The sequence below is a fragment of the Legionella steigerwaltii genome, assembly GCF_001468065.1.
Taxonomy (GTDB): domain Bacteria; phylum Pseudomonadota; class Gammaproteobacteria; order Legionellales; family Legionellaceae; genus Legionella; species Legionella steigerwaltii.
Map to the genome: position 1 here is coordinate 1 of NZ_LNYZ01000023.1, position 46,428 is coordinate 46,428.

Sequence of the window (46,428 nt, forward strand, 5' to 3'; positions counted from 1 at the left end):
TAAAATTATGAATTTTTTTAAGAAAAATGAGACTAAATATGCTGCATGGGAATAATCAACTTTTAGACGCCAGGGTAATAAAGATTTTTCTATAGTACTTGGTATCAATTGTACTTGAGTCTTGTATTGGAACCTGTTTTATTCAGCTACTTAAACAATTAATTTATGATCAACAAAAATGAACAGTTTGTTTTTACTTCAGAAAGGCTAGGTTATCGATTGCTGAGAGAAAGTGACTTCAATGATTATTTTCTGCTTGATAGCAACCCCAAAGTGCGGGCCTTTTTCCCAAATGGAACATTGGATGCTGAAAAAGTTAAAGCAAATATAGATAAAAACATACACTTTTTTAAAGAAAATGGATTCGGAGTATTTATTGCAATTGAGTTAATTACAAATAAATTTGTTGGTCGATGTGGTTTTGGACCAATCCCCAATGGGGAAATTGAAGTAGGATATGTTTTCTTGCCTCAGTTCTGGGGAAAAGGTTTGGCTACCGAGGCATTAATTACCTTATTAGAATGGGCAAAACAAAACATATATTCAGTGAATACAATTATTGCATTTACACCTGTAAATCATATTGCTTCACAACGCGTTATTCAGAAAGCAGGAATGGAATTTTATAAAAAGGATTTAAAAGATAAAGAAGAATGCGTATTTTATAAAGTACATCTTAGATAAAATTGTGATCATGATATGAACATAGGGGGAATTTAATGTTTGAACATCTTTCCAATTACCAACGTGCCAATCCTTCACTCTGGCAAGGTAGAAAAGATACTGTCAATGCAGAACGGTTCTTTCAAAAAATTATTTTTCCTGTCCAGCAAACTGAACTCATCACTAAAGAGAAAAAAACAGTTTTTCTTGGTTTTGCCAGTGATGCGGGCGTTCGTCGAAATATGGGGAGACCAGGAGCAAAATTAGGCCCCGATCAAATAAAAACACAATTAGCAAAACTACCTTGCTCTATCGATAAGCAACTTTATGATTTGGGGACTATTTTTTGTGAGGAAGATGAACTGGAAACTGCACAAACTCAATTTGCCAATTTAATCAGTTTTTGCCATCAACAAGGTCATCAAACAGTCGCCTTGGGAGGAGGGCATGAGATTGCTTGGGCACATTATCAAGGTTTGGCACCTCATTACAGCAAACTGGGTATTATTAATTTTGATGCGCATTTTGATTTAAGACCACACCAAAAAAATCAACCGGGAACATCAGGAACTCCTTTTTCACAAATCGCAACATATTGTAAAGATAACAACCAACCCTTTAATTATTGCTGCCTGGGAATTCAAAAAATGGGAAATACTCCTTCTCTTTTTGAGCGGGCTGACGCGCTTAATGTACATTATCTGACAGCTGAAGAATTGCATGCAAACAGCCTGGCATGGCATTTAGCGTTTCTCGATGATTTTATGCTGAATCTGGATCACATCTATTTGACCCTGTGTCTGGATGTTTTAGCAGAGTCTTTTGCTCCTGGCGTCAGTGCACCACAACCACTTGGACTAACTCCTTGGCAAATTTTACCGCTCTTGAAATACATTATTCAAAGTGGCAAAGTAGTTAGTTTTGACGTTGCTGAACTGTCACCACCTTTGGATCAAGAACAAAAAACTGCTAGACTAGCGGCTCTTATTATCGCAGAATTGCTACATACTATTTAAGGAGTCAATTTCATGAAGAACACATTACTATGGGGTACCCTTTTCGCTTTGCTTGGTACTCAAGTTCATGCTGAAAACACTCAGCCAGTAACACCACCACCTCAAACTCCAAGTGCTCTAAAACCAGTTCCAGCTACTCCGACAAAACCTGGCCAAAATTTGCCATCAGTAAATCCAGCAGCGACACCAGCAGCCCCCATCAACTGTGAGTACAAAATCCCACCAGAAACCAAAACGATCGATCAATCATTGGTTATGAAATGGGCCATGAAAGCTGTGACTCAAGCTTTTGACTTTAATCCAAACAACTTAGATGCTCAATTGCAAAAATTACAAGCCTGTTTTACTGAGCAAGGATGGACTGGTTTTAATACCGCTTTGCAAAAATCAGGTAATCTGGACGCGATTAAATCTCAAAAACTAACTGTGAGCAGTCAAGTAGATGGACAAGTTGTAGTAACAGAAGCAAAAGATAATCAATGGAAAATTAATTTACCATTGCAAGTTGTTTATCAGAATGAAAAAGAAAAAGTAACACAACTACTCAGTGTTGATGTAACGATAGGTCGCAAGATGACTGGTGACTTGGGAATTACCCAAATGATTGCCGCTCCAAGAGGAACAGTTACTCAAGAAAAACCACAAAGTTCTACTCCTAACGCAGCGAATTCCATGAATCCAAGTACTGGAACCACTCCGAATCCAACAACAGCACCTACAACAACTGCACCAAGTACAACTACATCCCCAACTACAACAACACAACCAACTTTTCCAGCTAATCCTGCGGCAACTCCAACTCAAGCAACGCCTGGACAGCCCACTTTACCTGAAAACCGTTCCACACAACCTTCACTACCAACCAACACTCCTTAGCAATTATGTTCATTAGGAAATTTCCTCTCCCGTTTTCGGGAGAGGCACGAGTATTTTATATTAGCACCCATTGCAACCGTGGATAATAACGCTTATGCGATACTAACTGGTTTATGTATATTCTTTCTCTTTTAAAAGTGAAAACTGAACTATAGAGACGGCTGTCTTTATGTTGGAACTGCAAAACATAGGTTTTACGCCATCTCAAATATCATCTAATTAAGTCTGTTTGAATATTTTAATTACATGTTGCATATATTATACAAACATAACTCAATCTATAGGTTGTAAAAAATGCCCTCTCCATCTGAGCTTTGGGGGACTTTCTATACTAAATTCCCAATATTTGCTTACGAACCAGCAAAAGAAATTAAATTACCCACTAAAGAGGAAAAAGGGTTAATTAATGCGGAAAAGAAAGAACTATCGGAAAAAGAAGAAGGGGCGAAAAAGACGATTAAAGGTGCTTTCCTTAAATTAATAGAAGGAAATACTTTACTGAAACAACACACAGAGAAATCAGCTCACTTGTCTGGATTTAAATTCTTTACAAATCCAACTAAGTTTGGAAGAAATCAAGGAAATTTTAACCAATGCTGCTAAAAATAATAGATTAAACAATGACATAGTTCGCTTTACTTTTTCAAGCAACTTGATAAACCAGGCTATTCAAGAGCTAGTTAAAGGTAATGTCCTTCAAGAAAAGCACGTCAATCGCTTGAATGAATTGATAAAACAATATAAAGCTGAGCAACATGATTTATATAAAAGTTTAAATTTTCAAAAAATACGCAAATTAGTTGATATTTTAAAGGAAGGAAAGTTAACTAGCCCAGAATTTAAAGAACTCTTTCAAGATCCACAATTCCCACATATGGTTTTAAAATTGATGGATTCTTCATTGGGAAAAGAGATTAACTATTCTCAATTATTTACTTTACTTGAATTGCATCAAGCAGTGAATCCTAGAAAATTTGAGGCTAAAGAATATAAGCAAACATTTAGTACTGATGACACTCGCCCATTGCCAATTTATCAAATTTTAGATGAATCAGGTGATTTTACTCCTGAAGCAAAACAATATTTTCTCCCTGCGATCAACAATAAAAAAGGTCCACCACTAAATGAAAAAGATTTGAGAGAAATGATCGCAAAATTACCTCGATCAGAACAAATTTTTTATCGGTTAAAGGAGCATACAGGTGGTTCTTTGGGCCGTGCTATTGATTCAGAAGGAGCTTTTTATTATTCCGATAAAAATAACTTTATGGAGCCCTCTTGCGGGGTAAGGAATGCTTTAGGTCTACTTCGTTACGGTGCCGATTATGCTCCTGTTATACCACAACTAGGCCCGAAAACAATGGCTATGGTTCACAATGCACTTAAAGCCGGGTATCGAGTTGGTCAAATGTGTGTATTGGTTCCAGTTTAACTAGTGGTTTTTCACCTTCCGAAGCTCATCTTTTAGGAAATGAAACTTTTTTCACGATATTTAAGCATGATGTCTATCATAGCGAAGTAGTATCACCTATACCGGAATATTGTAGAAAGGGTTTACTTAATATGATCGATATTGTTTTTGATAGCGCCCAGCTGCCTGAATCAAGCTGGACGAAACAATTATGGTACTGGGCAGATGCAGATTATCGATTTTTTAAGATGACCAAAGAGAACAGAAATTGGCCGAGCCAGGTAACACCAGATCAATTAAGTCCAATGGAACAATTCTGTACGATGTTAGACACCAAACAAACTAGTGGGATGGAAACATATGGTGGTCTCATAGTAAATAACAGATTAGAATCTACAGAAGGAATTATTGTTTTATTAGACATGGTCGAACATCCGCAAAAATGGAAAGATGAGATTGGATTAGACCCTAATGATTTTCCTGATGGCAGCGGAAAACCTTTCAACGGGTTGCATAAGCCGCAAAACTATAAAAAAATATATCAACAGTTAAAAGATACCGTTGCAGCAATTCCAGGTTTTTTTGCCAAAAGCAAAGAGGAACAAGTTTTTTTCATTCAAATGTTAGAAGCCTATCCAGAGCTAAAAGATAATTTGGATAAACTTATAGAGTTTTCATCAATATTAAAAAAACAAGAAGCGTTTAATTTCATAAAATTATTGCCTACGACTCCAACTATCGCAATAAAGAATGACCCTGATTCAAAAGCAGAACCTGAAAAAAATGATTTATTTTCCTCCTCAATAAATAGAAAGTAAGTTGGTAGATGTTGAGATAGAAAAATATATAAAAGAGTATCAGTTTATAGTCTAGCGAAACCGGGGTATTTGAAAAAGTAAACCCGGGTTTCGCTTTCGCTTCACCCAGGCTACGGTGAGATTAGATAACTTAACCCATTTTAGGAGGGTACACCAGCAGGTTTATTAGGATCTGCTTCAGTTGGGTATTCCAACACAATCACCTTCGTACCTATTTTAAAAAAGTTTTCACTTAACCACTTGGCAGCACTTGGGAAAATGCGTACACAACCATGGCTTGAAGGATGCTCAGGTACTTCATAGGCTGCATGGATGGTATATCCCTGATAGAAGTAGGTACAATAAGGCATTTTCGCGCCGCCTTTAGTATCTACAGGATATTCTCCAGATTGGCAATTGAACCCTCTTCGATTATAAACTTTAAAAGTTCCGGTAACGGTTCTGCACGATTGATTTGGATTTTCTTCGCATACATCAACACCTGCTGACCCACCGCCAGTCAATAAACGATTACCTTCCTCATCATAAGCGGCCCATGCGGAAACCTTAGGATCAAAAATAAAGCGTCTTTCACCTGTTGCCTGAATCTTTTTTGGATAATAATCACGACCTCGTTTATCCTTTGTATAATGAACTGTTCTATGCACATAACCTGCATCATCAGTAAGTAATGTAGATGGATCATAGTCAACACAGGATGTTAAACCCCCAACACACAGCAACAAACCTGCCCAAAACAACTTATTCATTTAAATTTTATCTCCGCTTAATTAAAACTTGAAACATAACTACTTACCCACACTGCGCCCCGCAGCTTGTCCTCGGAATGTAGGCAAAGAAGTGCAGTTTACCTTGAAACTTATGACTCCAGTTTTCGGTATTTAATACGAGATGGTCTATCAGCCGCATCTCCCAAACGACGTCTTCTATCCGCTTCATAATCACTGTAGTTTCCTTCAATGAAGGTGATTTGTGAGTCGCCTTCAAAAGCCATCAGATGAGTACAAATTCTATCTAAAAACCATCGATCATGCGAAATCACAATCACACAACCAGGGAAATTGAGAATAGCGTCTTCCAAAGCACGCAAGGTTTCTACGTCCAAATCATTACTGGGTTCATCAAGTAATAATACATTCCCACCACTTTTCAGTAATTTTGCCAAATGGACGCGGTTACGTTCACCCCCAGAAAGTTGGCCCATTTTCTTTTGTTGATCAGTACCTTTAAAATTAAAGCGCCCTACATAAGCGCGTGAAGGCATTTGAAAACTGCCTACTTGCATGATGTCATGACCATCAGAAATCTCTTGCCATACTGTTTTATTAGAATCTAATTCATCACGCATCTGGTCTACGTATGCCAATTGCACTGTTTCACCAACGCGAATTACACCATCATCTGGCTCTTCCTGACCAGTAATCATTTTCAAGAATGTAGATTTACCTGCTCCGTTGGGACCAATAATTCCTAAAACTCCGCCTTTGGGTAGTTTAAAATTTAAATTATCAATGAGAATTCGATCACCAAATGATTTTTTGATTTTTTCTCCTTCAAGAACCAAATCACCTAAACGCTCACCGGGTGGAATATATAATTCATTCGTTTCATTACGTTTTTGAAACTCCTTGGAATTCATTTCTTCAAAGCGAGCTAGGCGTGCCTTATTTTTAGCATGACGCCCTTTAGGTGAAGTGCGCACCCACTCTAGCTCTGCTTTCATTGCACGCATATGAGCATCTTCTTGCTTCTGTTCCATCTCTAGGCGTGCTTCTTTCTGCTCAAGCCATGCAGAGTAATTGCCTTTATAAGGAATTCCTTCGCCACGATCCAGCTCTAATATCCATTCTGCAGCATTGTCCAAGAAATATCGGTCGTGAGTAATCGCAACTACTGTACCAGGAAAACCTTCAAGATAATGTTCTAACCAAGCAACCGATTCGGCATCCAAATGGTTTGTTGGTTCATCAAGCAGCAACATATCAGGATTGGAGAGTAATAAACGGCATAAAGCAACCCGGCGACGCTCACCTCCTGATAATTGGCCCACAATTGCATCCCAATCTGGCAAGCGTAATGCATCCGCAGCCACATCCAGTTTGCGGTCTAAATCCCAGCCACCACCCGCTTCAATTTCGTTTTGTAATTCACCTTGCTCAGCAAGTAACGTATTCATTTCATCATCGCTCATGGGCTCTGCAAAACGCATGCTGATTTCGTCGAAACGTGCGAGTTTTTCTTTCATTTCCTTCACGCCTTCTTCGACAACTTCGCGTACGGTTTTATTCAGATCCAGTTGAGGCTCTTGCTCCAGATAACCGATTTTAATTCCTGGTTGTGGTCTTGCCTCTCCTTCATATTGAGTATCAACACCTGCCATTATGCGTAATAAAGTGGACTTACCAGAACCATTCAATCCTAAAACACCGATTTTAGCGCCAGGAAAAAAACTCAATGAAATATCTTTTAAAATAAACCGCTGATTTTCAACAATTTTGCTAACACGATTCATGGTAAAAATATATTGTGACATAACTACTCCATCTTTTTAAAACTGCTTTTGTGGCTTGGGTATAGACATGGTCGCACTAAATTAAATATAAACTCCCCTCTCCCACACGCGGGAGAGAGGATTTTTTTCTTAACTTAATGACAGTGAAACACGGCCATAACCCGAGAATGATACTCAATACAACCTTAATGTACATTACTGCAATTCAACATCCTCTACCACTCAAGAATTACTTTGCCTGATTGACCTGATGCCATAATTTGAAATGCATGTTGGTAGTCATCAACTGGGAAGCGATGTGTTATTACTGGCGAAATATCCAATCCACTTTGTAACATGGCAATCATTTTATACCATGTTTCAAACATTTCACGACCATAAATGCCTTTAATTACTAGTCCCTTGAAAATAACCTGATTCCAATCAATTGCAGTTTCGTGAGGTGGAATCCCCAACAAAGCTACGTGGCCACCATGGTTCATCGCTTTCATCATATCATTTAGAGCCATAGGATTTCCTGACATTTCCAGACCTACGTCAAAACCCTCTAGCATCCCTAACTCTGCAGTTACAGCGGACAGTTTTTCATACTTAATATTTACCGCACGAATCCCCCCCATTTTGCGGGCCAAATCCAAACGGTAATCATTCACATCCGTAATGACAACATGACGGGCGCCTATATGTTTTACTATAGCAGCTGCCATAATTCCAATAGGTCCGGCACCAGTAATCAATACATCTTCGCCGACTACATCAAAAGCCAAGGCACAGTGGGTTGCATTACCAAAAGGGTCAAGAATTGATGCTTGTTCTCCAGTAATATTATCAGGAAGGACAATAACATTGGTGGCGGGTATGGATAAATATTCTGCAAAACATCCGGGTCTATTGACGCCTACACCCAAAGTATTGCGACAAAGATGACGTTTGCCTGCACGGCAGTTTCGGCAAAAACCACACGTTATATGCCCTTCACCAGAAACTCGTTGGCCTACTTGAAGCCCTTGTACTTCTTGACCTATTGCAACAATTTCACCATAAAACTCGTGGCCTACAGTCATAGGTACAGGAATAGTCGCTTGCGCCCATTCATCCCAAGAATAAATATGAATGTCAGTACCACAAATCGCTGTTTTGTTAACTTTAATTAATACATCATTGACGCCATATTCAGGTATAGCGACTTCTTCCATCCAGATTCCAGGCTCCTTTTTCGCTTTGACTAGTGATTTCATAAAAGTACCTCAAAATAAGATCATCTCTGTAAAATTCAGAGAAGATGGCTTTGCTTTAAATAACAGAAAATTCCTTACCTACAGTTTCAAACGCCTCAATGGCTTTATCCAAATGATGTATCTCATGTGCTGCGGACATTTGGGTACGAATTCGAGCTAACCCCTTAGGCACTACAGGGTAAGAAAAACCAACCACATAGATACCTAGCTCGAGTAAACGGTTCGCCATGCGTCCTGCCAGGCTCGCATCCCCTAACATAACAGGGATAATTGGGTGTTCTCCGGGGATTAATTTAAATCCTAATTGGGTCATACCTTCACGAAAATAACGGCTGTTTCGCTTTAATTTTTCTGCCCAATGATTATTTTTCATCAAATTATCAAGAACAACATAAGAAGTATGCGCGATCACCGGAGCCAAAGTATTTGAGAATAAGTATGGTCTAGAACGTTGACGTAACCATTCAACAATAGTCTGATTTGATGCAGTATAACCTCCTGAAGCACCACCTAATGCCTTACCTAAAGTACCTGTAATGATATCAATACGGTCGCTTACACCAAAATGTTCTGGAGTTCCACGGCCGGTTTCACCCATAAAACCAACTGCATGGGAGTCATCTACCATGACCATGGCATCATATTTATCTGCCAATTCGCAAATTGCTGGAAGATTTGCCAAAATTCCATCCATCGAAAAAACACCGTCTGTAGCAATTAAACGAAATCGAGCATTTTTGGCAGCAATCAATTGTTCTTCCAAAGCCTTCATATCGTTATTCGCATATCGATAACGTGAAGCCTTGCACAGTCGCACCCCATCAATAATACTGGCATGATTTAATGCATCACTAATAATCGCATCTTCTTCACCTAATAAAGTTTCAAAAAGACCTGTATTCGCATCAAAACATGAAGAATATAATATAGTATCTTCTTTGCTTAAAAATTGGCTTATTTTCTGCTCAAGTTGCTTATGGGGGGTTTGAGTACCACAAATAAAACGTACTGAGGCCATACCATAACCGTATTGAGCTAATGCCTTTTGCCCTTCAGTAATCAATTGAGGATCATTAGCTAAACCTAGATAATTATTGGCACAAAGATTAATGACTTCTTTATGATTTACTGTGACAGCAGCTTGTTGCTGGCTGGAAATAACACGTTCGCCTTTATATAAACCTTCGCTCTTAAGCGTTGCGATTTCAGTTTGCAAATATTCAGTAAATTGCTCAAGCACAGTATTCTCCCATCGTTAAAAGTACCACAATACCTCGGCACTCTCTTCTTAGTGTCATATCGAAATAAGGGGCAATCTATTTTAGAAAACCATTAAACCTAGAAAAATCTGTTGATACCTTTAGCTTGCTCGCTACAGTCTCAGCTGCTTTCTCTAGGTTAAAAATTGCTGATCATAACAAACTTTAAACAGAGTCACCACGAAATTCGGGATTGAAACATTATTTCTTAGCACATGCGCTATTTTTTTGCTAAGATTGTGCCAAAGTTTTAAAAGTGTGTTGACAATTCGCTTCTGCCACCCCGTTTCGCAGCATGTCTGTGGAATTCCAAAATCTCAAATGTGGATCACCGCGAATAAGTTGCGAAGCAATGGCTTGGGCAAATGAATAGTCAATCTTAACCTAAAACAACCAATGGTAGAGCAAATGAGTTATCAAAGCGCACGCATTAATATGGTCAAGCAACAACTTCGAACTGGTGATGTTTTAAACGAATCCATACTTAATTTGTATGATGTAGTATTCAGACATGATTTTGTTCCCGAACAATATATAAATTTTGCTTATTCAGATATGCAAATACCGCTTAATCATGATCAACGCATGCTGACTCCTTTGGAAGAGGGACAAATTCTGCAATCACTTGATTTACAAGGTCATGAAACGGTTTTGGAAATAGGCACAGGCAGTGGATTTTTTACCGCTTTGTTAAGTAAATTATGTAAAAAAGTAATTAGTGTAGATTATTATGCCGATTTTACTGCCAATGCAGCACATCAATTAAAAAAACATCACTGCAACAATGTGCAGTTAATCACAGGAGATGCCAGTCAAGGTTGGTTAGAAAATGCTCCTTATGATGTTGTTATATTCACTGGCGCAATAGAAAAAATAAGTGAAACCCAAAGATTACAGATTCTTCCAGGAGGCAAGTTATTTGTTATTGAAGGACAATCACCTGTAATGCAGGGTCGACTCTATGAACTGGATCATGAGGAACATTGGCATGACGAAATCATTTTTGAAACAAATATTCCTCTACTGATCGATAAATCAAAATCAAAAGAATTTGTATTTTAGGAATTAGTTTAATGAAAAAATTGCTGTTCTGCTGCTATCTCATGACTTTAGGTCTGTCATCGCACGTCTTTGCTGCAACAGACCTAATGGATATCTATCATCAAGCCCTTGAAAATGACCCGATCTTCAAGAATGCATATGATACGTACATGGCTAACGCAGAAGCTCTTCCTCAAGCACGTGCAGCATTACTTCCTCAAGCAGGCCTTACTGCTCAAGCAACGCGAAACGTTCTGCACGTAAACGATGGTCTTTTTACTATTCGAGATGATTATTATAACTCCAGAACGTGGACAGTTTCTGCATCCCAAGCTCTTTTCAATTATCAAGCTTGGGCGAGAGTGCAACAAGCAAAAGCATCCGTTAAAGCAGCACAAGCTACGTTTAACGACGCAGCCCAGGATTTAATTCTTAGAACAGCCAAAGCCTATTTTGATATTCTCTTTGCGCAAGATACTTTAAATTTTGCTGAAGCAAAAAAACGCGCAAACATGCGCCAATATGAGCAAGCAAAACAACGCTTTGAAGTAGGCCTTGATCCTATTACTTCTGTTTATGAAGCAAAAGCCGCATACGACCAATCCGTTGCTACAGTTATTGCATCGCGTAACAACCAAATCAATCAAAGCGAAAATTTAAGAAAACTTACCAATCATGTTTATGAAGTAATAGCTCCTCTACGTGATGGTAAAATTCCGTTAATTAAGCCAGAACCTAATATTGTGGATCAATGGATAGACACCGGTCTTAAACAAAATTTCAAGTTACTGTCTGCAAAATTCAATCTTGAAGTAGCGCGTCAAAACATGAAAGCGCTTTCCGCAGGGAATTGGCCTACCATTGCGCTTCAAGGCAATACAACAGAAACAACAAACGAAGTAAATAGTTCGAACCCCTTACTTCCGGCAAATCAAAAGCTATCGACGGTTGGTGTGGCATTGAATTTTCCTGCATTCCAAGGAGGGTTAGTACGTTCACAAACACGACAAGCTCAACATAATTTTCAGGCAACCAGCGAACGAGTGGAACAATCATACAGAGATGTTGTGGTCAATAGCCGAATTGCTTTTAATACAATCACCGATGGAATTAGCAAAGTAAAAGCCGATAGGCAAACCGTTATTTCGCAACAAAATTCATTAGAAAGTACAGAGGCTCAATTTGAGGTAGGTACTCGTACCATGGTGGATGTGGTCAATGCCCAACAGCGTTTGTTTGAGGCTCAGAATCAACTTGCTAATGACCAATACAGTTTGATTAATGCTGTTTTAACTCTAAAATACTTAGCCGGAACATTGAATGTAAACGATCTCGAATTAATAAACTCATGGTTAGAAACAACTAGGGTCAACGGATTGCTCCCGGCTGAAAACAAAACCACCAAATAACAATTTTTCATTAGGTTTTTAATAATGTCCAATCCTTCTCAAGTTGAAAAAAAATTATTGCATTATACAGGTAAAGCCATTGCCGATTTTAATATGATCCAGCGTGGAGATCGTGTTATGGTCTGTTTATCAGGAGGTAAAGATTCTTTTACACTCTTAACCATCCTGGAGCAATTACGTCGACGTTCTGGCAATAAATTTGAACTCTTTTCGTTTACCCTGGATCAAGCTCAACCCGGATGGAATGATTCCGCAGTACGCCAATGGCTAGCTGATCGATCCATTCCTCATGAAATATTAACTCGTGATACCTACAGTATTGTTAAAGAGAAAATCCCTGAGGGGAAAACATACTGCTCTTTATGCTCACGTTTACGACGGGGCATTATTTATCGGTATGCAGAGGAACATGGCTTTAACAAAATCGCTCTTGGCCATCATCGTGACGATTTGGTTCGTACTCTGATGATGTCTATCTTATACAATGGTGATATTCGCTCGATGCCACCGAAGTTACTTAGCGATAATAAAAAACATATAGTCATCCGACCATTATGTTATGTTCAAGAGAAAGACATTATTACATTTTCTCAGGAGCAATCTTACCCTATCATTCCATGCACTCTTTGTGGATCACAGGAAAATTTAATGCGGAAAAAAGTAGCGAATTTAATTAATCAACTTGCTGAGGAAAATCCCAAAGTTCCAAGTAATATTCTCCACGCGCTCCAAAGTATCAAACCCAGCCAGCTTATGGATCAAAATATGTGGGATTTTAGAAATCTTGAGCATGGCTTAATTACTAATCAAACAACAAATACGGATGAACTCTTTAACACAGAAGAATTTGATCCTATTGAAGCATAAAAATCTTTCTATAACCTGAGTAAGATGTGCTCAGGTTTAATTTCTCCACCCTACTCTACTTTGAAATCAGAATACAAAAAAGATTTCACTTTTTTATATCGGAACTCTATCCTAGTTACATACAATCCAATAAAAAAACATAATGAATTAGATGCAAGCAATAAGAGAGTGATAATAACAATATCTTAACTAAACCGTAACATTTTGATAACATTTTTGTTACAATCATGTTTTAATAAGTAACACTTTAGTCTAAAATTAGAAATAATTTCTCTTACTATATTAATAACTTTGTTAATAGAGGAACTTACCCCATGTTTGCAAATACACCGGTTGACTCGCGTAAACTTCGAATTTATACCAGGCGTTATTTAAAATTTGACTTTGTTGCAGCCATAGTCGTATTTCTTGTTGCCATCCCATTATGTCTTGGTATTGCTTTAGCCTCTGGCGCACCTCTTTTTTCTGGGATTTTAAGCGGAGTTATTGGAGGAATTGTTGTTGGGTGCCTAAGCGGCTCACACGTTAGTGTCAGCGGCCCTGCTGCAGGTATGGCAGCTGTCGTTGTTGCTGCTATTGCTCATATTGGAGACTTCAACTCATTTTTAGTTGCTCTTTTACTTGCAGGCGTACTTCAAGTCATTATAGGAAGCTTAAGAGCCGGATTTGTCGCAGACTATGTCCCCTCAAATGTGGTACAAGGTCTGCTTTGTGCAATTGGTATTTTATTAATAATCAAACAATTACCACTTGCATTCACACTTTCTGCAGATTTCAATGAGCTTAAAACTCATTTGTTAGAAACTACTGAGGAAATCACCCTAAGCCCTATTCTTGCTTTGTACCATCACCTAAATAGTGGGGCCATGTTGATTACGGTACTTTCACTCTCGACTTTAATTTATTTTGATTTGACAAAAAATAAAATATTAAAAGAAATACCTGCACCGATTATTGTTGTGATTTTGGGTGTACTGCTTAATGAGCTTTTTTTATGGACCAATTCAAGCTTGGTTCAAAACTCACCACAATTGGTCAATATCCCGCAGACCAATGATATCCATGAGTTATTTAGTAAACTGGAATTCCCAAATTGGTCGGCTTTGTCTAATCCCCAAGTTTATCTTTATGCATTTATCATTGGAATTGTTGCCTCCCTTGAAACCTTATTGAATTTCAAAGCAGGAGAAAGGCTGGATAAAAAACGCCGGCATCCTTCATCAAACCGAGAATTGGTGGCACAAGGGGTTGGGAACATGGCAGCCGGTTTAATTGGTGGAATTCCCGTTACCTCGGTGATTGTAAGAACATCCATTAATATTCAAGCGGGATCCGCCAGCAAATTATCAACTATTTTGCATGGTTTTTTTATTTTCTTTGCAGTAATGCTAATTCCCGGCACCTTAAATAAGATCCCCCTATCTTCACTTGCTGCCATTTTGATTTATACAGGTTATAAACTAAATAAACCTTCCATTTATCGTACCATTTATGCTCAAGGTAGTGATCGTTTTATTCCGTTCATCGCCACAGTCATCAGTATTATTGTCTTTAACTTATTGACGGGTATTCTAATTGGATTGGCAGTCAGCTTATTCTATATTTTAAAATCCAACAGTCAGGCACGAATTAATATTCTAAAGGAAATTCATCCTACTGGAGAAATCAATCGTTTGGTACTCCCCCAACAAATGACTTTTCTTAATAAAGCCGCTCTGGTTGCTGAACTTGATTCCATTCCTAGAGAATCACAATTAATTATTGATGCACGTTACACTCAGTACATTGATAAAGAAATTACAGAGCTTTTAAAAGAATTTAAGGAAGAACAAGCCCCCAATAAAAAAATCGCTTTGAATCTGATTGGCTTCCAAGAACATTATAAGATTCATAATTATATTGAATTTATCAATGTTACGACATACGACGTGCAAGCGAACCTGACGCCAGCACAAGTATTAAATATTCTATATGAAGGAAATCAACGTTTCCTCAATGACAACTTAATTCACCGTTCAAACCAACTGGACATTAAACATACAGCCAAAGAACAACATCCTATGGCCATTGTTCTTGGTTGCATTGATTCAAGGGTGCCCGTTGAAACCATTTTCGACGTGAGCTTTGGTGACATTTTTTGCGTTCGTGTTGCCGGGAATGTTGTGAACAATGATGTTCTGGCTAGTATTGAATATGCATGCAATGTCGTTGGTGTGAAACTGATTATCGTTCTTGGCCACACTCGTTGTGGTGCCATTCTCTCTGCATGTGACGGGGTAGAAAAAGGACATATTACAGAATTGCTGGATAAAATAAAACCGGCGATCAATGCAGAGAACGAAACTGAAACGAATCGTCACAGTAAGAATACTACCTTCGTGAACAATGTTACTGATTTGAACGTTGCCAATACCATGCAAAAAATTTATGAGCGTAGTTCTATTCTGCATGAAATGATAGAGAAAAATGATATTGCCATGGTTGGCGCTGTTTATAATGTTCAAACAGGTAAAGTGCATTATAACAACTACGCGCATGAATTAAGCCAGCTTGATGGAAAAAATAATAAGCATTTAGCCTCTAAATTGAATGCAGTATTAGAGGAATCCAAAATTAAAATGTAGTCATTTCTGAAGCCAGATGTAGGGTTGGGTCTTGGCCCAACCTACGTTAAATTGAGCAGTTTTTACATAAGTTGCTTTACCTGTGTAGCCTTGCTGCAAGCAACCAGGCTACCTTTCACCGGCTAATCCATCTGTTTTTGAACAAAAACTTCTGTATAATGCTTTGCAATTCAAGAACAATACTATTTCAGGAGTAGAAATGCGTGCCTCCCAATGGTTTTTAGTAACTCTTAAAGAAACTCCAAGTGATGCGGAGATCGTTTCTCATAAATTAATGCTGAGAACAGGAATGATTCGGAAACTGGGCTCAGGTCTTTATACCTGGATGCCACTGGGTTTAAAGGTATTACGAAAAGTAGAACAAATAGTCCGCGAAGAAATGAATCGCATTCACTCCATGGAGTTGCTCATGCCTGCAGTGCAACCTGCTGAACTATGGCAAGAAACCGGACGTTGGGAAACTTTTGGTGGACAACTTCTCACGATGAAAGACTCCAATGACAGAGAATATTGTTTTGGGCCTACTCATGAGGAAGTCATCACCGACATTATGCGTAATGAATTACAATCTTATAAGCAGCTGCCGGCTAGTTTTTATCAAATCCAGACTAAGTTCCGCGACGAAATTAGACCTCGTTTCGGTGTGATGCGTGCACGCGAATTCATTATGAAAGATGCCTATTCATTCCATGTAAGTTTAGAAAGCTTACAGGCTACCTACAAAGATATGTATCAGGCTTATTGCCGTATTTTTGATCGCTTGGGGCTTAAGTATCGTGCAGTTGAAGCAGATACAGGCGCTATTGGTGGTTCTGCATCTCATGAATTCCAGGTATTAGCTGACTCGGGTGAAGATTTGATTTTCTACTCTGACCAAGGAGATTATGCTGCGAATATAGAACAAGCCACCAGTTTAAGACCTGAAAAAGCAACTCCTGCTACACAAAAAATGACTCTAGTGGACACCCCAAATCAAAAAACCATTGCTGAAGTAGCACAATTCATGGGTGTAGCAAGCAATCAAACCGTCAAGACTTTGATTGTAAAAGGAAGAGAGCATCCTATGGTTGCTTTAGTTTTAAAAGGCGATGATGAGCTGAATGAAGTCAAGGCAACAAAACATCCTTTAGTCCACTCCCCCTTACAATTTATAGATGAAGAAACGGTCTTAAAAACTTTGAAAGCACCTATTGGCTCATTAGGACCTGTCAATTTATCGATTCCTGTAATCGCAGATCATCACGCACTGGCAATGGACTCTTTTATCTGTGGTGCTAACCAAGCAGACAAGCATTATCAACATGCAGCTTGGGGTAAAGACATTAGTGAATATCTTGCTTATGACTTACGTAACGTCAAAGAAGGTGATGTTAGCCCAGATGGCAAAGGAACACTTCGCTCGTGTCGTGGTATCGAAGTTGGCCACGTTTTTCAGTTAGGTGATAAGTATGCTAAAGCCATGAATGCCACAGTGATTAATGAGCAAGGTCAATTAGAAACCATGATGATGGGATGTTATGGTTTAGGTATTACACGTGTTGTTGCAGCAGCCATTGAACAACACCATGATGAGCAAGGGATTATCTGGCCTCAAAACATCGCCCCTTTCCAAGTCGTCATAATTCCTTTAAACGGACACCGTGCTCAAACAGTCAAAATGCAAGCAGATGCTTTATATGAGCGTTTAAAAGAATTAGGAATCGATGTATTAATTGATGATCGTAATGAGCGAGCGGGTGTATTGTTTGCGGATCATGATTTAATTGGGATCCCCCATCGTATCATCGTCAGTGAACGAAACATAGAGCAAAATTGTGTGGAATATAAAAATCGTGCTACCGGCGAAACTCACCAATTGAGCTTAGGTAAGGCAATTGATGCAATAGTTCAATTAGTTGCAAAATAAATATTTTGCTCACTATCCCGAGCGCAACAAGGATCTCCGCTGTAGCACTGTGTTGCGATGGAAGATCCCCAGTTGTACTCGGGATGACGACAAAAAATCTCGGATTACGCTTCGCTAATCCTGGCTACACAATGATTACACCCCCATCCCATGCATTTCAATCCCCTGAAACCTACGTCTAAAGAAAAACAAAACAGGAAGTGTAATTAAAGAATTAAATCAAACAAATATGATCGAAGGGTGTAATATTAACGAGATAAATATCCGTTTCCTTTATAAATCAGGATGATGCACATCAATACTTGTCTAAATTCATTTTTCATGTAGGATCGGCCAACTTTAGATCCTCCTCATTATTAATCAGTTATAAAAATAACTTGGAGAACAAATATGCTACATACGGAAAAAGCTGCTTCTGGATTTAAAAACGACCAAAATGGGAAAATATTGGGTATTTTTAAACCTATAAAACCTGATTTTCTTCCTCTGAATCTTTTGAATGAGCCTCCTCATTTTAAAATAGAGACGCCTAAATGGATTGTCAGGAACACCAGCGAACTGGTTGATTTGCTTAATGATTCTAATTGTTCTAGAAGTGGTCTGACTACAGATTTAGAAAATTTAAAAATCGTGAAGTTTCTATTAACGACACAAAATGAACTGGTTTTTGGTCCATACGGACGTTCTGCTCCAGGGAATAATATTCCTGCTTATGCACATTTAGCAGTAGAAGGAGAAGAAGCAAAAGATTTTTATAGTGCTGAATGTATTACTTCAGGAGTAGCCTGGTTCACAGAAAACAATGAGTTAATTGCTCTAACTGCCAATTCCGTTGAGTTTCGTGCATCCTTTCACTCATTGCAGTTTGCACTCCCTCACTTTTTATGCATTGACCTTCCCATATCTGACTCATTTAGGCTTAGTGAAACAGATCTTAGTGGTCGTTTTTTAAGGTGGCATTTCATTGAACGCAGCACTTTTGAGAAATATGCTCGAGAAAACCTAGGTGATAAGGAAGATATAAACTCATTCTCGTCCTTAGAGAAAAAAGAGATAGAAGAACAAAAAACATCACTCCACCTAATATTCTCTTTTTTGGAAACAAGGAACCGCAGCAAAGATTGGAACAACATAAACCAGCCAATTCATCAGAAAAGGAAACTTCATTTGTTTTATGAAATTTAAAGTAAGTATTTAGTTCAAAGTCAAATTTCTCCAATGGCCTTCGATCATGTGCACTGTCGAAGGCTATTCAGTCCCAGGATTACCTTGAATATTCAAATAGACCAGTACCTCATTACCTTTTAACGCTTGTACACCAATTGCACTGATTTGATTAAAACCTACATCTAAAGTATAGAGCGTCGTGGTTTCAGCTAAGGCTAAAGCACCGTTATCTCCAATATGGTTATGACTCAAACTCAAATTTTGCAACTGTATCATATTGGCCAAGGTTTTTGCTCCCTCGTCACCAATAAGATTATTATTCGCATATAAGTTATTCAGAGAGCCCATTTTTGCCAAAGCACTAATACCTTCATCACCAATTAAATTATTGTCGATATTCAGCATAGTAAGATGATTCAGTTCAGACAAAGCTTGGGCACCTTCTATACCCACACGACACCCAGAAATTGATAACCACTCCAGCATATTCGCTTGAGCTAAAACAGCTGCACCTTCATTTTGCAAAGGGTTATTATCAAGATTGAGGTAAAGCAAATTGGGTTTCCTTGCTATGAACTTAATCCCATCCTTATCAATATTATTGTCCTCCAAATCAATAAAATTGATGGATTTGTTTCTATCAATGAACTCTATACCCTCATTACCTAAACGGTTATTACTTAGATATAAACTTTTCAGTGTTTCGTTGGCAAACAATGCTTTCGCCCCGTCCACACCAATTTGACTTTTTCTTAGGGAAAGATGGGTTAGTGTCTTATTTTTCGCTAATGCTTTTGCACCAGAAGTGCCTATAGGGTTGCCATCCAAAGAAAGAAAAATCAGGGTGGTATTATTTGCTAAAGCTTCTGCTCCGTAGGGACCAATATGATTTTCACCTAAAAGAAGATAGATCAACGAGGTATTTTTTGCTAATGCCTCAGCCCCTAGTGATCCGATGCGATTTCCAGTAAGAAAAAGATAACGAACACGAGTGTTGATAGAGAGCAATTCTGCACCTTGGTAGCCAATCTGGTTATCAGATATACTCAAGCGGGTAATTTCTGGATGCTCATTGAGAAAGGCAAGAATTTGCGGGACATCACGATCATGTATATGGCATTGATCCAAAAATAAACCACCATCGCTAACACGCGATTCAATCGTTTCGACACACTCATTATTTTGTAGTTCAGAATTTTTAATTTTTTCCTTTGCAAATAAAGGGGAACTTATTACGCTCAATAGAAGCGAAAGACTAAAGACCGCTTTTCTCATCATGAACACAATCCTTTTGTTTGAATCTGATGCTCCCGAAACAGAAATACCTAGTGGGAGCTATGGGGAGTTGTATCATGAAGATTAATAAAAACCAACACGAAAAACTGGCAGGATATTCTTTTTTTACCAGACCTGTTTACAATTCGCCATTTTTGGCCAAGATAGTAGAACTGTAAACAGATTCTATCAGATGCAAAGATAATTATTGTGAATCATGCCAATTCTAATTTGACTGCTTCAGGATTACTTGTGATTCTAATATGCTCTAACATCAGAATAAGCGCGGCACCAGCATAAGCATTATTGCCAGGTTTCCCAGGAGCAAATATAATTTTTTTATTCTTTTGCAGTGATAGCTATTGATTGGAGTTGCATTATAAACTCTTCTTCAATTTTATAGTGCAGGCAATTATTTTTTAATTTTTCAATATAACCCAATTCTTCTAATCTATCCAAGGCCGGAAGAATCTCTGTAGACAATTCATATCGAAATCGAGGAACAGGCGAATTCAATATTGCATCTTTATCAACGACAAAAAACTCCCTTACGCTTTTATAGCTCGGATTATTAACATCATTTTTAATAATGCTCATAAAATGAGGAAAATCATGAAAAAGTCGATCTAAATCCAATATTTTTTTCTTCTTTATGGTTGCAACATTCTTTCTATTATTCATGAATTTTTGTACTTGCCACCCACCTAGAGCAGTAGCAAGAGAACCAGTTAAAAAGCCAAATAAAAACGAGATGTCCATGGATGTTGTTCTAAATTAAAATGATTATTGAATGTATGACCATAGGGATGATCACAAATTGGTTAATTATATATCAAAATAATAAACGTAATAAGATCTTTTTCAAGTCTTTAGTTTGTTGGAATAACTGCAGATAGATCTGCTTGATTTTTCAACTAAGTGTTACTAAACTAAGCCCAGTTTGTTTTCGTGACATTTATCTACATGCATCATGGCCACAAAACCAAAACTATTACATCTACGTAATTCATAAAAAAGAGGATCATATGCTAAAACAATTCTTCATTTTTTCTATTTTGGTTCTAGCGAGCATGTTGATCGCCTGTGGTCCTATTTATAATACAGAATACAGTTTTGTTCCGCCGCAATCGGATGTAGCGAAAATGTGTACCGCCCAATGTATTCAAGGTAAAAATGATTGCGAACAAAGTTGTCGGGTAGACAATGAAAACTGCCGTATGAGAGCTCAGCAAAACGCTATGTTTGAATACAAGCACTATAAAGAAGAACAAAAAAGAATGGGTTTGCCTATCAATAAAACAGTAAATGATTTTGATCGAAGCAGCAGCTGCAATAATTCTTGTCGATGTGAGTCGACCTATAGAGCATGTTATTCAGCCTGTGGAGGTGAAGTCAGGGAACATAAAGTATGCGTCGCTTTTTGTGACCAGCGCCAATAATGAGGTGATGTTATCAGAACTGATAACGTAATCCCTTGATATTAAAAAATTCTTCATTACGCTATTTAAATGTTTAGTGTATTTATTTTACAATTTAAGAAACCTTTGCCACACTTTAACATGAGCTATTGTGTAGAGCAGAAGAATAATGAAGAAAATCATCCTTTATTTTTTAGCGTTTATCGGCACACTTGCCATATTATTTTTTATCTCCGAATGGTTTGGTAGAACTGGAACTACGATGTATGGGGGAAGCCCTGCACCAATGCAAGCAGTAGTTGGAGCCCCTAATTACGCTAGCGCTCCCGGTTCCATTGCAATGGCACGTATTCAAAACCAGTCAAATACAAGCCAAGCACCAGACAACGTAATGCGGGGTATGATTATTCGCAATGCGGATATTTCCTTGCAAGTCGATAACATTAATTCGGCAATGGAAAAAATCGCTCAATTAGCAGAAAATTCCGGAGGCTATGTAGTAAGCTCCAATTTAACTCAAGATAACAATATCGCAGGAAATACCACTGCGAATATTAGTATAAGAGTACCTGCCAAAGGTTTAAATAATGCATTAAGTGCCTTGAAATCACTTGCCACACAAGTCGTACAAGAATCGATAACGGGCGAAGACATTACCCAACAATTTGTCGACTTACAAAGTCAACTCAGTAACTTACAAACCGCCAAAGAACAATTATCAAAAATTATGGCCAGCGCAACAAAAACATCAGATGTTCTTAGTGTGTTCAAACAATTAAACGAGATACAAGGACAAATCGATGTACTCCAAGGACAGATAAAATATTACAAAGAATCGGTGGCTTATTCATTAATCAACATTAGTTTGAATATGAATCCAATAATTCAAACAGAACAACAAAAACAATGGAAGATTACAGAAACGTTTATTGATTCCTATCATGCTTTAGTCGATCAGCTTCGCAATTTTACTTACGGTTTGATTGAATTCTTTGTGTATTTTTTACCATTACTTTTATTATGGATTTGCATCTGCTTGGTTGTTTATTGGATAGGAAAGAAAATTTGGAGAGCGCTTAAATAAATCCTGATTTTTTGTAAACTGAAGAGAGACTGCTTTGTGATTCATCATTTTAAATCAAAACAATTTATTGTTTTTTTGATTGTAGGAACAATAGCATTCACAGTAAATTTCTGTAGCAGAATCATCTATAACTATTCATTCAGTTTTTCAACATCCATTCTCTTAGCGTATATTACAGGGATGGTTGTTGCTTTTATTCTTGTCAAACTCTTTGTATTTAAGAAAAGCCAGCAAACTGTTACACGTTCCATTATTTTTTTTATTTTGGTAAATTTAATTGGGATGCTGCAAACTTGGGTTATTAGTTTATTGCTTGCCTATTATGTTTTGCCAGCTCTGGGTATTCAATCATACACTCGAGAAATAGCACATCTATTTGGGTTAGCTTCCCCAGTATTTACAAGTTATCTGGGTCATAAATTTTGGACTTTTCGAGAAACGATCTAATCTATCGTAAAGTGTATTTAACGCCTCATGACACTGATTTAATAACAAGATTTTTAAAAAAACTCATACGCTTATGCAACATACTTTTAGTTCTATAGACTAAATAAAGAGTATACTGAGGAGATACTTCTGGATGATGCAGCTGAACAATCGATTTATTTTCTAAATAAGGTAATAAATAAAACTTGGGCAAACAGGCTACTCCATAACCATTTATTACCGACCGAATTATTCCGTTTACATCAGTAAACGTAAGAGAAGGCTCAATGGAATTAGGAGATATATCTAACGCAAGTTCAACATACCTTTTAATAAAAGGCATCGTATCCTCATAGCCAATCCAGCGCATGGATTTAAGGCTTTTATTAAAAGCCAATTCACTCGATTTATCTATATGTTTTGCCCAGCGCGCAGTTCCAATAAACACAAGTTCATCATCAAATAACTTAATAAACTCAAGATTAGGATGGTCATATTTAAGCGAAGTCACACCAAAATCAATGGTATTATTTTGTAATTCATTAATAATTTCTAAATCCTTAGGTATGTAATTAATTTTTAGTTTAATTTCATGCTCAAGACATAAGCCAATTGATTTTATTAATAAATTTTCAGCAAATTCATTGATACAGCTTATTTGTATCTCACCACGCATTGAATTTGTATATTTTGAGAAATTGTCGAGAACCCCTCTAATTTTATCAAAAGGTTCTGCTATTAACGTAAAAAGCCTTTTAGCCGCGTGAGTGGGTATAATACTTTGGGAACCTCTTTCAAAAAGCCCTTCCCCAAGATAATTTTCTAATTGCTTAATATGAAGGGAGACTGCAGATTGGGTGATATTTAGTTTTTTGGCCGCTTTAGAGAAAGAACCAAGTTCATAGGCAAAAACAAAAGACTCTAGATTGTTATAAAAATTCATTTCTTTACCATCCTTTAGTTTTTCTCAAACTAATTTCTTATAAAAAATGCCCCCCAAAAGGAAAGACTCATATTGTATTTTATCAGTACAATGTTAACAAAATCTTAACAAATTATTCCCGGTTGGAACGAGCAAAAGCTATTTAATATATGCAATCTATTTAATGACCTATACTTATTGAATAATAACACTGAACCTTTGTGAGATTTAATATGGAAAACTCATGGAAAGATCAGTTGCATCAAGCACTAATAAAGCAGTTAGGAGCCAAAAAAGGGAACCAATTTGCTAAAAAATATCTCCCTGCATTGTCAATGAGTTATTGTGAGCAACATACTGTTGAGGAAGCGATAGGTGATCTCTTACAAATTGATAATCTATCACCAGAGAACCCATTAGCGATTGTTTTTTATGAATCACCTCGTGGAGAATATCCATTACATATTAAACTGTTTCGATATGGCAGTTCGATTCCCTTATCCGACATCTTACCTATGATTGAAAACATGGGATTAAGGACTTATACCGAGCGGCCCTATAAAATCTCCATTGATCCCAATCAATTTATTTGGATTGGTGATTTTAATGTATCCTATGCTCATTCCAATTTGCTCACTCTGGACCAAGTAAAAAGCATTTTTAATGAAGCCTTGATCAAAATACATGTTGGAGTGTGTGAAAATGACGGCTTCAATGAACTGGTCTTAGGAGCAGGATTATCCTGGCGAGAAATAGCCATCATTCGTGCTTATGCCAAATACATGCAACAAATTGGTTTTCGCTTTAGCCAACAGTATATAGAAAAAACGATTGCGGCATATGCTGAGATTGCCAAAAAATTGATTCAACTTTTCTATTTAAAATTTAGTTTAAAACAAAATACTGCAAGTAAAAACAAAATGGCAGCTTTAGAACTTGAAATTCAAGCCGATATTGATGCGATCACTAGCCTTGATGAAGACCATATCATCCGGTATTTCTGGTCTTTAATCAAAGCAACACTTCGCACAAATTATTTTCAGTTAGACGCCCATGGCAAGCCTAAAAACTATTTATCATTTAAACTGCATACATCCAAAGTACCTGACTTACCTCCAGGACAGCCCCTGTATGAAATTTTTGTTTATTCAACAGAGTTTGAAGGCATACATTTGCGCAGTGCCAAAGTAGCACGTGGCGGTATTCGCTGGTCTGACCGACCAGAAGATTTCCGTACAGAGGTTCTTGGCCTTATGAAAGCTCAAAAAGTAAAAAATTCAGTGATTGTACCTTCTGGAGCCAAAGGAGGTTTTATTTTAAAAAAATCAATCAGCATGTTGGATCGTGAACAGCTCAAACAAGAAGTCATTCATTGCTATCAATCATTTATCAGAGGCTTACTTGATCTTACTGACAATTATGAAAATGACCGCGTTGTCCCCCCCCCTAAGACCGTGTGTTACGATGATGCCGATCCTTATCTTGTTGTCGCAGCAGATAAAGGAACAGCAACCTTTTCTGATATTGCTAATGCGATTTCTAAAGAATTCAAGTTCTGGCTTGGAGACGCCTTTGCTTCAGGTGGATCTGCGGGCTATGATCATAAAAAAATTGGAATTACCGCGCGTGGCGCGTGGGAATCGATTAAACGTCATTTTCGCGAGTTAGATGTCAATATCGAGCAGCAGGATTTTACCGTTGTGGGTATCGGAGATATGAGTGGTGATGTATTCGGCAACGGACTCACTTATACCCCCCACGGTCTTTTGCTCGCAGCATTTGATCATCGCCACATATTTCTTGATCCTAAGCCTGATGGACGCAAATCATTTGAAGAGCGACAACGCTTATTTAATTTGCCCACCTCATCATGGGAGGATTTCAATCCTAAATTAATTTCCAAAGGTGGTGGCATTTATAAGCGCTCAAGCAAATCCATTACCATCACTCCTGAAGTAAAAAAAGCGCTTGCTATTGCTGCGGATTCACTAACTCCCAACGAATTGATTCGGGAAATCTTAAAAGCACCCGTTGATTTATTATTTAATGGAGGTATTGGTACTTATGTTAAAGCATCAACTGAATCGCATGCGGATGTTGGTGACAAGACCAATGAGTTTTGTCGTATTAACGGCAATGAATTGCGTTGCAAAATTGTAGGTGAAGGTGGCAATCTTGGATTTACTCAGCTTGGAAGAGTTGAATATGCTCTAACAGGTGGTCTGATTAATACCGATTCAATTGATAACTCAGCAGGCGTAAGTTGCTCTGACCATGAAGTGAATATCAAAATTCTGCTCAATAAGGAAATGCAACAAGGAAAACTTACTGAGAAAAAACGAAATCAATTATTGACAAAAATGACAGAGGAAGTTGCCCAGCTTGTTTTACAAGATAATTACAACCAAGCACTGGTTTTGGGCTTTTCTGCCATGAACTCTCTAACCTATAGTGGTTTATATCAGACTTATATTAAGGAATTGGAAAGCATAGTCCATCTGGATAGAAGTGTTGAATTTCTTCCTGATGAAAAACATCTTTTGGAGCGCAAAGCGGCAGGCCAGGGACTGACGCGCCCTGAATTGTCTATAATCATGGCTTATACAAAAATTTATATCACCGGGGAGTTATTAAAATCTGATTTACCCGATGATCCCTATTTTGCAATCATACTCAATACTGGATTTCCTTCACTACTGATAAAATCGTATGCCAATTCAATGCAAACACATCGATTACGTCGTGAAATTATCGCGACCCAACTCAGTAATCAAATCGTTAATAGCATGGGTATCACCTTTATGTACCGCATGCAAATAGAAACGGGACAATCGGTAGCTGATATTGCGCGGGCCTATATTATTGCTTCAAAAGCGTACCAAATAGATGATGTACATCAATTAATTGATTCACTGAACTATAAGGTCACAGTACAAACTCAATATGAGTTACTTCACCACGTCAGACAATTAATGAACTTGGCAACTCGTTGGTTTTTACATCATCGACGTCTTGAAGGCGGAATTGCAAACAATATTGCACATTATAGTCAATCGATAAGCAAGCTTGAAAAATCAATTCCCGATTTAATGGCGGGTGTCACCAAAGAATATCTTGACAAGATTGTTTCACAATTTGTGGGAATTGGTTTATCCGAAGAAGCAGCCAAAAAAATTGCTGCAACTCGTGCGATGTATACCGTATTAAATGTGGTAGAAGTCGCAACACAAAATAAATTTGACCTCGGAAGAACAGCTGAAGTTTACTTTAAAGTAGGCAGTACATTTAGTTTGGTCTGGTTCCGTGATCAAATTGGTAGTGATTCTCGCGAAGGTCATTGGAACAGTCTGGCACGGTTGTCTTTACGTGACGAACTGGATAACTTGCAACGTCGCTTAACTATTGTCATTTTAATTAATGACCAAAAAAAATTGGAATCAGACGAACTGATTGCCTATTGGTTCGCAAAAAACAGATTTATTCAGCAGCGTTGGGAAAAGTTATTGGAAATGCTATTGAGCAGCTCCAGTATTGATTACACTATTTTCTTTATTGCATTACGAGAATTATCGACATTGATTACTGTAGAGTAATTGAAAATAAATGAAAAAACGAAAATGTTGTTTGCCTAAATACGCCAAATAAATAACAAATCGAAGTTGTTGACTTGAATAAATTCTTTTCCAGTTAAAAGTCCTACTCGTGTCACTTTATCAAGTGGCGGAAAAGAAATGATATGAGCATAGGTTAATTTGGCAGAGAACTCCTTAGTGAAGGCATAATCAATGCCACCAATCAAAGCAGTAGCACTATATCCAGCAAGTCCTACACTCCTGTAAAGTAAGGGCTGGGGATCGGTATTATATTCGCTCCCCACCAATACACCCCATTTCTCATCCACCTGATAGTGAGCACTTGCTAAGCCTACCCAAGTATTGCGATAACCTTGAGGAAGGTTAAGTGTTTGTCCTAATGCTGTATTCTGTAATACTAAAGCTTGAAAAGCTTCATACCATTGATATCTAATCATTGCTTTTAGCAACCATTTAGAACCAAGAGACTTAGAGATACCCAGGCTTGCTAAGGCAGGTAAAGGATAATTAAGTTTATAATGATTATTTTCAAAAGGTCCCCAGGTACTTGTACCCGTCACATGATGCATTATTTTAGAAAAATAACTTAACTCCAGATTCGTAGTCGAGGATGGAGCATATGTTGCACCGACTCCCCAGCCAATGGCACCCCTATCAGCTGCTTTATTCACCAAATTACCAAAAGGAGGAACAATATTATTCACTTGAAGGTCATAAGTATTGTCAATATTTAATGCGCCCCCAAGTGCGATTTGTCTTGTTAACTGGTAACTAACTTTTGGTACAACATCTATTGATTTAATAATTGTGGCAGTGAGTAACTTGCTAACAATTGAATTCAGTGGAAACACTATATTTGCGTATTCCAAATGCGTGATGTCCACTCCTGCAACAATTTTCGGATTAATTCGAAAGGCAATTCTTCCATATGGATAATTGTAGTGTTGTCGACTCGTAGCAGAGCCCGTCAATGCCCCCAATTTTCCAACAAATTGGAATATACCGTAAATATAGCTATCACCAAGAAGGACTTCACTTTTGTTCACGGTTTTTAACAATGCTGGATTGTCATAGGCAAGGTCTATTGTTCTTTGATATGAAGTTGCATAAGCTGCTGTAATAAATGAATTGAATCCTATTACAATGATTAAATTAAAACACAACTTTTTCATTTCGCTGAAATACCCTTTTTTGGCGACGCATGAGGTGCGTTATTTTACTCTACTTCTTTGATTAAAAGTTGATTTTATAATGATCTTTTAAAAATCTCTCCATAACAACACAGAATGATTGCCTCTATGAAATGATTAGGGAAAAAGATTTCTATAATGTCCTGCAATAGCTCCGGGATAAGTTATCCAGATTTGATCACGATGTTTTTCAATATAGGTTAAAGCGCGTCGCAAATGCTTTAAACGAAAAGGTTGACCAATGATATAAGGATGAAGGGCAACCCCAAAAACTAGTGGTCTTAATTTAGACTGTTCGAGCATTTCATCAAAATGGTCTATCATCATATCGGCAAATTCTGAGGCACTTAATCGGTTAGGGACAATAGCTGGAATGTCATCGATTTCTTGTGAATAAGGAATCGATAAAATTTTTCCGCTTTCTGTTTTAAGCCAAGTGGGTTGATCATCATGTGCCCAATCGAGGATATATTCATATCCTGCTTTGTGCAATAAATCGGGTGTATCAAGACTTTCTGAGATCCAAGGACCTAACCAACCTTTGGGAGGTTTTCCTTCTTCTTTTGTGATTGTCCTGGTTACCTCTAGAATCATTATTTCTTCATCCGACTTACTTAAAGTACCTTGTCGAACGGAATTAGAATGACCATGTGCAACGATTTCATCATTTCGTTGACGAAAAGCAGTAACTACTTGCGGACAGTAATCATATATTGATGTATTAACCAGCAAAGCTATTGGTAAATTCAGTTGATTAAATAATTCCAGTAAATACCAGATGCCCACGCGGTTGCCATAATCACGCCAAGTGTAATTTAAAACATCAGGATGTGGTCTTGGCCCGGGTGCTAACTCCGCTCCTAAACCTTCACCAAAAGAAAAATGTTCTAAATTAAGACCAATATAAAAAGCTAAACGCCTACTGTTGGGCCAATCAAATATCGGTCTATCTATAATTGGGGAATATTGGTAACGATTATGGTGTTTTAACATAGCCGCCTATCCTTTTAATATTTTGATACCCAAAAGCGTTGATTCAAAACTAGGGCTCTCTTTATATATTTATAGTCTATTTTATATTTGCTTAGGTTTTTTTTCTTTATGTGTAAAGCAAGCTAATTTGTCCAAACAGGCTTCCATTTTTTATTTATTAAGATAACATATTGATCACATTACTATTTTTTTTGAAGCAAAGGCAATAAACAGTCCTGATTGGCTCGCAAAGAATTGTATTGTGTTTTTTGTTGACAACATTACTCACTAAAATGGATAACAGCAGATATATAGGAATAACTATGGCAAAAATACTAATAAGCTTAAAAGAGAGTCAGAATAAACAATATGCGAAACCCATCCAAGATGGGGATAGACTTGATTATCTTTTCTGGTGCTTGCAAAAGGCTGATAAAGCATTAGGAGAAAAAAAGCCTTTATGGGCAGTAGAAGAAATTTTTATTAAATCTATGGAACAAAACTCTCAAGCTAGCAAGCTCTATAATTTAGGACCAGCCAAATACAAAGAGCTGCTGAATAGACTTGCTGATATCCAGAATGGAAAATATCAATCTACTTCGATGGTATTCAAAGGGTTACTCACTGATGGTCCTATTTTAATAGAGGTTCAGTCTGATAATGTTTTAGTGTTGGAAGATAGCAAAGAAATCATATCCGACTTTACAATTTAAAATAATATCGTTCATTCACATCTAGATCGTGGCTGCAAGCAACTGTCTCTTGATCGCATCTCTGCCTACCCTCCCCACGACTTGTTCGCGGGGTCTCGTATTTTAGCGCCGATCTCCTGGATCCCGCGGACAAGCCCTGAGAGACCCCCACAAAATTTAATCAATGAAAAACTCCCTACGTACCGGTACGTAGGCATAAAGTATAAATACATTATAAAGCATAAGGTTATGTATTTATTTTGTGACCAGCTCTCAGGGACAAGCCGCGGGACGTTGCAGAGGTAGCTTGAGTTTTCATAATTATCTTGTTGGAAAAATAAGAGCAGCGGATTAGTGTTATTTACTAGAGCGCAATGCCTCTGCCTCAAGCACCAAAGTGCTTATTAATTCACTAGCAGATGTACTTCTACATAATTGAGCAGATTGTCCTGCCCACATGGACATAAAATCAATGTTGTTTTTCTCCTTTGCTTTTTTTCTCATCTTGGTTGTTAAAGCATTTTGAATAGGATAGTCCAAAATATTGGTTTTCTTTTTATCCATTCGCTCAATAAACTGATTACGTATTCCTCGTGCTAATTTTCCAGAAAAAGCGCGTGTAAGTATCGTATTATCTTGCTGCTGGCTCAGTAAAGCATGTTTATAAACATCAGGAATCCCCGTCTCAAAACAACTGAGAAATGCAGTTCCCATTTGTAGGCCTTCAGCGCCTAAATCAAGCGCAGCAATGATCCCTCTTCCATCCATAATTCCGCCCGCTGCAATAATAGGGATTTTTATTTGATCCACTAATTGCGGTACAAGACTAAACAAACCAACTAAACCATCTTCCTCGTTACCAATAAAAGTTCCTCTATGCCCTCCTGCTTCACTTCCTTGAGCAACAAGTGCATCAATACCACTTTCTACAAGTACACGAGCTTCTGCCAGAGTTGTCGCTGTACCAATTAAAACAGTATCATTTTTTTTAAATTTCGATACCCACTCTGAATCCAACACACCAAATACAAAACTAAATACAGGGATTTTTTCTTCAATGAGGACGTTTATTTGTTCTTCAAACGATGGCGCATAAGGCTCCGTGAGTGCTTCAATTTCTATATTTAATTCATAACAGGATTGTTCAATATCATTACATGATTTCTGAATTTGAGCGGTTGTGGCATGATATTTCCCAGGAATAAAAAGATTAACAGCAAAAGGTTTATTCGTTAATTCACGAATTTTTCTTAGGGCCTCGCGTATTTCAGGGGGATTCATGTATCCAGCACCTAATGAACCTAGACCACCCGCATTACATACTGCAGCAACTAATTCCGGGGTAGTGGCTCCACCTGCCATAGGTGCTTGAATAAGCGGAAATTTTAAACCAATTTGTTCAGCCAATCTGGTCCGCCACATATTTTTCATCCTTTTTTTAATTTCATTCATCATAAACTCGGTGTGCAATGAATACCATAAGTGTAGTTTTAGTTCAAAAAACATACAATCTGTTGCGCTGTACTAATAATTTGAGAAAAGACCTGCTCATCAGTTCTGGTAATTACTCTGTGATTTTTCTAAAATATTATTTTTGAAGGTAAATTTTACCCTCTTTATAATTTTTAATAAAAATATCTGCTGCATCAAGTTAGGAGGACGCCATGAAAGCACAAGCGATATCATCTTTTGGTGATTCTTCAGTCTTTAAAACGATTGAACTCCCCAAACCTCAAATTAAACCCGGCTATGTGCTCATTCGAGTTGTAGCAACTAGCGTAAATCCTGTTGACTGTAAAGTTCGGTCTGGAAAATACAGCCATATCGCTCCCCCATTCCCAGCAATCCTGCATAGTGATGTAGCAGGCATTATTGAGGAAGTTGGTGACAATGTTGTTGAATTTTCTGTTGGTGACGAAGTTTATGGATGTGCTGGCGGCTTTCTCAATGAAAGCGGCGCTTTAGCTGAGTTTATGCTTGCTGACGCTCAGCTCATTGCGAAAAAACCCAAAGAATTGAGCATGGTAGAGGCTGCTGCATTACCCCTAGTCGCAATCACTGCTTGGGAAGCATTATTTGAAAAGGTTAAAATTAAATCGGGACAAAAAGTATTAATTCATGCAGGGACTGGGGGAGTTGGTCATATTGCAATTCAGTTGGCCAAATGGGCAGGAGCTGAAGTATATACTACTGTATCTTCTTCAGATAAAGGAGACATAGCAAAATCACTAGGTGCTAAAGAGACAATTAACTACCGGATTGAATCAGTTCAAGATTATGTTTATCGATGGACTAAAGACGCGGGATTCGATGTGGTATTTGATACGATTGGTGGAGAAAATCTTGATAAATCATTAGCGGCTGTTGCCGCTTATGGGAACGTTATCAGTATTCAGGCTACCTCCAAGCATGATCTTTCGCCTTTACATGCCAAATCAGCGAGTTTACATGCTGTTTTCATGTTATTGCCTTTATTGCACAACAAACAACGTGAACGCCATGGTAAAATTTTAAAGGAAATTGCGCAATTAGCAGATGAGGGGCATTTAAAACCGCTTATTGATCCGCATCTGTTTTATTTCGAGAACATTGAGAAAGCTCATGCCTTACTGGAATCAGGAAAAGCAGTAGGGAAAATTGTTGTTCAAGCTTATTAATTTGGGGGACGGTCCGGGACGGACCCCCTGAAAAAATAATTAACAATTTGAACACTTCCTGCCGGGGTCCGTCCCGGACCGTCCCCGAGTTCGAATTCAAATTTTTGGGATACGTTTTGAACTAGGCTGCAGCGAATATTTATTCAATTTGCAGTAAAGAATCGTGCTTGCTATAACCGCTGCAGGCATAGTTAATATATTTAAGATGGGTATAAAGCTGGCCAAATTTATAGAAAAACCAAACCCGAGTGAAAGCATTTTATTATTGGCAACTTTCTTACGCATTTCTTTGAAGCGAATAAGATTATTATCCATAGCAAAATCCTGGTATTGCATACTAAGCACCCACGCATTGAAGACAAACCATAAGATTGGATAAATCGGTTGTAGAAGAGGCACAAAAAATAAAATACCCATAACTAAAAAACGGGGCAAAAAATAGCCAAGAAACTCAGCTTGACGCTTTATACTTCTAAGCACAATTTTATAAAATGATAAGGAAGGAATTGCACTACCAAAAAGCAAATTTTGTGTTTTTTCAGCTAATAAACCATTAAAAGGAGCAGCAATTAGATTAAAACATACAGTAAAAAGAGACAAAAACATTAAGAAAAAACTCAGTATAAAAATAACAAAAAAAATGCTGCTAAGAAAACTTAACCAGGAGGGCAATTTATCAAGATAGTAATAAGTATAAGGAAGCAAATAGTGATAGATAAGATAAAACAAACCCGCAAACATTATAAAATTAATTGCTATAGGAAACAGAATAAAGCGCTTCAATCCAGGAGTAAAAAGATGATGAAGCCCTTGTACCATATAGAGCATCCCAAGAAAGAAATTCCTCATTTTTATCCTCAAACTTTATTCCAAATCCAATGATGTGACTGGATTGACTGGAAACATCATGTTTTTATTAAAATTTCTGAGTAAAATAATGACACATTAACTTATTGTTATATAATGAGATTCTAACAAATAAGAAAAGGTCAATAAATGCTTGAAGCAGAAAAAAAACCACCTCAACCCAGAAAAATTCCTAAATTAATTACCCTAGCCGCACAAGTAATTAATAAAACGAACCCTCATCTTTTCTTTACTTTGTACAATAATAAAACATTGCCTCATGAAATAGAAAATCAATACGTTAATCCCCCTGTACAGAAGCTAGTTAAAGAGCATGAGGAAATTTATAGATCCAATGACAGGAAACGAAAAAGGAAAGTTGACAATTTTTCTTCTCATCTTGAGGAAAACAATTGCTATAGAAAATGTGCCAGTTTAACTATGGCTGCTTTAGGTGGTGGAATACATCTTAGTACCTATTACATTTTGCGTGCAAGTGGCGCATCCTCTTCAGTAACATTTACATTCCTCACTACAATCCCTGCCACAATCATTGTTATGGCTTGTTTTAGTCCCTGTGCTGTCCATTTGTTAGCGAAAGGGATAGCAAACTGTGTTACCCCTAGGGTGTCAAATGAAGAAATTGATTTAAATAAAAAGGTAGCGGATATTGAATCACAACGTCACAAGAGTCCCTAGATGTTAAAAAATCTTATGCATAGCAGATTGGGCCAAGGTGTTTAGAGAAGGGACCTAGGGTAACAAATACCCTGGCTACAAGCTGCCAGACTATGTCTAATCTTTGTAACAACTTTGTTACAATTATAATGTATCTTGTTATATCTCTGTTACATTCATTATTTAAACTAACCCCATATAACAATCTAAGAGGGGAAATCAGATGATTAAAAAATTAGTGCTGTGTGGGGTGTTAGGCGCAGCTACTTTATTTTCCACTACAGCTTTTGCTTTTTATCATTCACATGATGATTATCCACGGTTCAAATTCTTCCGTCACCACCATCATCATTCAAGATGGAAAAACGCTCATCGATGGACACCACCAAGAGACTACGTTGTAATAGAAAATAATGGAGTACCGAATCCTAGATATCATCAACATTACTGATTATAGAAAGACAACTTTCTTCATTGGGCCAATGTGGCCCAATAAGATTTTTTGTAACCGTTCACGCAATGGCTGCAACTTAAGAGAACATTGTAGCCTGGGTGAAGCGATAGCGTAACCCAGGATCTGGTCTCTGCATATAGTTTTGATCCCGGGTTACGGCTTTACCTTCACCCAGGCTACGTGTCTATCCATATCTCTTAAGTTGACGCCATTGACCGTTCACGGGGTATGTTTACGATTTTTTTCTTATCTTCTATTCATGCTATTCAAACCCATATAAACTGATCTGCTGAAATACTCTTCTATAAAAACTGCAACCATTATTGAGCGATTCATGAAACTATTCATGCAAATAAGTATTGTTATTTTGTTTTCACTACTTGTTATTTATTTATTTTTGGCTGTTTATGTCAGTAAAACTGCCGAGAGCGATGAGAAAAAACGAGCAGATGTTATTTTGGTGCTCGGTACAAAAGCTTATTGTGATAACTCATACAACCCATGCCTTGTAGCTCGCGTTAAGCATGCAGTTGATTTATATAAGGCTCACTATGCACCCAAGCTTCTTTTTTCAGGGGGTAACAATAGGGAAGATGGAATAAATGAAGCACAAACAATGAAAGAAATTGCCCTATCATTAGGAGTGCCTGGCGAAGACATCCTGCTCGAATCTTCTTCAACTACTACCTATGAAAATCTTCTTCTTTCTAAGCAATTATTCCAAACACATCAATTAAAAACGATCATTTTAGTGACAGAACCTTTTCATGCTCCCAGGGCTATTTTAGTGGCGCAAAAATTTGGACTGGATGTAGTCAGCTCGCCGGCTGTAAAAAGCATATGTTGGACCAAACACAAATATCTATCACGTTATTTTCTCAAAGAACCACTTGCTATTATGTTTTATAAAATGAAAAATCAATTATGAACCTCTTGATGATCAATAACCTAAAAAAAAGAAAAGGGTTACTTTGAAAGTAACCCTTTTCTTTTATGAGATCATAAAATCTAGTATGTGCTTTTATTTGCCTCTAGTGCAAGTTTCTGTTCCAAGTTGGTTGTCTGCTTGCGATACCCAATTGGATTGCAATGAACCATCGGGTTTAACTTGAATCATTTGAATACCTATTGTGTCTGGTTTTCTAGGATCCCAAAATGAAGCAGAAATAACATTAGTTAAATTTGGATGCATCACACCTGTACCATAAAGAACCGGATCACCTGTACCACTATCCCACTCGAAAGTAAAAGTGTCGCCTGTTTTTGTTATTGTCATAGGATAAGAGACCGTATTATTTGAGGCATCAGTGCGTTGGCATTGATAATTTCCCAAAATGGAAGAAGTACTGTTATTATTTGTTGCCGTACCGGTATTGCTTGTTGAGGTACTCGTATTACTTGTTGAATTACCTGCATTACTTGTCGTATTGGAATTGCTACTCGTGTCATCTGCATAAGCTGTTAACGTTGATAAGGACAATGCAGTAACTAAATAAACATTCTTAATCACAGTTTTCATAATAAATTCCTTTTCTCATAATCACCTTTTATACGAGCAAATTCTATTATTGCGTCACTTTGGTGCACGTTTCAGTACCACCCTTATCCTTGTTACTTTCTGCAAAAACACCATCCAAAGAGCCATCAGGTTTAATTGTGAAAATTTGGACTGTTGTTACAGTTGGAGATTTGGGCTGCCAAAAAATATAACCAATCGCATTAGGAACATTTTTATTGAATATTCCCTTACCAATATAATATGGAAACACACTTCCCGTAGGGATACCTGAAACCTTATAAACATCCCCATTTTTCTTGAACACTACAGTTTCTGTCCCATCATTGGGAGTGGTAAATGGATCGTGATATGAGCATTTATATGATCCGGAAATATCAGGTGCATCTGCGGCATAGATACTGGGTGATACTGCCAAAACACCTAACATTGTTGCTAGGGAAAGCTTATTGATGGCACGCATAAGAACTCCTTTTCTTAATAACTTAAAATGATTTTAAGGTACATAAGTTAATAATAAATATATGTTACACAAAATGGAAAAGCAAATTTTCAAATAGAATAATTTTTACATAAAGTAATTATTTCAAACTGATATCCTGAAATTTATGGGAAAAGATTCTAGTAACCCCCAATTCAAAAAATTAAAATCAGCATGAATCAATTTTTTAGGGGTATATTTAATCGATAAGTCTTATAATTTTCTAAATCAGATGTTCTACTCTCTTCAAGAAAATCAATTAATTTTTTCAAACGGCCCTGGTTGGCAGCTAAAGTTTCAAAAAAACCTAATTTTACAGATTTGCCATAAACTGCTGCTAATTTTCTTTTTTCTGCTGCTTGACATTTCCATGATTCCCATTCGGAATGCAAAAAAGAGCTTTGGGGATGGTCGTCACCCAAGTCAAACTGTTCCATATATTTTTCCATGCAAAATGCATAAATTGCTGAATGGACAATTTTTGCCTCTTCGGCTGACAGCACCCGTTCGAACATTTTAACTGAGAGGGTAAAATCCCAAACCGCAGTTAAGGATTTATTTTTTTGCTCATTAAAATCCTGCCTTAATAAACGAAGTGTTTCTTCTATTGCAGCATCTTTGTCTTCTAAAAAATCTGGATTATTCCTGACTTGATGAATAAAAAGATAAATCCAACGACTCTCATTCGTAGCCCTAAGAAAGTTTTTACGTCCAGTACATCCAGTAGGTAATAAATTAGCCACATTACCCAAAGCATCAATTTCTTCAATTGAGTGCATATTGATGTAATCATCATAAGTATTGAAAAATTTAGTACACTCAATAGGGTGTTTGGTAAGCCAATTAAAAATTGCTAATTCGGAGCGTCGCTCCTCATCTGTTGTAGGGTAACGAAAATATATCAATGAAGGCATTAAAGCGATTTGTTCCAAAGTGCAATGCTTATACATTAAATAAAAAATTGACCTCAACAAAAAAATTATGTCTTTGAGCTTTTCAATTTCTTGTCGTTTATTCGCAACAATTTTCTGTTTTAATTTTAAAAAAGGATAGTTTTCGAGTTCTTCGACCGCAGCATAACTAAGCATTCGACTCGCACAAATAAATAATGGCATAAGCATCGTAATCCTTAATGGATTACCCGGGACCGCCAATGATTCATACAAAATAGAATAATGAAAATCGGCTTCCAACAAACGTGCTTTCCCCAAGAATCGTTGTAAAGCAAGCCAAGGCATCACAAACGCAGCGGTATGCCATTGGTCACTTTGATCCCAAGGAATAGTATGAATAACCCGACTCCAGAATTGATTAATGAGTTCTTTTACTGGAGGTATCATATCAGGACGAACATCAATCTGGTCCTCAAGCGGCTCAAATAGTTTGGATAATTGAGTGACAAGGTCTATAGCCTCTACAGGAGCTTTTAATGAATCAACATTTCTTCTAACTTCATCAATTTTTTCTTTAAACTCACCGACCTTCATCCTTTCACTCCCTGTCTCATTGACCTGTGATTTAGAAAATACTTAATCAATTTTATGATCTAAAATCTAACATATGATGAACTTTAGTCAACAATTAATACAAATTATTGACATTTTAGTAAATGGATGAAAAAATTCTTTATTTTTGAGTCCAAAGGATCATGCCCCTAATTACCGATTTTTCTCAGTTTATAGAGGAACAAGTACTTAAAAATAATTCAGGCTACTTCTATAAACTTGGATTGCCAATAACTCCTCAAACTCAACGAGGACAAATTTGCAAATTAAACGCTTTAAGCATGGTGCTAAATTCATTAAGTAATGCCTATGGCATGCCTACACCTCTTCCAATTAGAAAAAACAAGGGAGAGCACTCTTTTTCCCTACGACAACTTGCCAAAGAAAAATACGGCTCTCAAGTTGGAGAAGTATACAGTGCAAAGACTCTAGCATCGATTGCTGAAGATAATGGGTATGATAATTATACGATTTATACCGAAGAGAACATGAAGTATTATGTAAATAGAATTGTAACATCAATCAGCAAAGGTGAAGCTCCAATTATTTTTTATGATGTAGATAAAGAAGGTGAGCCCGCTCAGCTGTCCAGTAATCGAGAACATGCATTAGTTGTTGCAGGATATTTTATTAATAAGAATCAAGAGCAATGTTTCATAGTTTGCCAATGGGGAAAATTTTATTGGGTAAAGGCTGAAGATGCTTTTATATCAACAAACCAGCTTTCTTCTTGTCGTACTCCTGAGAATTTTTACAAATATGATCAAGGTTGGTTTGATCTTTATTCTACACGATTTTTTCCTCCAGAGACATTTGCCAATCCTCCCTCTGAGAGTCGGAAAGCCCATGCGTTACCCAAAGAGGATGGAGGATTAAAAAATAAAATTTTAATTATTCACGCTAAGCCTAAACCCACCAATAAAGTATCATTTTGGTCTTCGCCTTTCGCTCTTACAGATAAAGAATCCGAGAAGCTTTTTAAAGAAGATTTGACTCGTTATGATATTTCTTACAATTAATGACTATCAATAAATCGAGTTGTAGCCTGGACTCCCAATGTAGCTTGCCAGTAACGTAGCCTGGGTGAAACGCAGTGGAACCCGGGTTTCGGTCCTATGGACCTGCACCCAGGCTACATTGCTTTTACAGGCAACTTATCCTTATTCCCTCCTCAGCTCATAAGATATTTTTTCAAGAAACTTCCTGGAAGTGTATTTAAATACATATTATGGCAATATAATCAGTTTGTTATCATTGCATTGAATTTTATTGCGCAAAAAGGATGTCTACCCAAAATGTTTGATTTTACTGGAAGTTATACAGATCAATATCAATTAACTATGGCACAGGTTTATTTTTTGAAAGGCCACCAAAATAATACAGCCATCTTTGATTATTTTTTTAGAAAACTTCCATTCGGTTCGGGATATGCTGTTTTTGCTGGTTTGGCAGACTTATTGGAAATATTGGAAAACTATCATTTTAGTGAACGTGATATTCAATTTTTACAAAGTAAAGGAATGCATCCTGAGTTTCTCGAGTATCTGAAAAACTTTCGCTTTAATGGAACCATTTATGCTCCATTAGAAGGAGATATCGTTTTTCCTACTTCGCCCATTGTGACCGTTGAAGCAAATATTATTGAAGCCCAAGTGATTGAAACGATTCTTTTAAATGTGCTCAATTTTCAAACCCTTATCGCAACAAAAGCAAGCCGCATACGACATGTTGCAGGAGATTGTAAATTAATTGATTTTGGTTTGCGTAGAGCACAAGGTCCTGGAGGGTATTATGCCAGTCGCGCAGCGATTGTTGGTGGGTTTGATGCAACAAGTAATGTCTGTGCAGGACGTGATTATGACATTCCCATTTCTGGAACTATGGCTCATTCATTCATACAGAGTTACGACAGTGAGCTTGATGCATTTCGTGATTTTGCTGAAATCTGGCCTAACAATTGCACCCTTCTTGTTGATACATACAGCACAATGGAAAGTGGTGTACCTAATGCAATTCGCATAGGCAAAGAAATGGAGCAAAAAGGTCATCGATTGAATGCCATTCGCTTAGATAGTGGTGATTTGGAAGATTTGGCAAAAAAATCAAGACACATGTTGGATGAAGCAGGCTTGCATTATGTAAAAATAGTTGCATCCAATCAGTTAGATGAATCAAGAATAAAAACCCTACGTGAACAAAAAGCACCTATTGATGTTTTTGGAGTGGGCACAAATTTGGTTATTGGCGCCCCAGATGCTGCTTTAGATGGAGTGTATAAACTGGCTTGTACCAATGGAAAACCACGACTCAAACTTTCTGAATCAACAACTAAAATCACTTTACCTTACAAAAAGCAAGTGTTTCGACTAGTGCATCAAAATGCTTTTTTAGGCATGGATGTTGTTGGATTTATAGATGAGACAAAATTGGATAAGGTCTATGCTCCTTTTGAAACGGAACAATTATTGTCTCTTGATCATTATCAGCAAGAACCTTTATTGCAAAAAGTTATGGAACATGGCAAACAATTAATGCCATCGAAAACATTGTACGAGATCGCCCAATACAGCAGAACTCGTTTGAGTCAACTACCCGAAGAATACAAACGTCATGATGAGCCAAGCACTTATCAGGTAGGATTAAGCAATCAGCTTAAAATCAAGCGTAATGAACTTATTGATGAATATAAAAATAAATTTGAAATCTAAAACCATAAAACATCCCTTCTCCCTAAGGGGAGAAGGTGCCCGTTAGGGCGGATGATGGTGTAAATTTTCCCCTCACCCCTGCCCCTCTCCCGATATCGGAAGAGGGGATCTTTGTAGCCACTACAGCTACACATATGAAATAACCTGTCCCCCAACCAACCGAATCTCCGATTTGATCGCTGCAGAAACCCTATCACCTGGTACTACAATTCCCACTAAATTCAAAGGATCCACAGATGAAATGGTTTGTGGCATTTCATCCAATTCTTCATTTCGCATAGCACGTAAAGAATCCACGGCATAGGGCAATGCAAATTGCTCGCCTAAAAATCCATCAACAAAACGACCGCCGCGTACTTCACCACGTAATTCAAGACGTCTCAAGAAAATCAATAGATCGCGCCAACGTGGAATATTTTTCTCACGTGCAAGTAAATCACGAAATACCACCCCATAGCGTTTCAGCAGCATCCAACATGCAGCCTCCACTCGCTTTTCTTGATCTGCTTGTGCATGTACATGCAATAAAGACCAACGTCCGGTGCTCAGTGGAAACAGTGGCCTACGCCGATGTCGACTGCTGTATTTACGTTTTGAACTAATCAGGGTACGCACATTGTCGAAACTGTCTGCAGTAACCATCCCCGCAGCAACCAATTCCCATAAACCATTTTCAACTTCTACTTTCAGATTTCCGGTACCACGCACAATATCTGCATAAAATGAAGCACCGTATTTTTGTAAAAAGCGGTAAATATTGCGTGCGGGATGGCTTAAGCTCTCCACCTCGTCGATATTATCAACAAGTGCATGCGGTGGAATCCAATCGGCTTCTTCTCGAACAAAAAACGTAATCGGTGCATTTCGCGCGGGTGATAAACGTCTTGATTTTTTCGATTCTTCTTCCACAGCAGTTACAGAAGGATGAGGGGACATACGCCCCCAACCTACAAGACCACTCATGCACAGTTTATCTAACATCAACAGATCATAATCCTGCATCCGTGCAGGGAAAATATCCGATTCCCATGCATTTGCAGCGAGCTCAAAACCTTGAAGTTGTTTAATTAGCTCCAACAAACCGCTCTCGCCTCGCATTTGATTTCCTTTTGCCACATGTTGCCATTTGAGTAACCATGCCATAAATTGGGCTCGGGTAACGGGTTTGATTTGTTTACGTAAAGATTCTGTAGTGTAACGATGGATACGTGCCAACAAACGACGTTCACACCATTCAATATCACCGGCATATTCTGCACGAAAAATTCCACGCAATAGGTAACCACTCGCTTCCAATTTTAATAAAGCATGCTCAACATCAAGGGATGAAAGTTGCAAACAGTCAGTGAGTGTTTTTTGAGTGATTGGGCCAGTATGTGCAAGCCAACCACGAAGAGTTTTCAAGATACCTTCATCTTGTGTACATGACTCTTCCTCAATATCAACCAGTTCATTGGCAAATAATGCTTGTGGAAAAATACAGTGAAAAGTCTTCTTTTTTTCAGCAGGCACATAATAATTTTTGCCTGTAACCGTAGCCAATACAGCCCGTCCTGCGTGCTGCAATTCAATAAAATATTTTTCCCATATAGGTAATGTAGCTTGATACTCTGATAAATGAATTGTTTCTGGAAAAACAATCACTGTTTGTAAAACATCATGTAATTCATCTGCAGAGCGTATATCTGGCCAAGCTTGCTCCTGAACTTCGGTAACCGCTTTGGGATCCAACTTACCCACCTCTTCTAACAATGCTTCGGGGAGTACGCGACGCATTTCTACTGCTCGAGAGCGTCGCTCCTCTAAAGGAGCATCATCTAAAAATGCATATGGATTGGCATTTAAAATTTCATGAGAAAATGCAGAAGGAACTGGGGTATCTATTGCGAGGCACCTAATCTGTTTGGATTCAATAGCACGGATGACTTCTGTTAATCCATCAATGTCTAAAGCTTCTGTTAAAATATCTTTCATGGTCTCTTCTATGAGTGGATGCTCAGGTAACACCACATCACGACCACCTAAATTATCCTGGCATGCTGCTGCGTCTGGAAAGACAGCTGCCAACAAATCATCTGCCAACATCCGTTGAATGTTTGGAGGAATCTTTTTACCACCACGAAAACGTAATAATGACAGAGATCGTGAAGCCACAGCACGAAAACGCACACCCAATAAAGGGGATTGCAACACCGCTTGCGTTACAACCTCTTTTAGAGTGTTGGTATGTAAAAAATGAAACACATCCGACAAAGGAAAACTGTGTTGCTCGGCCAAAGAGATATTTAATCCATTATCCGTAGCTGCAGCTTGTAATTCAAAATTAAACGATCGGCAAAATTTCTTGCGCAAAGCCAATCCCCAGGCCTTATTAATACGCGCGCCAAAAGGTGCATGAATGATCAGTTGCATGCCGCCACTTTCATCAAAAAAACGTTCTGCAATGACTGTTTTTTGTGTCGGAACCGCGCCCAGAATTTGGCGCCCCGAACGGACGTACTCCAATAATTGCTCTGCAGCCGAATGATCGAGGCCGCAATGACTCATCAACCATTGAATCGCTGCCTTGATTTCAGGATAATGTTTTATATCAACAACTTGTGGGCTTTTCTCTGGCAACAACTCACTTATTTTTTCGCGCATCTGCGAAACCTGCAGTGAGAGCTCAATGCTTCGTGCCGGGGCTTCTCCGAGCCAAAAAGGCACGCTAGGCGGGGCACCATGTGCATCTTCGACGAGCACACGCCCATTTTCAATACGAAGTATTTTCCAGGAATTCGTACCTAATAAAAAAATGTCCCCGCGATTACTCTCTACAGCAAAATCTTCATCCAAAGTGCCTACCATGGCATTATCAGGCATTGAAATAACGGTAAACAAGGCATTATCAGGGATGGCTCCCCCGCTGGTAATCGCTGCAAGACGACTACCTCGCCGCGCCTTAATGATATGATTCACCTGATCTCTATGAATATAAGCACCATAACGCCCTCGTGATCCGGAAACTCCTTCAGACAACATAGCAAGCAGTTCATCAAACTTTTCCCATGTTAGATGGTGATAAGGATAAGCATTTTTAAAATGGTTAAAGAGTAAACGCTCTTCCCAATCTTGGGTGGCACAAGCTGCCACTATTTGCTGCGCTAAAATATCCAATGGCTCTTGCGGAATAATCAACTGATCCAAATCACCTTGGCGTATTGCATAAACCAAGGAAGCACATTCTAATAATTCATCACGAGTTGTAGCAAAAATACGTCCTTTAGAAATTGCTGCATGCCAGTGCCCTGCTCTACCGATGCGTTGCAATGTCGTGGCAATAGCGCGTGGCGATCCGATTTGGCAAACCAAATCAATACTGCCAATATCTATTCCCAACTCCAAAGACGCTGTGGCAACTAATACTTGCAGCTCCCCATTTTTTAATTTTGTTTCTGCTTCCAGCCTAAGTTTTCGCGATAAACTCCCATGATGCGCTAAAACCTTATGTTCCCCTAAACGTTGTTCCAAATGATGGGCAACCCGTTCCGCCAATTTTCGTGTGTTCACAAAGACTAAAGTAGAACGATTTTCCCCTGCATAAGCAGCAATTTTTTCATATAGTTCATCCCACATCTCATTGGAGGCAACAGCGGTTAACTCACTTTCAGGCACCACTACCTGTAGATCTAATTGACGTGCATGTCCTATGTCGACTAATTTCACTCGGGTTTTTTTAGCACCTGTTAAGAAATGCGCTACTTTTTCCAAAGGTTTTTGGGTAGCAGACAAGCCAATACGAATAAAAGGCTTTATAGTGAGTGCTTCCAAACGTTCTAGAGATAATGCTAAATGGGTACCGCGTTTGTTATTTGCTAAAGCATGAATTTCATCGACAATCACTGTATGGATGCCCGCTAAATTGATGCGGCTTTTTTCTGCAGTTAATAAAATATAAAAGGATTCAGGCGTAGTGATTAAAATATGTGGTGGCTGCCTGAGCATTTTCTGGCGTTCACTGGTTGGAGTATCCCCAGTTCTTACGGCCACGCGAATTTCTGGTAAATAAATACCGCGCTCTTTGGCTAATTCAGAAATTTCCTGAAGCGGTACCAGTAAATTTTTTTGCACATCATTGCTCAGTGCTTTGAGGGGTGAAACATACAAGACCTCTGTTTGATCCTGTAAACTTCCCGCTATTGCTTTGCGTACCAAACCATCCAAACATGCTAAAAAAGCAGCCAAAGTTTTCCCCGAGCCTGTAGGCGATGAAATCAGGGTATCGTTACCTGATAAAATAAATGGCCATCCAAGCTCCTGCGGTTCTGTGGGTTCACCTACTTTTTGGATAAACCAGTCCTGTACGAGCTGATGTGCCCAAGTAAGGCTGTGATGCTTTGTTGGATTCATAAAATTAATGGTAAATGGGCAAATTCAATACATAGTATAGGCGATCTTACTAAGGAATAGCAGTGAGAGGTATCGCAACTTTTTGTTGAACGATATCGTCAGTTTGATGTCGAAATAAATGCATAAAAATCAATTGCAGTCCATTTAATATTGTCACAAAATCCTCGTGACACATTAACAAATGTAACTCAATAGCTCTGTTATTCGTTCAAGGTATAAAAATGATTATTATAGTTTGTGGTACTTCATCTTCAGGAAAATCAACTCTTTGTCATGAAATGAAAAGTCGACTGGGAGATAGCTGGCTCAGCTTTAGCACTGATGGGTATTTGGGCATGCTGGGCGATAAATTTGAGGGGTTGCATCCTGATAACCCGCAAGTCTGTGTGCCAAATGATATTTGCTACGCACAACAATATGCCGATGGAACCTATGAAATCATACCGGGAGCATTGTGTTCAAAACTCTATTTAACAATACCGAATGTCCTGAAGCTTCTTGCTGAACAAGACTTCAATATTATTGTTGATTCCTTTATTACAACCATGGATGAATTGAACAGTTATAAAGAAGCTTTAGAAAACTATGGCGTTTTATTTGTTTATCTTTATGCCTCTGAGGCAACAATTGGGCAACGAGAAGAAGCCAGGGGCGATCGATTAAAAGGATCAGCACTTCATTGGTTAAAGCGATTTAATTTTCAAGAACATTGTGATGTGTGCATTAATAGTGAAGAAATGCATATGCAGCAGATTATTGATGAGGTTTTTCGGGTTTTAAGAACCCGTATTACGCTACGCTAATACGGCTACGTA

Annotated in this window: 38 protein-coding genes; 23 read left to right on the forward strand and 15 right to left on the reverse strand. The window is 38.0% G+C overall.

The window, feature by feature from the left end:
* The first annotated feature begins 165 nt into the window (after positions 1–165).
* The 6 genes from Lstg_RS12660 to Lstg_RS12685 all read left to right on the forward strand — a co-directional run bounded on the left by Lstg_RS12660 (position 166) and on the right by Lstg_RS12685 (position 4,784).
* Complete coding sequence (locus Lstg_RS12660; RefSeq protein WP_058478053.1) at positions 166–684, forward strand: GNAT family N-acetyltransferase; 519 nt, start codon at positions 166–168, stop codon at positions 682–684.
* Between the two features lie 35 nt (positions 685–719).
* Complete coding sequence (gene hutG, locus Lstg_RS12665; RefSeq protein ID WP_058478054.1) at positions 720–1,679, forward strand: formimidoylglutamase; 960 nt, start codon at positions 720–722, stop codon at positions 1,677–1,679.
* 12 nt (positions 1,680–1,691) lie between these two features.
* On the forward strand, positions 1,692–2,555 hold the full coding sequence (locus tag Lstg_RS12670; RefSeq protein ID WP_058478055.1) for a DotI/IcmL family type IV secretion protein: 864 nt from the start codon (positions 1,692–1,694) through the stop codon (positions 2,553–2,555).
* A 294-nt stretch (positions 2,556–2,849) separates the two neighbouring features.
* The gene (locus tag Lstg_RS12675; RefSeq protein WP_058478056.1) at positions 2,850–3,158 is read left to right on the forward strand and encodes a hypothetical protein; all 309 of its coding nucleotides are present in this window, start codon (positions 2,850–2,852) and stop codon (positions 3,156–3,158) included.
* Positions 3,121–3,987 carry a hypothetical protein gene (locus tag Lstg_RS12680; protein WP_058478057.1) on the forward strand — a complete coding sequence of 289 codons (867 nt, stop codon included), beginning with the start codon at positions 3,121–3,123 and terminating at the stop codon, positions 3,985–3,987. Before Lstg_RS12675 ends, Lstg_RS12680 begins: the two co-directional genes overlap by 38 nt.
* A 131-nt stretch (positions 3,988–4,118) precedes the next feature.
* Positions 4,119–4,784: a hypothetical protein gene (locus Lstg_RS12685; protein ID WP_058478058.1), complete on the forward strand. Its 666-nt coding sequence runs from the start codon at positions 4,119–4,121 to the stop codon at positions 4,782–4,784.
* Positions 4,785–4,924: 140 nt separating this feature from the next.
* On the opposite strand, the gene Lstg_RS12690 is transcribed toward Lstg_RS12685, so the two are convergent.
* The 4 genes from Lstg_RS12690 to Lstg_RS12705 all read right to left on the reverse strand — a co-directional run bounded on the left by Lstg_RS12690 (position 4,925) and on the right by Lstg_RS12705 (position 9,774).
* Positions 4,925–5,533, reverse strand: coding sequence for a L,D-transpeptidase (locus tag Lstg_RS12690; protein WP_058478059.1), 609 nt, complete (start codon positions 5,531–5,533; stop codon positions 4,925–4,927).
* A gap of 110 nt (positions 5,534–5,643) precedes the next feature.
* Positions 5,644–7,317 (reverse strand): energy-dependent translational throttle protein EttA, encoded by a 1,674-nt coding sequence (gene ettA, locus Lstg_RS12695; RefSeq protein ID WP_058478060.1) that lies wholly within the window; start codon positions 7,315–7,317, stop codon positions 5,644–5,646.
* A 194-nt stretch (positions 7,318–7,511) separates the two neighbouring features.
* Positions 7,512–8,534: an L-threonine 3-dehydrogenase gene (gene tdh / locus Lstg_RS12700; protein ID WP_058478061.1), complete on the reverse strand. Its 1,023-nt coding sequence runs from the start codon at positions 8,532–8,534 to the stop codon at positions 7,512–7,514.
* A 55-nt stretch (positions 8,535–8,589) separates the two neighbouring features.
* Positions 8,590–9,774 (reverse strand): glycine C-acetyltransferase, encoded by a 1,185-nt coding sequence (locus tag Lstg_RS12705; protein WP_058478062.1) that lies wholly within the window; start codon positions 9,772–9,774, stop codon positions 8,590–8,592.
* Positions 9,775–10,201: 427 nt separating this feature from the next.
* Between Lstg_RS12705 and Lstg_RS12710 the strand changes: the two genes are divergently transcribed.
* The 6 genes from Lstg_RS12710 (at position 10,202) to Lstg_RS12735 (ending at position 18,825) form a co-directional block, all read left to right on the forward strand.
* Positions 10,202–10,855: a protein-L-isoaspartate O-methyltransferase family protein gene (locus Lstg_RS12710; RefSeq protein ID WP_058478088.1), complete on the forward strand. Its 654-nt coding sequence runs from the start codon at positions 10,202–10,204 to the stop codon at positions 10,853–10,855.
* Between the two features lie 11 nt (positions 10,856–10,866).
* Positions 10,867–12,243, forward strand: coding sequence for a TolC family outer membrane protein (locus tag Lstg_RS12715; protein ID WP_058478063.1), 1,377 nt, complete (start codon positions 10,867–10,869; stop codon positions 12,241–12,243).
* 24 nt (positions 12,244–12,267) lie between these two features.
* Positions 12,268–13,110, forward strand: a complete 843-nt coding sequence (ttcA, locus tag Lstg_RS12720) for a tRNA 2-thiocytidine(32) synthetase TtcA (RefSeq protein ID WP_058478064.1) — start codon at positions 12,268–12,270, stop codon at positions 13,108–13,110.
* A 314-nt stretch (positions 13,111–13,424) separates the two neighbouring features.
* Positions 13,425–15,734: a bifunctional SulP family inorganic anion transporter/carbonic anhydrase gene (locus tag Lstg_RS12725; RefSeq protein WP_058478065.1), complete on the forward strand. Its 2,310-nt coding sequence runs from the start codon at positions 13,425–13,427 to the stop codon at positions 15,732–15,734.
* 199 nt (positions 15,735–15,933) lie between these two features.
* Positions 15,934–17,640, forward strand: a complete 1,707-nt coding sequence (locus Lstg_RS12730; protein WP_058478066.1) for a proline--tRNA ligase — start codon at positions 15,934–15,936, stop codon at positions 17,638–17,640.
* A gap of 390 nt (positions 17,641–18,030) precedes the next feature.
* On the forward strand, positions 18,031–18,825 hold the full coding sequence (locus Lstg_RS12735) for a hypothetical protein (protein WP_058478067.1): 795 nt from the start codon (positions 18,031–18,033) through the stop codon (positions 18,823–18,825).
* Between the two features lie 63 nt (positions 18,826–18,888).
* On the opposite strand, the gene Lstg_RS12740 is transcribed toward Lstg_RS12735, so the two are convergent.
* Together Lstg_RS12740 and Lstg_RS12745 are read right to left on the reverse strand one after the other, a co-directional pair.
* Positions 18,889–20,085: a leucine-rich repeat domain-containing protein gene (locus tag Lstg_RS12740; protein WP_058478068.1), complete on the reverse strand. Its 1,197-nt coding sequence runs from the start codon at positions 20,083–20,085 to the stop codon at positions 18,889–18,891.
* 336 nt (positions 20,086–20,421) lie between these two features.
* The gene (locus tag Lstg_RS12745; protein WP_058478069.1) at positions 20,422–20,841 is read right to left on the reverse strand and encodes a hypothetical protein; all 420 of its coding nucleotides are present in this window, start codon (positions 20,839–20,841) and stop codon (positions 20,422–20,424) included.
* 266 nt (positions 20,842–21,107) lie between these two features.
* On the opposite strand from Lstg_RS12745, the gene Lstg_RS12750 reads away from it, so the two are divergent.
* From Lstg_RS12750 to Lstg_RS12760, 3 genes are all read left to right on the forward strand, one after another.
* Positions 21,108–21,521, forward strand: a complete 414-nt coding sequence (locus Lstg_RS12750) for a hypothetical protein (protein ID WP_058478070.1) — start codon at positions 21,108–21,110, stop codon at positions 21,519–21,521.
* Between the two features lie 148 nt (positions 21,522–21,669).
* A complete protein-coding gene (locus Lstg_RS12755) occupies positions 21,670–22,584 on the forward strand; it encodes a DUF4349 domain-containing protein (RefSeq protein WP_058478071.1) in 915 nt (304 codons plus the stop codon).
* A gap of 36 nt (positions 22,585–22,620) precedes the next feature.
* Entirely contained in the window at positions 22,621–23,031 is a 411-nt protein-coding gene (locus Lstg_RS12760) for a GtrA family protein (RefSeq protein WP_058478072.1), read from the forward strand.
* Positions 23,032–23,056: 25 nt separating this feature from the next.
* Here Lstg_RS12760 and Lstg_RS12765 read toward each other — a convergent pair whose 3' ends face one another.
* Complete coding sequence (locus Lstg_RS12765) at positions 23,057–23,953, reverse strand: LysR family transcriptional regulator (protein WP_058478073.1); 897 nt, start codon at positions 23,951–23,953, stop codon at positions 23,057–23,059.
* A 212-nt stretch (positions 23,954–24,165) separates the two neighbouring features.
* On the opposite strand from Lstg_RS12765, the gene Lstg_RS12770 reads away from it, so the two are divergent.
* On the forward strand, positions 24,166–27,525 hold the full coding sequence (locus Lstg_RS12770; protein ID WP_058478074.1) for an NAD-glutamate dehydrogenase: 3,360 nt from the start codon (positions 24,166–24,168) through the stop codon (positions 27,523–27,525).
* 35 nt (positions 27,526–27,560) lie between these two features.
* Here Lstg_RS12770 and Lstg_RS12775 read toward each other — a convergent pair whose 3' ends face one another.
* Positions 27,561–28,697: an OmpP1/FadL family transporter gene (locus tag Lstg_RS12775; RefSeq protein ID WP_058478075.1), complete on the reverse strand. Its 1,137-nt coding sequence runs from the start codon at positions 28,695–28,697 to the stop codon at positions 27,561–27,563.
* A 135-nt stretch (positions 28,698–28,832) separates the two neighbouring features.
* Positions 28,833–29,708 (reverse strand): polysaccharide deacetylase family protein, encoded by an 876-nt coding sequence (locus tag Lstg_RS12780; protein WP_058478076.1) that lies wholly within the window; start codon positions 29,706–29,708, stop codon positions 28,833–28,835.
* A 302-nt stretch (positions 29,709–30,010) separates the two neighbouring features.
* On the opposite strand from Lstg_RS12780, the gene Lstg_RS12785 reads away from it, so the two are divergent.
* Positions 30,011–30,400, forward strand: coding sequence for a hypothetical protein (locus Lstg_RS12785; protein WP_058478077.1), 390 nt, complete (start codon positions 30,011–30,013; stop codon positions 30,398–30,400).
* Between the two features lie 336 nt (positions 30,401–30,736).
* On the opposite strand, the gene Lstg_RS12790 is transcribed toward Lstg_RS12785, so the two are convergent.
* Positions 30,737–31,801, reverse strand: a complete 1,065-nt coding sequence (locus Lstg_RS12790) for an NAD(P)H-dependent flavin oxidoreductase (RefSeq protein ID WP_058478078.1) — start codon at positions 31,799–31,801, stop codon at positions 30,737–30,739.
* A gap of 242 nt (positions 31,802–32,043) precedes the next feature.
* Between Lstg_RS12790 and Lstg_RS12795 the strand changes: the two genes are divergently transcribed.
* Complete coding sequence (locus Lstg_RS12795; RefSeq protein ID WP_058478079.1) at positions 32,044–33,036, forward strand: zinc-dependent alcohol dehydrogenase family protein; 993 nt, start codon at positions 32,044–32,046, stop codon at positions 33,034–33,036.
* 96 nt (positions 33,037–33,132) lie between these two features.
* Here Lstg_RS12795 and cysZ read toward each other — a convergent pair whose 3' ends face one another.
* Complete coding sequence (gene cysZ / locus Lstg_RS12800; protein WP_058478080.1) at positions 33,133–33,885, reverse strand: sulfate transporter CysZ; 753 nt, start codon at positions 33,883–33,885, stop codon at positions 33,133–33,135.
* Positions 33,886–34,032: 147 nt separating this feature from the next.
* On the opposite strand from cysZ, the gene Lstg_RS12805 reads away from it, so the two are divergent.
* Together Lstg_RS12805 and Lstg_RS12810 are read left to right on the forward strand one after the other, a co-directional pair.
* Positions 34,033–34,581, forward strand: a complete 549-nt coding sequence (locus tag Lstg_RS12805) for a hypothetical protein (protein ID WP_058478081.1) — start codon at positions 34,033–34,035, stop codon at positions 34,579–34,581.
* Between the two features lie 767 nt (positions 34,582–35,348).
* Positions 35,349–35,942 carry a YdcF family protein gene (locus tag Lstg_RS12810; RefSeq protein WP_058478082.1) on the forward strand — a complete coding sequence of 198 codons (594 nt, stop codon included), beginning with the start codon at positions 35,349–35,351 and terminating at the stop codon, positions 35,940–35,942.
* A 93-nt stretch (positions 35,943–36,035) separates the two neighbouring features.
* Here Lstg_RS12810 and Lstg_RS12815 read toward each other — a convergent pair whose 3' ends face one another.
* The 3 genes from Lstg_RS12815 to Lstg_RS12825 all read right to left on the reverse strand — a co-directional run bounded on the left by Lstg_RS12815 (position 36,036) and on the right by Lstg_RS12825 (position 38,498).
* Positions 36,036–36,533 carry a hypothetical protein gene (locus Lstg_RS12815; protein ID WP_058478083.1) on the reverse strand — a complete coding sequence of 166 codons (498 nt, stop codon included), beginning with the start codon at positions 36,531–36,533 and terminating at the stop codon, positions 36,036–36,038.
* A 46-nt stretch (positions 36,534–36,579) separates the two neighbouring features.
* Entirely contained in the window at positions 36,580–36,993 is a 414-nt protein-coding gene (locus Lstg_RS12820) for a hypothetical protein (protein WP_058478084.1), read from the reverse strand.
* A gap of 197 nt (positions 36,994–37,190) precedes the next feature.
* Positions 37,191–38,498 (reverse strand): hypothetical protein, encoded by a 1,308-nt coding sequence (locus Lstg_RS12825; protein ID WP_058478085.1) that lies wholly within the window; start codon positions 38,496–38,498, stop codon positions 37,191–37,193.
* Positions 38,499–38,659: 161 nt separating this feature from the next.
* On the opposite strand from Lstg_RS12825, the gene Lstg_RS12830 reads away from it, so the two are divergent.
* Positions 38,660–39,535: a hypothetical protein gene (locus Lstg_RS12830; protein WP_238585429.1), complete on the forward strand. Its 876-nt coding sequence runs from the start codon at positions 38,660–38,662 to the stop codon at positions 39,533–39,535.
* A 276-nt stretch (positions 39,536–39,811) separates the two neighbouring features.
* A complete protein-coding gene (locus Lstg_RS12835; protein WP_058478089.1) occupies positions 39,812–41,224 on the forward strand; it encodes a nicotinate phosphoribosyltransferase in 1,413 nt (470 codons plus the stop codon).
* A 126-nt stretch (positions 41,225–41,350) separates the two neighbouring features.
* On the opposite strand, the gene Lstg_RS12840 is transcribed toward Lstg_RS12835, so the two are convergent.
* Complete coding sequence (locus Lstg_RS12840; RefSeq protein WP_058478086.1) at positions 41,351–45,613, reverse strand: DEAD/DEAH box helicase; 4,263 nt, start codon at positions 45,611–45,613, stop codon at positions 41,351–41,353.
* A gap of 221 nt (positions 45,614–45,834) precedes the next feature.
* Between Lstg_RS12840 and Lstg_RS12845 the strand changes: the two genes are divergently transcribed.
* A complete protein-coding gene (locus Lstg_RS12845) occupies positions 45,835–46,416 on the forward strand; it encodes a phosphotransferase-like protein (protein ID WP_058478087.1) in 582 nt (193 codons plus the stop codon).
* Positions 46,417–46,428 lie beyond the last annotated feature (12 nt).

Coding starts and splice junctions, on each gene's coding strand:
- Lstg_RS12660 (WP_058478053.1), top strand. CDS start 166: ATGATCAACAAAAATGAACAGTTTGTTTTTACTTCAGAAAGGCTAGGT.
- hutG (WP_058478054.1), top strand. CDS start 720: ATGTTTGAACATCTTTCCAATTACCAACGTGCCAATCCTTCACTCTGG.
- Lstg_RS12670 (WP_058478055.1), top strand. CDS start 1,692: ATGAAGAACACATTACTATGGGGTACCCTTTTCGCTTTGCTTGGTACT.
- Lstg_RS12675 (WP_058478056.1), top strand. CDS start 2,850: ATGCCCTCTCCATCTGAGCTTTGGGGGACTTTCTATACTAAATTCCCA.
- Lstg_RS12685 (WP_058478058.1), top strand. CDS start 4,119: ATGATCGATATTGTTTTTGATAGCGCCCAGCTGCCTGAATCAAGCTGG.
- Lstg_RS12690 (WP_058478059.1), bottom strand. CDS start 5,533: ATGAATAAGTTGTTTTGGGCAGGTTTGTTGCTGTGTGTTGGGGGTTTA.
- ettA (WP_058478060.1), bottom strand. CDS start 7,317: ATGTCACAATATATTTTTACCATGAATCGTGTTAGCAAAATTGTTGAA.
- tdh (WP_058478061.1), bottom strand. CDS start 8,534: ATGAAATCACTAGTCAAAGCGAAAAAGGAGCCTGGAATCTGGATGGAA.
- Lstg_RS12710 (WP_058478088.1), top strand. CDS start 10,202: ATGAGTTATCAAAGCGCACGCATTAATATGGTCAAGCAACAACTTCGA.
- Lstg_RS12715 (WP_058478063.1), top strand. CDS start 10,867: ATGAAAAAATTGCTGTTCTGCTGCTATCTCATGACTTTAGGTCTGTCA.
- ttcA (WP_058478064.1), top strand. CDS start 12,268: ATGTCCAATCCTTCTCAAGTTGAAAAAAAATTATTGCATTATACAGGT.
- Lstg_RS12725 (WP_058478065.1), top strand. CDS start 13,425: ATGTTTGCAAATACACCGGTTGACTCGCGTAAACTTCGAATTTATACC.
- Lstg_RS12730 (WP_058478066.1), top strand. CDS start 15,934: ATGCGTGCCTCCCAATGGTTTTTAGTAACTCTTAAAGAAACTCCAAGT.
- Lstg_RS12735 (WP_058478067.1), top strand. CDS start 18,031: ATGCTACATACGGAAAAAGCTGCTTCTGGATTTAAAAACGACCAAAAT.
- Lstg_RS12740 (WP_058478068.1), bottom strand. CDS start 20,085: ATGATGAGAAAAGCGGTCTTTAGTCTTTCGCTTCTATTGAGCGTAATA.
- Lstg_RS12745 (WP_058478069.1), bottom strand. CDS start 20,841: ATGGACATCTCGTTTTTATTTGGCTTTTTAACTGGTTCTCTTGCTACT.
- Lstg_RS12750 (WP_058478070.1), top strand. CDS start 21,108: ATGCTAAAACAATTCTTCATTTTTTCTATTTTGGTTCTAGCGAGCATG.
- Lstg_RS12755 (WP_058478071.1), top strand. CDS start 21,670: ATGAAGAAAATCATCCTTTATTTTTTAGCGTTTATCGGCACACTTGCC.
- Lstg_RS12765 (WP_058478073.1), bottom strand. CDS start 23,953: ATGAATTTTTATAACAATCTAGAGTCTTTTGTTTTTGCCTATGAACTT.
- Lstg_RS12770 (WP_058478074.1), top strand. CDS start 24,166: ATGGAAAACTCATGGAAAGATCAGTTGCATCAAGCACTAATAAAGCAG.
- Lstg_RS12775 (WP_058478075.1), bottom strand. CDS start 28,697: ATGAAAAAGTTGTGTTTTAATTTAATCATTGTAATAGGATTCAATTCA.
- Lstg_RS12780 (WP_058478076.1), bottom strand. CDS start 29,708: ATGTTAAAACACCATAATCGTTACCAATATTCCCCAATTATAGATAGA.
- Lstg_RS12785 (WP_058478077.1), top strand. CDS start 30,011: ATGGCAAAAATACTAATAAGCTTAAAAGAGAGTCAGAATAAACAATAT.
- Lstg_RS12790 (WP_058478078.1), bottom strand. CDS start 31,801: ATGTGGCGGACCAGATTGGCTGAACAAATTGGTTTAAAATTTCCGCTT.
- Lstg_RS12795 (WP_058478079.1), top strand. CDS start 32,044: ATGAAAGCACAAGCGATATCATCTTTTGGTGATTCTTCAGTCTTTAAA.
- cysZ (WP_058478080.1), bottom strand. CDS start 33,885: ATGAGGAATTTCTTTCTTGGGATGCTCTATATGGTACAAGGGCTTCAT.
- Lstg_RS12805 (WP_058478081.1), top strand. CDS start 34,033: ATGCTTGAAGCAGAAAAAAAACCACCTCAACCCAGAAAAATTCCTAAA.
- Lstg_RS12810 (WP_058478082.1), top strand. CDS start 35,349: ATGAAACTATTCATGCAAATAAGTATTGTTATTTTGTTTTCACTACTT.
- Lstg_RS12815 (WP_058478083.1), bottom strand. CDS start 36,533: ATGAAAACTGTGATTAAGAATGTTTATTTAGTTACTGCATTGTCCTTA.
- Lstg_RS12820 (WP_058478084.1), bottom strand. CDS start 36,993: ATGCGTGCCATCAATAAGCTTTCCCTAGCAACAATGTTAGGTGTTTTG.
- Lstg_RS12825 (WP_058478085.1), bottom strand. CDS start 38,498: ATGAAGGTCGGTGAGTTTAAAGAAAAAATTGATGAAGTTAGAAGAAAT.
- Lstg_RS12830 (WP_238585429.1), top strand. CDS start 38,660: ATGCCCCTAATTACCGATTTTTCTCAGTTTATAGAGGAACAAGTACTT.
- Lstg_RS12835 (WP_058478089.1), top strand. CDS start 39,812: ATGTTTGATTTTACTGGAAGTTATACAGATCAATATCAATTAACTATG.
- Lstg_RS12840 (WP_058478086.1), bottom strand. CDS start 45,613: ATGAATCCAACAAAGCATCACAGCCTTACTTGGGCACATCAGCTCGTA.
- Lstg_RS12845 (WP_058478087.1), top strand. CDS start 45,835: ATGATTATTATAGTTTGTGGTACTTCATCTTCAGGAAAATCAACTCTT.